The sequence below is a fragment of the Arthrobacter sp. HY1533 genome (assembly GCF_027568515.1).
Taxonomy (GTDB): domain Bacteria; phylum Actinomycetota; class Actinomycetes; order Actinomycetales; family Micrococcaceae; genus Specibacter.
Window position 1 is genome coordinate 1 of record NZ_JANKZF010000002.1, and the last position, 55,664, is coordinate 55,664.

Annotated in this window: 55 protein-coding genes; 13 read left to right on the forward strand and 42 right to left on the reverse strand. The window is 67.5% G+C overall.

Annotation, left to right across the window (positions count from 1 at the left end; translation table 11 throughout):
- Window positions 1-136: 136 nt before the first annotated feature.
- Complete coding sequence (locus tag PCK14_RS03050; RefSeq protein ID WP_269936992.1) at window positions 137-1,645, reverse strand: M20/M25/M40 family metallo-hydrolase; 1,509 nt, start codon at window positions 1,643-1,645, stop codon at window positions 137-139.
- Between the two features lie 94 nt (window positions 1,646-1,739).
- Between PCK14_RS03050 and PCK14_RS03055 the strand changes: the two genes are divergently transcribed.
- A complete protein-coding gene (locus PCK14_RS03055) occupies window positions 1,740-2,573 on the forward strand; it encodes a fumarylacetoacetate hydrolase family protein (RefSeq protein ID WP_269936993.1) in 834 nt (277 codons plus the stop codon).
- A 102-nt stretch (window positions 2,574-2,675) separates the two neighbouring features.
- Window positions 2,676-3,236 (forward strand): GtrA family protein, encoded by a 561-nt coding sequence (locus tag PCK14_RS03060; RefSeq protein WP_269936994.1) that lies wholly within the window; start codon window positions 2,676-2,678, stop codon window positions 3,234-3,236.
- A 35-nt stretch (window positions 3,237-3,271) separates the two neighbouring features.
- Here the strand turns inward: PCK14_RS03060 and PCK14_RS03065 are convergent, their stop codons facing one another.
- The 6 genes from PCK14_RS03065 to PCK14_RS03090 form a co-directional block, all read right to left on the reverse strand.
- Entirely contained in the window at window positions 3,272-3,562 is a 291-nt protein-coding gene (locus PCK14_RS03065) for a DUF1540 domain-containing protein (RefSeq protein WP_269936995.1), read from the reverse strand.
- 114 nt (window positions 3,563-3,676) lie between these two features.
- Window positions 3,677-4,840 (reverse strand): cysteine desulfurase family protein, encoded by a 1,164-nt coding sequence (locus tag PCK14_RS03070; protein WP_269936996.1) that lies wholly within the window; start codon window positions 4,838-4,840, stop codon window positions 3,677-3,679.
- Window positions 4,841-5,746 (reverse strand): carboxylating nicotinate-nucleotide diphosphorylase, encoded by a 906-nt coding sequence (nadC, locus tag PCK14_RS03075; protein ID WP_269936997.1) that lies wholly within the window; start codon window positions 5,744-5,746, stop codon window positions 4,841-4,843.
- A complete protein-coding gene (gene nadB, locus PCK14_RS03080; protein ID WP_269936998.1) occupies window positions 5,743-7,521 on the reverse strand; it encodes an L-aspartate oxidase in 1,779 nt (592 codons plus the stop codon). Before nadB ends, nadC begins: the two co-directional genes overlap by 4 nt.
- Window positions 7,518-8,897 (reverse strand): quinolinate synthase NadA, encoded by a 1,380-nt coding sequence (gene nadA, locus PCK14_RS03085; RefSeq protein WP_269936999.1) that lies wholly within the window; start codon window positions 8,895-8,897, stop codon window positions 7,518-7,520. The genes nadB and nadA overlap by 4 nt, the downstream gene beginning before the upstream one ends.
- A 102-nt stretch (window positions 8,898-8,999) precedes the next feature.
- Window positions 9,000-9,728 carry an NUDIX hydrolase gene (locus PCK14_RS03090; protein WP_442864654.1) on the reverse strand — a complete coding sequence of 243 codons (729 nt, stop codon included), beginning with the start codon at window positions 9,726-9,728 and terminating at the stop codon, window positions 9,000-9,002.
- Window positions 9,729-9,967: 239 nt separating this feature from the next.
- On the opposite strand from PCK14_RS03090, the gene PCK14_RS03095 reads away from it, so the two are divergent.
- Complete coding sequence (locus tag PCK14_RS03095; RefSeq protein ID WP_269937000.1) at window positions 9,968-11,362, forward strand: amino acid permease; 1,395 nt, start codon at window positions 9,968-9,970, stop codon at window positions 11,360-11,362.
- 145 nt (window positions 11,363-11,507) lie between these two features.
- Complete coding sequence (locus tag PCK14_RS03100) at window positions 11,508-12,326, forward strand: alpha/beta fold hydrolase (RefSeq protein ID WP_269937001.1); 819 nt, start codon at window positions 11,508-11,510, stop codon at window positions 12,324-12,326.
- 21 nt (window positions 12,327-12,347) lie between these two features.
- On the opposite strand, the gene PCK14_RS03105 is transcribed toward PCK14_RS03100, so the two are convergent.
- The 7 genes from PCK14_RS03105 to PCK14_RS03135 form a co-directional block, all read right to left on the reverse strand.
- Window positions 12,348-13,658, reverse strand: coding sequence for an MFS transporter (locus PCK14_RS03105; RefSeq protein ID WP_269937002.1), 1,311 nt, complete (start codon window positions 13,656-13,658; stop codon window positions 12,348-12,350).
- Window positions 13,659-13,731: 73 nt separating this feature from the next.
- On the reverse strand, window positions 13,732-16,821 hold the full coding sequence (locus PCK14_RS03110; protein ID WP_269937003.1) for an AAA family ATPase: 3,090 nt from the start codon (window positions 16,819-16,821) through the stop codon (window positions 13,732-13,734).
- Between the two features lie 11 nt (window positions 16,822-16,832).
- A complete protein-coding gene (locus PCK14_RS03115; RefSeq protein WP_269937004.1) occupies window positions 16,833-18,005 on the reverse strand; it encodes an exonuclease SbcCD subunit D in 1,173 nt (390 codons plus the stop codon).
- Between the two features lie 71 nt (window positions 18,006-18,076).
- On the reverse strand, window positions 18,077-18,439 hold the full coding sequence (locus PCK14_RS03120) for an SdpI family protein (RefSeq protein WP_269937005.1): 363 nt from the start codon (window positions 18,437-18,439) through the stop codon (window positions 18,077-18,079).
- 121 nt (window positions 18,440-18,560) lie between these two features.
- Window positions 18,561-19,448 carry an aquaporin gene (locus PCK14_RS03125; RefSeq protein ID WP_269937006.1) on the reverse strand — a complete coding sequence of 296 codons (888 nt, stop codon included), beginning with the start codon at window positions 19,446-19,448 and terminating at the stop codon, window positions 18,561-18,563.
- Between the two features lie 73 nt (window positions 19,449-19,521).
- Window positions 19,522-19,920 (reverse strand): DUF202 domain-containing protein, encoded by a 399-nt coding sequence (locus PCK14_RS03130; protein ID WP_269937007.1) that lies wholly within the window; start codon window positions 19,918-19,920, stop codon window positions 19,522-19,524.
- Window positions 19,921-19,933: 13 nt separating this feature from the next.
- Window positions 19,934-20,290 (reverse strand): YidH family protein, encoded by a 357-nt coding sequence (locus PCK14_RS03135; protein ID WP_269937008.1) that lies wholly within the window; start codon window positions 20,288-20,290, stop codon window positions 19,934-19,936.
- 85 nt (window positions 20,291-20,375) lie between these two features.
- Between PCK14_RS03135 and PCK14_RS03140 the strand changes: the two genes are divergently transcribed.
- Window positions 20,376-21,482, forward strand: coding sequence for an ADP-ribosylglycohydrolase family protein (locus tag PCK14_RS03140; RefSeq protein WP_269937009.1), 1,107 nt, complete (start codon window positions 20,376-20,378; stop codon window positions 21,480-21,482).
- A gap of 11 nt (window positions 21,483-21,493) precedes the next feature.
- Here the strand turns inward: PCK14_RS03140 and PCK14_RS03145 are convergent, their stop codons facing one another.
- The 6 genes from PCK14_RS03145 to PCK14_RS03170 all read right to left on the reverse strand — a co-directional run bounded on the left by PCK14_RS03145 (window position 21,494) and on the right by PCK14_RS03170 (window position 25,804).
- Complete coding sequence (locus tag PCK14_RS03145; RefSeq protein WP_269937010.1) at window positions 21,494-22,042, reverse strand: DUF4395 domain-containing protein; 549 nt, start codon at window positions 22,040-22,042, stop codon at window positions 21,494-21,496.
- 85 nt (window positions 22,043-22,127) lie between these two features.
- Window positions 22,128-22,535, reverse strand: a complete 408-nt coding sequence (locus tag PCK14_RS03150; RefSeq protein ID WP_269937011.1) for an MmcQ/YjbR family DNA-binding protein — start codon at window positions 22,533-22,535, stop codon at window positions 22,128-22,130.
- Between the two features lie 66 nt (window positions 22,536-22,601).
- Window positions 22,602-23,612, reverse strand: a complete 1,011-nt coding sequence (locus tag PCK14_RS03155) for an exonuclease domain-containing protein (RefSeq protein ID WP_269937012.1) — start codon at window positions 23,610-23,612, stop codon at window positions 22,602-22,604.
- A 130-nt stretch (window positions 23,613-23,742) separates the two neighbouring features.
- Window positions 23,743-24,435, reverse strand: coding sequence for a hypothetical protein (locus tag PCK14_RS03160; protein ID WP_269937013.1), 693 nt, complete (start codon window positions 24,433-24,435; stop codon window positions 23,743-23,745).
- Complete coding sequence (locus tag PCK14_RS03165; RefSeq protein WP_269937014.1) at window positions 24,432-25,379, reverse strand: ABC transporter ATP-binding protein; 948 nt, start codon at window positions 25,377-25,379, stop codon at window positions 24,432-24,434. The genes PCK14_RS03160 and PCK14_RS03165 overlap by 4 nt, the downstream gene beginning before the upstream one ends.
- The gene (locus PCK14_RS03170; protein ID WP_269937015.1) at window positions 25,376-25,804 is read right to left on the reverse strand and encodes a GntR family transcriptional regulator; all 429 of its coding nucleotides are present in this window, start codon (window positions 25,802-25,804) and stop codon (window positions 25,376-25,378) included. The genes PCK14_RS03165 and PCK14_RS03170 overlap by 4 nt, the downstream gene beginning before the upstream one ends.
- Window positions 25,805-25,982: 178 nt before the next feature.
- Between PCK14_RS03170 and PCK14_RS03175 the strand changes: the two genes are divergently transcribed.
- The gene (locus PCK14_RS03175) at window positions 25,983-26,699 is read left to right on the forward strand and encodes a DedA family protein (RefSeq protein ID WP_269937016.1); all 717 of its coding nucleotides are present in this window, start codon (window positions 25,983-25,985) and stop codon (window positions 26,697-26,699) included.
- Window positions 26,700-26,829: 130 nt separating this feature from the next.
- On the opposite strand, the gene rdgB is transcribed toward PCK14_RS03175, so the two are convergent.
- The 7 genes from rdgB to clpS form a co-directional block, all read right to left on the reverse strand.
- Window positions 26,830-27,450: an RdgB/HAM1 family non-canonical purine NTP pyrophosphatase gene (rdgB, locus tag PCK14_RS03180; RefSeq protein ID WP_269937017.1), complete on the reverse strand. Its 621-nt coding sequence runs from the start codon at window positions 27,448-27,450 to the stop codon at window positions 26,830-26,832.
- Window positions 27,450-28,187 (reverse strand): ribonuclease PH, encoded by a 738-nt coding sequence (gene rph / locus PCK14_RS03185; RefSeq protein ID WP_269937018.1) that lies wholly within the window; start codon window positions 28,185-28,187, stop codon window positions 27,450-27,452. The genes rdgB and rph overlap by 1 nt, the downstream gene beginning before the upstream one ends.
- A gap of 125 nt (window positions 28,188-28,312) precedes the next feature.
- Window positions 28,313-28,837, reverse strand: a complete 525-nt coding sequence (locus PCK14_RS03190) for a hypothetical protein (RefSeq protein WP_269937019.1) — start codon at window positions 28,835-28,837, stop codon at window positions 28,313-28,315.
- Window positions 28,838-28,959: 122 nt separating this feature from the next.
- Complete coding sequence (locus PCK14_RS03195) at window positions 28,960-29,757, reverse strand: MBL fold metallo-hydrolase (protein ID WP_269937020.1); 798 nt, start codon at window positions 29,755-29,757, stop codon at window positions 28,960-28,962.
- The gene (gene murI, locus PCK14_RS03200; protein ID WP_269937021.1) at window positions 29,754-30,794 is read right to left on the reverse strand and encodes a glutamate racemase; all 1,041 of its coding nucleotides are present in this window, start codon (window positions 30,792-30,794) and stop codon (window positions 29,754-29,756) included. The genes PCK14_RS03195 and murI overlap by 4 nt, the downstream gene beginning before the upstream one ends.
- Window positions 30,795-30,857: 63 nt before the next feature.
- A complete protein-coding gene (locus PCK14_RS03205) occupies window positions 30,858-31,424 on the reverse strand; it encodes a DUF2017 domain-containing protein (RefSeq protein ID WP_269937022.1) in 567 nt (188 codons plus the stop codon).
- Window positions 31,417-31,722, reverse strand: a complete 306-nt coding sequence (gene clpS, locus PCK14_RS03210) for an ATP-dependent Clp protease adapter ClpS (protein ID WP_269937023.1) — start codon at window positions 31,720-31,722, stop codon at window positions 31,417-31,419. The genes PCK14_RS03205 and clpS overlap by 8 nt, the downstream gene beginning before the upstream one ends.
- A gap of 76 nt (window positions 31,723-31,798) precedes the next feature.
- Here clpS and PCK14_RS03215 point away from each other — a divergent pair, with 76 nt between their 5' ends.
- The 3 genes from PCK14_RS03215 to PCK14_RS03225 all read left to right on the forward strand — a co-directional run bounded on the left by PCK14_RS03215 (window position 31,799) and on the right by PCK14_RS03225 (window position 34,249).
- Window positions 31,799-33,103: a nicotinate phosphoribosyltransferase gene (locus PCK14_RS03215; RefSeq protein WP_442864655.1), complete on the forward strand. Its 1,305-nt coding sequence runs from the start codon at window positions 31,799-31,801 to the stop codon at window positions 33,101-33,103.
- A 13-nt stretch (window positions 33,104-33,116) separates the two neighbouring features.
- Window positions 33,117-33,734 (forward strand): isochorismatase family protein, encoded by a 618-nt coding sequence (locus tag PCK14_RS03220; protein WP_269937025.1) that lies wholly within the window; start codon window positions 33,117-33,119, stop codon window positions 33,732-33,734.
- 215 nt (window positions 33,735-33,949) lie between these two features.
- Window positions 33,950-34,249 carry a GIY-YIG nuclease family protein gene (locus tag PCK14_RS03225; protein WP_269937026.1) on the forward strand — a complete coding sequence of 100 codons (300 nt, stop codon included), beginning with the start codon at window positions 33,950-33,952 and terminating at the stop codon, window positions 34,247-34,249.
- Window positions 34,250-34,360: 111 nt separating this feature from the next.
- Here PCK14_RS03225 and PCK14_RS03230 read toward each other — a convergent pair whose 3' ends face one another.
- From PCK14_RS03230 to PCK14_RS03260, 7 genes are all read right to left on the reverse strand, one after another.
- Window positions 34,361-36,130, reverse strand: coding sequence for a DEAD/DEAH box helicase (locus PCK14_RS03230; RefSeq protein ID WP_269937027.1), 1,770 nt, complete (start codon window positions 36,128-36,130; stop codon window positions 34,361-34,363).
- Window positions 36,131-36,236: 106 nt separating this feature from the next.
- Entirely contained in the window at window positions 36,237-36,563 is a 327-nt protein-coding gene (locus tag PCK14_RS03235) for a DUF3039 domain-containing protein (RefSeq protein ID WP_269937028.1), read from the reverse strand.
- A 133-nt stretch (window positions 36,564-36,696) separates the two neighbouring features.
- Entirely contained in the window at window positions 36,697-37,479 is a 783-nt protein-coding gene (gene nagB, locus PCK14_RS03240) for a glucosamine-6-phosphate deaminase (protein ID WP_269937029.1), read from the reverse strand.
- A gap of 163 nt (window positions 37,480-37,642) precedes the next feature.
- Complete coding sequence (locus tag PCK14_RS03245) at window positions 37,643-39,229, reverse strand: transporter (RefSeq protein WP_269937030.1); 1,587 nt, start codon at window positions 39,227-39,229, stop codon at window positions 37,643-37,645.
- Entirely contained in the window at window positions 39,211-40,002 is a 792-nt protein-coding gene (locus PCK14_RS03250) for an ABC transporter ATP-binding protein (RefSeq protein ID WP_269937031.1), read from the reverse strand. Before PCK14_RS03250 ends, PCK14_RS03245 begins: the two co-directional genes overlap by 19 nt.
- A gap of 128 nt (window positions 40,003-40,130) precedes the next feature.
- Window positions 40,131-41,075 (reverse strand): tetratricopeptide repeat protein, encoded by a 945-nt coding sequence (locus PCK14_RS03255; protein WP_269937032.1) that lies wholly within the window; start codon window positions 41,073-41,075, stop codon window positions 40,131-40,133.
- Between the two features lie 107 nt (window positions 41,076-41,182).
- Window positions 41,183-43,276, reverse strand: a complete 2,094-nt coding sequence (locus tag PCK14_RS03260; RefSeq protein ID WP_269937033.1) for a hypothetical protein — start codon at window positions 43,274-43,276, stop codon at window positions 41,183-41,185.
- Window positions 43,277-43,557: 281 nt separating this feature from the next.
- Between PCK14_RS03260 and PCK14_RS03265 the strand changes: the two genes are divergently transcribed.
- Window positions 43,558-44,850: an AI-2E family transporter gene (locus PCK14_RS03265; RefSeq protein WP_442864656.1), complete on the forward strand. Its 1,293-nt coding sequence runs from the start codon at window positions 43,558-43,560 to the stop codon at window positions 44,848-44,850.
- 22 nt (window positions 44,851-44,872) lie between these two features.
- Here the strand turns inward: PCK14_RS03265 and PCK14_RS03270 are convergent, their stop codons facing one another.
- Window positions 44,873-45,661 (reverse strand): alpha/beta hydrolase, encoded by a 789-nt coding sequence (locus PCK14_RS03270; RefSeq protein WP_269937034.1) that lies wholly within the window; start codon window positions 45,659-45,661, stop codon window positions 44,873-44,875.
- A 56-nt stretch (window positions 45,662-45,717) separates the two neighbouring features.
- Window positions 45,718-46,041 carry an ATP/GTP-binding protein gene (locus tag PCK14_RS03275; protein ID WP_269937035.1) on the reverse strand — a complete coding sequence of 108 codons (324 nt, stop codon included), beginning with the start codon at window positions 46,039-46,041 and terminating at the stop codon, window positions 45,718-45,720.
- Window positions 46,042-46,097: 56 nt separating this feature from the next.
- Between PCK14_RS03275 and nucS the strand changes: the two genes are divergently transcribed.
- From nucS to PCK14_RS03290, 3 genes are all read left to right on the forward strand, one after another.
- Window positions 46,098-46,793 (forward strand): endonuclease NucS, encoded by a 696-nt coding sequence (gene nucS / locus PCK14_RS03280; protein WP_269937036.1) that lies wholly within the window; start codon window positions 46,098-46,100, stop codon window positions 46,791-46,793.
- Between the two features lie 22 nt (window positions 46,794-46,815).
- On the forward strand, window positions 46,816-48,060 hold the full coding sequence (locus PCK14_RS03285; protein ID WP_269937037.1) for an N-acetylglucosamine-6-phosphate deacetylase: 1,245 nt from the start codon (window positions 46,816-46,818) through the stop codon (window positions 48,058-48,060).
- A gap of 148 nt (window positions 48,061-48,208) precedes the next feature.
- The gene (locus tag PCK14_RS03290; RefSeq protein ID WP_269937038.1) at window positions 48,209-48,412 is read left to right on the forward strand and encodes a cold-shock protein; all 204 of its coding nucleotides are present in this window, start codon (window positions 48,209-48,211) and stop codon (window positions 48,410-48,412) included.
- Window positions 48,413-48,473: 61 nt separating this feature from the next.
- On the opposite strand, the gene PCK14_RS03295 is transcribed toward PCK14_RS03290, so the two are convergent.
- The 6 genes from PCK14_RS03295 to PCK14_RS03320 form a co-directional block, all read right to left on the reverse strand.
- Window positions 48,474-50,981: a DUF2156 domain-containing protein gene (locus PCK14_RS03295; protein WP_269937039.1), complete on the reverse strand. Its 2,508-nt coding sequence runs from the start codon at window positions 50,979-50,981 to the stop codon at window positions 48,474-48,476.
- Window positions 50,978-52,354, reverse strand: a complete 1,377-nt coding sequence (locus PCK14_RS03300) for an alpha/beta hydrolase (protein WP_269937040.1) — start codon at window positions 52,352-52,354, stop codon at window positions 50,978-50,980. The genes PCK14_RS03295 and PCK14_RS03300 overlap by 4 nt, the downstream gene beginning before the upstream one ends.
- An 82-nt stretch (window positions 52,355-52,436) precedes the next feature.
- Complete coding sequence (locus PCK14_RS03305) at window positions 52,437-52,868, reverse strand: DUF2550 domain-containing protein (protein ID WP_269937041.1); 432 nt, start codon at window positions 52,866-52,868, stop codon at window positions 52,437-52,439.
- 10 nt (window positions 52,869-52,878) lie between these two features.
- Complete coding sequence (locus PCK14_RS03310; RefSeq protein ID WP_269937042.1) at window positions 52,879-53,169, reverse strand: F0F1 ATP synthase subunit epsilon; 291 nt, start codon at window positions 53,167-53,169, stop codon at window positions 52,879-52,881.
- 2 nt (window positions 53,170-53,171) lie between these two features.
- Window positions 53,172-54,629: a F0F1 ATP synthase subunit beta gene (atpD, locus tag PCK14_RS03315; RefSeq protein ID WP_269937046.1), complete on the reverse strand. Its 1,458-nt coding sequence runs from the start codon at window positions 54,627-54,629 to the stop codon at window positions 53,172-53,174.
- A gap of 51 nt (window positions 54,630-54,680) precedes the next feature.
- Window positions 54,681-55,574: a F0F1 ATP synthase subunit gamma gene (locus tag PCK14_RS03320; protein ID WP_269937043.1), complete on the reverse strand. Its 894-nt coding sequence runs from the start codon at window positions 55,572-55,574 to the stop codon at window positions 54,681-54,683.
- Window positions 55,575-55,664 lie beyond the last annotated feature (90 nt).

A 55,664-nucleotide genomic window follows, 5' to 3' on the forward strand; every position in this document is an offset into this window, starting at 1 on the left:
TCCCCGCCGCTGTTTCCATGCCCTAATTCTAAATCCAGGCACTGACAAAGAAGCCCAAACAAGCCCCGATGTGCACAACTACCGCCCCAGAGCCCCTGTGGAGGAACAGACACCACAAAACAGGCAAAAACCCGCCTTAGCCGAGGCCCTTCAACAGCTCCCGGTAGAACACCACGCCAGTGCCGAGCGAACTGATGCGCACGCGCTCGTTGACGGCATGGAGCGAAGCGCGGTCGGCGGCGTCCATGAGCAGCGGCGAAAACCGGTAAACGGCCGGGCAAATCGACGTGAAGTGTCGGGAATCGGTGGCGCCAGTCTGGATGTAGGGCATCACCACGGCTTCCGGGTAGGAGGCGGCCACGGCACTGCTCAGGAGGGCGAACTGCTCGTTGCCGAAGTCGGATATCGGCGAGGGGTCGTGGCCGGAAAGGACGGTGAGTTCCACGGATTCGTCGTCAATGATAGCGCGCACCCGCTCCACCGCTGACTCCACGGTCTCCCCCACGGCGATGCGGATGTTGGCGGTGGCCCGGGCAATGGACGGCAGCACATTGGCGGCCTTGCTGCCCTCCATCATGGTGACGGCCACGGTGGTCCGTGTGAGCGCCCGAGTTTCATCGCCAACCACGCCAAACGCCTGCGTCAACAGCGGCTTGAATGCCCACATGTTCTCGGTGACCAGGCGCAGGGCAAAGCCGCTGTGCAGGCCAATGCGCCGCAGCATCTCAACGATGGGGCCGGGCATCGACGCCGGGAAGGGCGTCTCCTCCAACGCCATGATGGCCTGCGCCAGACGGGCCGTGGCGCCCATGCGCGGCGGGGTTGAGGCATGGCCGCCCGCCCCGCGCGTGAGCAGTTCCAAGTCCAGGATGCCCTTCTCCGCAACTCCGACAACGGCGGCGGGCACTGCCAGCCCCGGGAACGCCTCCAGGGCAACAGCCCCGCCCTCGTCCAGCACCATCCACGGTTTCACGCCGCGACCGGCCAGCAGTGCTGCGGCTGCTTCAGCGCTGTCGCCGGCGGTTTCCTCGTTGTTGCCGAAGGACAGGAAAATGTCGTGGGCCGGCGTGAACCCCTCTTCGATGAGCGACTCAATGGCACCCATGATGACCACCAAGGCGCCCTTGTCGTCCAGTGCGCCGCGGCCCCACACATAGCCGCCTTCCTGGTGGCCGGAGAAGCCGGGATGGGTCCAGTTGTCGCGCTCGTCCACGGGAACCACGTCGTAGTGGGCCATGAGCACTGCGGACCTGGTGCCTGCGCCGGGCCCCGAGCCGGGCCACCGGAACAGCAGGCCATGCCCGTTGACCAGTTCCTTCCCCAACGTGGCGTGCACCCGCGGATAGAGCCGCTCCAGTGCGTCAATGAACCCCGTGAACTGTTCCAGCTCGATCCGGTCGCGGTGCTCGGAGAAGACCGTGCGGAAGGTAATGAGCTCGCTGAGCTTGTCGGCGGCCGCCTGGGCGTGGTCGGCTGCGAGGCCGGCCGCGCCAGCGCCCGACGGCTCCACGGCGGCGCCGTAGTCCCCCGCCGGGGTGCTGGCCCGGAATGCTCGGGCACCCATGACGGCGGCAGCACCGGCCGCACCCATACCCAACGCTGCCGCCACCGCGCGGCCAATCGGTCTTGCTGGTCCTTTAGGCATGACACGGATTCTATGCCACGGCCCTGTTACGCCCCGGGACGCCGCCGCGTCGCCCACGCGGACCCGTCCCGGCGACTGGAGGTAGGATGTCCTCATGACCAACGCCACGTTCCGTCTTGCCCGTGTCCGCCCCATCGACGCCGCCGCAGGGCCGCTGCCCGAACAGTTCTTCGTGCGCAACGACGCCGCCGACTTCGCCAGCCCCGAAGGCCTCATCTGGCAGATTGTGGAAACACCGTTCCCCACATCACCGGCCAACCAGAACAGCGCACCGCGCGACGGCTGGACCGTTGGTGGCACTGTCAACGAAGAGCAGTTCACTTTCCTGGCCCCCTGCGCGCCGGTCAACGTCTTCGGCATGGCGCACAACACCGGCGCCCCCGGCCGCGCACTCCCCCCGCAGGCCTTCCACAAGGCCGCCAGCTCCGTCGTCGGCCCCGGTGAGGCCATTGTCCTGGGCCCCGGCAGGGGCTACACCGACCCCGAGGCGGAATTGACCGTCATCATCGGCAGCCCCGCGAAGAACCTGACGCTCGAGAACGCCCGCAGCGCCATCCTCGGCTTCACGATTGGCAACGACGTCTCCGACCGCGACGCCCAGAAGTCCGACGAGCTCTGGATCAGCGCCAAGAGCCCGGACACCTTCACCCCGCTGGGTCCCTGGATTGTTGCCGGACTGAAGGACGACGGCGTGGCCATCAGCATTGTGCACAACGGCACCGAGCTGGCCCCCGCCTCGAGCGACGACCTCGGCTGGGGCGTCGATGAAATCCTTGTCTACCTCAGCAGCTTCATGACCCTGCAGCCCGGCGATGCCATCCTGACCGGGTTCCCGGCGGAATGCCGCCAGATCACCCCGGGCGATGAAGTCATCTGCCGCGTGGGCGGCATTGGTGAATTGCGCAACCCCGTGGTTGCAGGCGCCTAAGCACGCAGGCTCAGCACGCCCGATGGGTGCCGCGCCGGTTCACAGCCGGCGCACATGGCATCCATTGGGTGTTGTGAGAATTCACTGGCAGGATGGTTGCCGATGGCAACAGCAGCACCCCCGGAACCTCACCCCGCAGATTCCGCCCGCATGGCGGCGGCCCGCGGGGTCTTTGCTGCACCCGGAAACTGGCTGCGCCGCAATCCGGTCCTGGCTTCACAGCTTCGCGGATTTGCCCTGGTCGCGGTCATTTGCACTGCTGTCTCCATGACCATGTTTGCCGGCATGCGCCCCTGGCTGGGGACGCAATGGGCCAATGCCATCTCATTGGTGCTTTGCTCGGTCCTGAACACGGAACTGAACAGGCGGATGAGCTTTGGCATCAAGGGCCGGCACCTGTGGTGGCGGGACCAGCGCCGCGGGCTCTGGGTCATGCTTCTTGCCCTGGCCATGACCAGCGGGAGCCTGTGGATCCTGATGGCGGTTGTCCCCGGGGCACCGATCGCACTTGAGCTGGCCGTGATTGTCCTGGGCAATGTGGCGTCAGCCGTCAGCCGCTTCCTGCTGCTGAAGTTCTGGATTTTCCGCCGGGCACGCCACGTCGGACCACACGGCCCTGCCGGCCCGGAGGCCGGGGCCAGCATGGTCCCCGCCAACAGCTGACAGGCGGCTGGGCTGTCCGTGTGGCTGGACGCAGCCTAGCTGTGCTCGTAGGTCAGGCAGTCGGCGTTGTCGGCGCCCGGACCAACCTTCACCGATGCGGCCCCGCACATCAGGTGGTCGTTGTGGGCGCATTCGGTGCGCTGGCAGGCTCCAACTGAGGCCAGGACCTTGGGCAGCCCGCCATGGGTGCCGGTATCAATGAACGTTGCGCACTGGGCGTGGTCGGTGTTGCCGCCGATTGTGATGCCCGCAGCTCCGCAGTGGGTGTGGTCGTTGAATGAACAGTTCGACACGGCGCATTCGGTGACGGGGACGGTGACAGTCATGATGCTCTCCCTTGTGGCGAAACCTGGCCCTCGCAGCCCGATTTCCTCCACCGTACGCCCAAAACTGCCGAACTAATTAGTGCCAATTTTGTGCTGTAATTTCAGCGCCGGGACTCAGCCCAGGCGCTGCATCCGCGCCACGGCGGCCGCAAGCTCGGCAGCTGCCGTGTCCAGCTCCGCGGCCGTGACGCCGGCGCCGAAGCTGAAGCGCAGCGCCGTCTGGGCCACCGTGCGCTCGACCCCCATGGCGCTGAGCACGGCGGACGGCTCGTCAGAACCCGCCGCGCAGGCCGACCCCGAGGAACACACAATCCCGCGCCGTTCCAGCTCCAGCAGCACCGACTCCCCGCTGGTTCCGGGGAAAACGAACGAGGCCACGTTGGGCAGCCGCCGCGTCCCGTGCCCGGTCAGCCGGGAAGAGGGAACGCCCGTCAGGACCTGGCCAATGTACGCCTCGCGCAGCGCAGTGACGCGTTCGACGGCGTCGTCCCGTCCCGCTTCCGCCAGCCGCAGCGCCGTGGCCAGGGCGACAGCAAACGCCACGTTTTCGGTGCCCGAGCGGGTGCCACGCTCCTGGCCGCCACCGTGGACGAGCGGCTCACACAGCGTCCCGGACTTCAGGAACAGCAGCCCCACACCCTTGGGTGCACCCACCTTGTGCCCGGAAATGCTCATGGCAGTGACACGGAGGGAGCCTACGTCCAAGGAGAGCCAGCCCGCGGCCTGGACGGCGTCGCTGTGCAGCGGCACCCCGGCATCGGCAGCCGCGGCCGCCAGCGCGGGAATGTCCTGGACCGTGCCCACCTCGTTGTTGGCGTACATGATGGACGCCACGGCAACGCCACCTGGCGCAGAGTCGGCCAGCATCCCGGCAAACACGGCAGGGTCCACCAGCCCGGTGGAGTCCACGGGCACCGTCTCCACAGTGAAGCCGTGGACGCGCCGCAGGTAGTCGGCCGATTCCACGATGGCCGGATGTTCGATGGCACTGATCAACACCCGGTTCAGCGAAGGGTCAGCAGCCCGGCGCGCCAGCGCAATCCCCTTCAGGGCCAGGTTGTCGGCCTCGGTGCCGCCGGAGGTGAAGGTGAGTTCTTCCGCGTGGCAGCCCAGCACTTCGGCACATTGTTCCCGGGCCCGTTCCAGGGCGGTGGCCGCCAACTCCCCCAGCTCATGGTGGCTGGACGGATTGCCGAACTGGTTGGTCAAGTACGGGAACATGGCCTCGATGGCCTCCCGCCTGACGGGGGTGGTGGCGGCCGCGTCGAGGAAGATCACCTAGAGCTCCACGGCCATGTCCAGCCCCAGGTCCAGGGCCCGCACGCTGTGGGTCAGGGCCCCCACGGAAATGATGTCCACCCCGGTGGCGGCAATGGAGGCAATCGTGGAAAGGTTCACATTGCCGCTGGCCTCAACCAGCGCCCGGCCGGCAACCAGGGCCACGCCCTGCACGAGCTCCTCGTTGCTGAAGTTGTCCAGCATGATGGTGTCCACGCCGGCGGCCAGCACGGGCTCGATCTGCTCCAGCGAATCCACCTCGACCTCAAAGTGCACGGTGTGCGGCAGCTGGGCCCGCACGCCTGCGAGCGCGGCCGTCAGCTTGCCGTTGTCGCCGCCCGTGAGCACGGCCAGGTGGTTGTCCTTGGCCAGCACGGCGTCGGAGAGGGAGAAGCGGTGGTTGTGCCCGCCGCCGCAGCGCACGGCATAGCGTTCCAGGATGCGCAGCCCCGGGGTGGTCTTGCGCGTGTCGGTGACCCGGGCCCCGGTGCCTGCCACGAGCGCGGCGTATACGGCGGTCTGGGTGGCGATGGCGCTCATGCGCTGCACCAGGTTCAGCCCGATCCGCTCTGCCGTCAGCACCCCCTGCGCCAGCCCGGTCACGGACATGAGCCGCGCACCGGCCCCGAAGGTGGCCCCGTCTGCCACGAGCTGCTCAACCTGCGCGTTGGGGTCCTGCATCTTCATGGCGGCCTCGAACACTGCACCGCCGGAGAACGTCCCGGGCTCGCGCGCCACAAGCCAGGCCGTGGCCCGGGCCTCGGCCGGCAACAGCACCTGCGAGGTCACGTCGCCGTACGGGGCGTCCTCGGCAAAGGCACGCTGCAGGATCTCGACCACGGCCGTTCGCGGCAGTTGTGCCAGGGCGGGGGTGGTTGCATTCAGGACAGGCACGACGGCGTTCATACTGTTTCGCTTTCACGCAGGGGTTCGGTGGTGGTCAGTCGGGCAACGGGGTTGACCCAGAAGAGGGAGTCACGGGCTGTGTCGCCGGGCGCCTGGTTGTTGGGCGCCTGGGGGAAGTCGGCGCGGAAGTGGGCGCCAACGGAGTTCTCCCGGGCCAGGGCGGCCTGCACCAGCAACTGCGCCACGAGGTGCATGTTCGAATCCTCCGCCGCCTGCCGTGTGGGCAGGCCGGTTTCCGCACCGCCTTTCAGGGCATCGGTGGCGCCACCGACGGGGCCCAGGGCATCTGCCAGGAGCGTCAGGCCGCCCGCGTCGCGGACCACTGCCGCATGCGTGGCCATGAGGTGCCGCAGCTCCATGCGGGAAACGGCGGAGCCCTCCGGTGCGTTCGTCTCCCCCGGCAGCAGCGCCAGGGGTGCCGTGTCCCCGAAAACCGGGGCATCGGCGTCGTCCGCGTCCTGCCAAGCGCGTTCCTCCGCGGCCGCCGCGACGAAGTCGGCAACAGCGCGGCGGCCAAAGACCAGGCCCTCCAACAAAGAGTTGGACGCGAGCCGGTTGGCCCCGTGGACGCCGGTGCAGGCCGCCTCGCCCGCGGCGTAGAGGCCCGGGATGGACGTGCGCCCGTGCAAGTTGGTGGCGATGCCGCCCATCCAGTAGTGCGCGGCCGGTGCCACTGGCAGCCAGTCGCGGCGCCAGTCAAAGCCCAGTGCGGCGGTCGCGGCATCGATCGTGGGGAAGCGACGGGCCAGGTGGTCGGGGCCATTGGCTGTCTCAATCCCTGTGGCGTCGAGGAAGACGTGGCTGGGGCCTTCCGGCTCACCCTGGGCCGCGGCGGTTGCCGCAAGGGCGGCCAAGTGGGCGGCGATGCTGCGGGACACCACGTCGCGCGGGGCGAGGTCGCCCTCGGGGTGGAAGCGGGCCATGAACGCCTCGCCCTTGGCGTCGCGCAGCACGGCCCCGGCGCCCCGGACGGCCTCGGAGATCAGGAAGTTTTGGCCCACCGCGAGCGCCGTGGGGTGGAACTGGAAGTACTCGAGGTCCGCCAGCACGGCGCCGGCGCGCCAGGCGAGGGCCACGCCGTCGCCCGTGGCAACGGCCGGGTTGGTGGTGAACTCAAAGAGTTGTCCGGCGCCTCCCGTGGCCAGCAGCACGGCGTCCGCGGCCAGCACCTGGCGTTCGTCGCGGGCGTCCAGGTAGGCAATGCCTGCGACGGCGCGCGGCGGGGTCCCGGCGTCGTGCGTGTTGTCCGGGCCGTCAGCGGCATCCGGGCCTGCCAGCAGCTCGGTGGCGAAGCAGCCTTCCAGGACCGTGATGAGGCCCAGGGCCTCGGCGTCGCGGACGGCGGCGATCAGGCCGGCGGCAATGCCCGCCCCTGTTGCGTCCCCGCCAGCATGCAGGATCCGGGCCGCCGAGTGGGCGCCCTCCAGGCCCAGGGCGCGCCGCCCCGTGGCGTCGCGGTCAAAGCGGACACCGAAGCGCTCCAGGGCGGTGATGTCGCCGGCAGCCTCGGAACACAGGATGCGCACGGCCTCGGGCAGGCACTGGCCGGACCCGGCCTTGAGGGTGTCGGCAATGTGCGCCTCAACGGAATCGCCGGGCGCGGCCTCCCCCTCGGCCAGCACGGCGCAGATCCCGCCCTGGGCCTGGTGCGTGTTGCTCTGCGCCAGTGTCCCCTTGCTCAGCAACGTGACCCGCACCCCGGCCTCGGCTGCCAGCAGCGCGCTGTAGAGCCCGGCGATGCCGCTGCCCACCACGGCCAGGTGCGAGTTGCTCATGCGCGTGCGGCGCTCTGTGGCTGCCCGGCAGGGACCGTCTGCTTCGTGGCGGCCTGCGGCAGGGCGGCGAGCATGCGTTCCAGGGCGATGCGGGCGTTGACGGCCGTGGCCTCCGGGACGGTGATCTGGTTGAGCACCTCACCGCGCAGCAGGCCCTCCAGCACCCAGGCGAGGTATCCGGGGTGGATGCGGTACATGGTGGAGCACGGGCAGATGACCGGGTCCAGGCAGAAGATGGTGTGCTGCGGGTACTGGGCGGCGAGCCGGTTCACCATGTTGATCTCGGTGCCGATGGCAAACGTTGTGCCGTCCGGGGCGGCCTGGATGGCCTTGAGGATGAAGTCGGTGGAGCCGGCCTCGTCGGCCGCGTCCACAACCTCCATGGGGCATTCGGGGTGGACGATCACGCGCACGCCGGGGAAGTCCGCCCGGGCCTGCTCGATCTGGCCCACGGTGAAGCGCTTGTGCACGGAGCAGAATCCCTGCCACAGCACCACCTTGGCGTTTTCCATGGCGTCCTGGCTGTTGCCGCCCAGGGGCATGCGTGGGTTCCACAGCGGCATCTGCTCCAGCGGCACGCCCATGGCCTTTGCGGTGTTGCGGCCCAGGTGCTGGTCGGGGAAGAACAGCACGCGCTGGCCACGCTCAAATGCCCACTCGAGCACCGTGGAGGCGTTCGAGGAAGTGCACACGATGCCGCCGTGCTCGCCGCAGAACGCCTTCAGCGCGGCCGATGAGTTCATGTAGGTGACGGGGATGACCGGAACCCGGCCGTCGGCGTCGGGCTCGGTGCCGTACAGGGCCTCCAACTCGGCCCAGCAGGCCTCCACGGAGGGAAGGTCGGCCATGTCGGCCATGGAGCAGCCTGCGGCCAGGTTGGGCAGGATCACGCTTTGGTGCGCAGCGGAGAGCATGTCGGCCGTCTCGGCCATGAAGTGCACGCCGCAGAACACAATGGCCTCGGCCTCCGTGCGGGTCTTGGCGGCGTTTGCCAGCTGGAAGGAGTCGCCCACAAAGTCGGCGAACTGCACCACCTCATCGCGCTGGTAGAAATGCCCCAGCACCACGACGCGGTCCCCGAGTTCAGCCTTGGCGGCGAGAATGCGCGCCTCAAGCTCGGCGTCGGAGGCGTCCTTGTACTCCTGCGGCAGCTGCCCCTGCACCGGGGTGGCGGCCGGGGCCACGTCCTCGCTGGACGCGCCGGGGCCGTAGCCGGGCGTGCCGGCGAGTGCCTCGGCCAGGTCGAATTCCCACGGACCCTTGGCCAGTTCGGTGCTGCAGCTTTCCTGGGCGCGGCCGGGCTTGGCGCGCGCCTCTTGGGCCGCTTCGGCTTCCTCGCGGGTGATGAGCTGAATGGTGGTGTTCACGGATGACATGGCTTGCTCCAAAGGGTGAGGCAGTGCGATCGTGCGGGGGAAGGTGAGGGAGGGTTTGTGGAAACACCCCGAAAAGTGAGGGAGGGTTTGAATCCGGGAGGGTCAGGGGCGGGACGGCGGCGTGCCGGAAGGGGCGGCGTCGTCATTGCCCGTGTAGCGGTACAGGCGGGGCGGGCGGTGCTTGCCACCCTGGAGGAACTCGTCGGTGGGTTCGATCCGGGCCGCCTGCTTGAGCTGGCGGCGGAAGTTGGCCGGGTCCATGCTGCGGTTCAGCACGGCCTCGTAGACCTCCCGGACCTGGGCCAGGGTGAACTTCTCGCCGAGCAGGTGGTAGGCGATGGAGCCGTACTCCATCTTGTTGCGCAGGCGCCAGAGGGCGTATTCCACGATCTCGTTGTGGTCGAAGGCCAGCTCCGCCAGGCCGTCGGCGCGGAACCACTGCACGTTTTCCGATTCCCGGGCGAGCTCTGCCTCCGTGGACTGGACCAAGGCCCAGTACACGATCGAGACAACCCGCTGGCTCGGGGAGCGGTGCAGGCCGCCAAAGGCGTACAGCTGCTCCAGGTAGCTGGGCGCCAGGCCCGTGGTGTCGGCGAGGTTGCGGGCCGCGGCGTCAAGGAGGGAGTCGGCCTGGGTCAGCGGGCCGCCGGGCAGTGCCCACATGCCCTTGAACGGTTCGCGGATGCGCTTCACGAGAGGCAGCCACAAGGTGGGGCGGCCCGACTTTTCGCTGGGACGGAGGGCGAAAATGACAGTGGAAATGGCCAGGGCAGGCGGCAGCGCCATGCGCTCACTGACATTTGCCACGCTGGCAAACGGCATCCGGTCCATGCCCTGCACCCCGATTCCTTAGTTAGGGTCAAATTGACTACAACTGATTCTACGACCCTTTGCCGGATCGCGGCAAATCCCGGCGACACATTTTCAACTGCCGGCCACTGTTCCGGAGAGTCCAGCACGGCGGCCCGAATTGGGGGCACCGGGCGCATGGTGGATAATTCTGGACAGGAATCACCCGTTCCCCTCCCGGCCGACAGCGGCCGGCTCCCCCACAGAAGGCCACCCCTTTCATGAACCACCAACCGCCCACAGCCACAGCACCAGCTTCCGAAACCGGCCTGGGACACTCCCTCAAGCAGCGCCAGCTGACCATGATGGGCCTTGGCAGCGCCATCGGGGCCGGGCTGTTCCTCGGCTCCGGCACGGGCATCATGAAGGCCGGCCCGGCCGTCCTGATTTCCTACCTTGTGGCCGGCACGCTGATCATCCTTGTCATGTGGGCGCTGGGCGAAATGGCAGCCGCCAACCCCAACTCCGGCGCATTCTCCGTCTACGCGCAAAAGGCCATGGGTGCCGTGGCCGGCGCCACCGTGGGCTGGCTGTGGTGGCTGCAGCTCGTGGTGGTCATTGCGGCCGAGGCGCTGGGCGCGGCGGCACTGCTTGCCTCGGTGTGGGCGGTCCTGCCCGTGTGGGCGCTGACGCTGATCTTCATGGTGGTCTTCACGGCCATCAACCTGACCAGCGTGAAGAACTACGGTGAATTTGAGTTCTGGTTTGCCCTGCTGAAGGTCGTGGCCATTGTGCTGTTCCTGGCGTTCGGCGCGGCGCTGCTGCTGGGCTGGATCCCCGGCACCCCTTCCCCAGGGCTGGGCAACCTGGTGAACAACGGCGGCTTTGCACCCCACGGCATGGCGGGCATCGCCACGGCCCTGTTTGTGGTGGCCTTTGCCTTTGGCGGCACCGAGATTGTTGCCGTGGCCGCGGCCGAGACCGCCGACCCCGCGCGCAGCGTTGCCGTGGCCGTGCGCACAGTGGTGTGGCGCATCCTGGTGTTTTACATCGGCTCCATCTTTGTCATTGCCACGGTCCTGCCCTGGACGTCCGAGGCCCTGGCCTCGCCGTTCGCCGGCGTCCTGAACGTGGCAGGGCTGCACTGGGCCGGCACCGTGATCACGCTCGTGGCGGTGGCAGCACTGCTCTCGGCCCTGAACGCCAACCTCTACGGCGCCTCGCGCATGATCTACTCCCTGTCCGAGCGGGGCGAGGCGCCGCGCGCCTTCCGGTCGACCAGCAAGTCCCGCGTGCCGGTTCCCGCCGTCCTGGTCTCGGTGTCCTTCGGCTTTGTCACAGTGGTGCTGGAGGTCCTGTTCCCCGGCGCGGTCCTGGACAACCTGCTGAACATTGTGGGCTCCACCTGCCTGGTGGTCTGGGGCATGGCCCTGGTGTCGCAGATCATCCTGCGGCGCCGCGCCGACCGCGACGGAACTGCCCTGCCGCTGCGCATGCCCGGATTCCCGTGGCTGAGCATTGCGGGCCTGGTCCTGCTGCTGGCCATCTTCGTGGTGGGCTTCAGCGACCCTGCCGGCAGAACCCAGCTCCTGAGCACCTTCACGCTCGTGGCCGCCATCGCCGCGGTCAACTGGCTGGCCCAGCGTAATAAATCAGGCCTACTTACCAGTAGCTGAACTCGTTTTGCTTCTTGGGCGTTTTGTAACTAGCGTCACATGCGAACGGTGTGCTCAACGGCGCGCATGCCGTTCACGCAATCCGCCCCTTTTCGCTAGTGTTGAAGCACGACGGCGGCACCCGCCACCGCGGGAAAGGAACCCCATGCGCATCCAGGGACAGCAAAGCACCCCCGCCGCAAGCCACCCGATCGAGGGCTCCGACGCCAAGCTGCATGTGGCAGTGTTCGACCCCGAAACGCCCGCGGCGCTCCCTCCCGTCTTCCTGATCCACGGCTTCGCCTCCTCGATTGAGTTGAACTGGGTCAAGTCCGGCTGGGTCACGGCCCTGACCCGCGCCGGCCGCCGCGTCATCTCCGTGGACCTTCCCGGCCACGGCGAAAGCGGTGCACCCTACGAGCTCGATTCCTACACGCCCGGCAAGATCCGCGCGGACCTGCTGCAGATCCTCATCGACCAGGGTGTCCACCCGCTCCGGGAGGGCGAACCGCAAAGCGGCGTGGACCTGGTTGGCTATTCGCTCGGTGCCCGGCTGGCCTGGGAGTTTGGCGCTACCCAGCCCGAGCTGGTCCGCCGCATGGTGCTGGGCGGGCCCAACCCCGAGGACCCGCTGGCCGATTTCGACCTGAAGGCCGCGCAGGACTTCCTGAACGACGGCACGCCCATTGCCGATGAATCCACGCACTGGCTGCTGAACATGGCGCAGCTGGTCCCCTCCAACGACATCTTTGCCCTGCTGGCCCTGGTCCAGGCCGTGAAGATGGAACCGTTCGACCCCACCGACGCCGTGCCCCACGTCCCCATGCTGCTCGTGGCAGGCAGCCTGGATGAGCGCGCCCGCACCATGGACCGGTTGGCCGAGCTGAGCCCCGGAACACAGCAGCTGGTCATTGAGGGGCGCACGCACAACAACACGGTGACGTCCCGGGAGTTCAAGGACGCCGCAATCGCGTTCCTGTCCTAGCGGGGCTGCCCGGCCGTTCCCCTACGCCCGGGCGCGGCCGCGCAGCACGGCGGCCGCCGCCAGGCCCAGCAGGAAGAGCGCCCCAGCTGCGGCGATGGGGACCAGGAACGCCACATGGTAGCCGGAACCCTGCGCAAGGGATCCTGACAGCGAGGAGCCCAGCGCGGTCCCGGCCACAACGCCGCTGGCCAGCGCAGTCATGACGGTGCCCATCCACTGCGGCGGGGCCACGACGGATCCCACACTGAAAATGGTGACCATGACGGGCCCCACGGGCAGGCCCGCCAACAGCAGCACCCACACCATCTGGCCCAGCGAGGTGGGCAGCAGGAATGCGGCCGAGCCTGCCGTCATGAGGGCAGCAGCCATGACCCAGCGCCACGGGTAGCTGAACTTGGCCGGCCAGTACGCCACTGACAATGCCGTGAAGGCGGAGCTGGCCCCCATGATGGCGTACATGAGCCCGGCCTGGTCCACGGAACCGTGGACCCCTGTGAACGCGGTCAGCGCGGTCTGGGCAGAGCCGAAGAACGTGCCCATGCACAGCATGGCGGCCACGGGCACGGCCACGAGGAACCAGTTGGGCCGATTCGGGCTGACGTAACCCACACTGCCCACGGAGGTGCTGGTGGCCGGCCTGGCGCCGACAACCTTCACGGTGGGGTGCACGGCCCACAGCGTCACCAGGGCCAGCGTCATCGCGGCGGCCAGGACCAGGGGCAGCCAGGGCGCCACGAGCGAGGCCAGCAGGCCCACGAGCGCCGGGCCCAGCACAAACGTGATCTCATCAGCTGTCCCTTCCAGGGACAGGGCCGTGTCAACCATGGGGCCGCGCTCCGGCTCGGGAAGCTTGCGGCTCAGCGCCATCCAGCGCACGCGCGACAACGGCCCCACCTGCGGCGAGGTTCCGCCGGCCAGCAGGGCAACACCGAGCAGGGCCAGGGTGGAGGCGTCGCCAAGTTGGGCGCCATGTTCGGGCAGCAGGGCGTAGGCCAGGGCGACGACGGCACCCACCAGGAGTGCGTTGACCACGGCGGCCACGATCAGCACCGGCTTCTGGCCGAGACGGTCGGCCAGATAGCCGCCCACGGGGGCGCCCACGGCCGCGCCGAGGCCAATTGCTCCGGCGGCAAAACCGCCGATGGCGTAGGAGTTGCTGACGTTGGTGACAAGGGTCAGGACACCGATGGTCAGCATGGCCAGGGGCACGCGGGCCATCAGGCCCAGCGGGATGTAGCTGCGTCCTGCCACCCGGGGCAGGACCGCATAGCGGCCACCCGTCTTTGTGGTGGCCGGGAGTGCTGGTGCATCAGGGGACGGCGAGGTACTCAACTGCTTTCACATCAACTGCCCGGGCTGTGCCTCATGCGGCCCACAGGGCCCAGACTTGCCAAGTGTACCCGGTTTAGGGGGCCGCAGATCCAGCCATGGTGAGCTCCAGGGTGGAGCCCTTGCGGCCCTTGTGGACGTGCAGGTGCAGGGGAATCCGCTGTTTCATCTCCGCCACGTGGCTGACCAGCCCCACCATGCGCCCGCCGTCGCGCAGCCCCTCCAGCGCGTCCATGACCTGCTCCAGCGATTCCTCGTCGAGGCTGCCGAAGCCCTCGTCGACGAACAGGGTTTCAATGTCGAGCCCGCCGGACTCGTACTGCACAACGTCGGACAGGCCAAGGGCCAGTGACAGCGAGGCCATGAACGACTCCCCGCCGGACAGCGTGGCGGTGTTGCGGCTGATGCCTGTCCATTCGTCCACGACCTCCAGGCCCAGTCCGGACTTGCGGTTGTTGCCCGCCTTCGCGTCGGTGTGGCGCAGGGTGTAGCGGGCGTCGCTCATGGTGGCCAGGCGCACCGAGGCGGCCAGTGCCACCTGTTCGAGCCGGGCGGCCAGCACGTAGCTGGTCAGCGTCATCTTCAGCTTGTTCTCACCGCCGCCGCGCACGGCATCGGCCAGCCCCTGCAGCAGCCGGGCATGCTCGCGCAGCGGCGCCACGGATTCCTCGAGCTCGATGTACCGGCCCCGTGTTCCCGCCACGGATGCCGCGGCCGATTCCGCCAGCCCCAGGGCCAGGGCGCCGGCCTTGGCCTGCGCAGCGGCCCGGGTCGAAGCGGCTGCCAATGCGGCCAGGCCCTCCGGCGTGGGCGCCTGCGTGCCGGTTTCGGCTTCCCGGCGGGCGGCGAGTACATCGGCCGCCGCGAGCCGGTCAGCGTTGACTGCCACGTCGCGGGCATGGTCTTCCAGCTTGCGCTCCAACGCCTCGGCGGCGGCGGGGGTGAGCAGGGCGGCAGCTGCCGCGGCGGCGCCGGCAAATTCGGACTCCGCCAGGGCGGCATCGAGCGATTCGCGCGCCTCCCCCGCTGCAGCCTGTGCCGAGGCGTTCCGTCGCAGCGCGGCAAGCAGCGCCTCGCAGGGCAGCTGCGCCGCTGCCAGTGCCGCACGGCGCACAGCAAGGCCCGGGTGCCCGTCGCGGGCCAGGGCCAGGCGTTCCTGCAGCGCGGCAATGTCCGCAGCCAGGGCCTGGTTTGCTGCACGCAGGGTCGAAGCCTCTTCCGTGGCGGCCAAAACCCCGTCCCGGGCCGCCGTGATCGTGCCCGCCAGGGCTTCGGATTCCGTGGCCAGTGCCGCCAGCTGTGCCGCGGCCGCAAGTGCCTTGGCATGCTCTGCCTCGGCAAGCTCGACGGCGGTGCGTGCCTCTTCGAGCGAACCGCGCCCGCCGCGCTCCGCCAGCACGGCCAGGACGCTCCGGGCCTCCGCGAGTGCCGACAGAGCTGAGGCTGCCTTGGCCTCGGCCTCTTCCTGGACACGCTTGGCTGCCTTCTCCGCCTTGACCAGGTCCGCGCCGCCACCGGCCAGCGGCGAGGGGTCCGGGTGGACGGTGCTGCCGCACACCTGGCAGGGTTCGCCGTCGACCAGCTTTTCGGCCAATTCCCCGGCAATTTGGGCAAGCCTGCGGTCAAGGGCCGCAAGCCAGGCTTCCCTGGCATCCAGGGACGTGGTGCGGGCGGCGGTTTCGGCCCCGGCCAGGCGTGCAACAGCCTTTTCCTGGTCCTGGTGTTCCTGGACGGCCGTGGCCACGTCCTTGGCCTGGCGCACCTTTTGGGCCGTGTGCCCGGCGTCTTGCGCCTCCGCCCGCAGGCCGTCCTGCAGCGCCTGCACCTGTGCGAACCGCGCGGTGGCCGCCTTTGCGGCCGCGTCCTGCTCCGCGTGGCGCTGCACGGCAAGGTCCAGTGCCGTGGTGTTGCGGCCCAGCTGGGCCGTCTTGCCGGCCAGCCGCTCCTCATCGGGCAGTGCCGCGTCAACGGCCGCCAGCTGGGTGGTCAACTCCCTGTCAACACGGGCCAGCCCGTCCTCCGTGGCATCAGCCGCGGCCGTGCCCAGGAGGCTGGCTGCCAGCTTGTTGGTGTCCACGGCGGCGGCCGCCACGGCCGCGGCATCGGCGGCCTGCCCCGCGGCCGCAGCTGCTTTGCCGGAGCTTGCCAGCACGGGCGCCAACACCTGGGCTGCGCGGTGCAGTTCCTGCCCGCGGCGCCACTGGCCGGCGTCCCCGGCCAGCGCGGCCAGGCGTGACTCCTCGGCCACGGCAAGCTCCAGGGCCTTGTGCCTCGTGCTGCGCTCCTGCGCCTCCTGCACGGCCAGCCCGGCGGCGTCCAGGTCGCGCTGGGCAAGCTCCGAGCGCCCCTGCGCCCGGGACACCGCGTGTGCCAGCCGGTCCCTCAACGCCTCAAAAAGGCCGGGACCGGACATCTCCGCCAGGGATTCCGTCGTCTCCGTTGCCGGAGTCTCTTCCGCGGGCATGGCTGTGCCATCCGCCGCGGCGAGGGCATCGTCGTCGGCCAAGGCCCTGGCGGCCTGGCTGCGGGCCAGCTGCTCGGCCTGAGCCAGCTGGGCGAGCCCCGCAGACACCTGGGCTGCGGCTTCCTTAGCATCGTTGGCCAGCCGGGCCTCGAGGTCCTTGTAGATGTCGGTGCCGAACAGTTTCTGCAGCAGGGTCTGGCGGTCCTCGGCCGATGCCCGCAGGAAGGCGGCAAAGTCACCCTGGGCCAGCAGCACAACCTTGGTGAACTGGGCCATGTTCATGCCCAGCAGTTCCTGGATTTCGGCGGCGGCCTCGTCGTTGCGGGTCGACTTCACTTCCCAGCCATCCGCCGTCTTTTCCCGTAGCTGCGTGCTGGCCTGTTCGCGGGTGGTTCCCGTTCCCCGTTTTACAGGCCGCATCCATTCGGGGCTGCGGGTAACCTCAAGGCGGCGTCCCCCGGCACTGAATTCGCACAGCACCTCCGGTGCCACTCCTTCGGCGGCGTGGTGGCTGCGGAACTGCGATGCAGCACCCTGACGAGCACCCGGGACCTGCCCGTAGAGGGCGTAGGAGATGGCGTCCAGGACCGTGGTCTTGCCGGCTCCCGTGGAGCCGTTGAGCAGGAACAGCCCCTGGGCCCCGAGCGCGTCAAAGTCCACCACTTCGCGGCCCGCGAAGGGGCCAAAGGCCTGGATTTCCAAGCGGTGGATTCTCACAGTGCACCATCCTGTTCCCGCACGCCGGCGAGGGCGGCGCGTAATAGCCGTTGTTCGTCGTCGTCCGCGCCGCGGTGGCGCACATGGTCAAGGAAACCGCAGCACAAATCGAGCTCGTCGGCGGCCTTGGCGATCCGCTCACCATAGCTTTGCGGCCCGGCGTCGCGGGCGGTCTCGGGGGCGAACATGAGCACCAGGGTGTGCGGGAAGCGGGTGCGCAGCCGTTCCATGGCCAGCGGCGGGTGTTCGTTGTCGGTCAGCGTGACCTGGCAGTAGTTGTCCTCATCCGCGCTGTACGCATCCAGGGACAACAGCTCCTCCAGCTTGCCGCTGAGGATGCTCAGGGCCTTTCCGGGCGCCCAGTCGACCTTGCTGACGCCGGCTAACCCCTCCTGGGTGATGTCCACGAGCCAGCCGCCCTTTTTGTGCGCGGCCTCGGAGAAGGAATAGGGCAGGGGCGAGCCGGAATAGCGGACTGTTTCGCTGAGCCGCTGCGGCCCGTGCAGGTGGCCAAGGGCCGTGTACGTGAACGGCTCGAAGAGGTCCAGCGGCACCGCGCCCACTCCCCCGACGGCGAGTTCGCGTTCACTCGCGGAGGTGATCCCGCCGCTGGCAAAGGTGTGGGCCAGGACCACGGATTGGGTGCCGGGCGCTCGGGTGGCCAGGTCGGCGGCAATGAGCCCCACAGCTGCTTCCGTCACGCCGAAGTGGGTGGGGTTCTCCACGCCCAGCTCCTCCGCCACCATGCGCGGTTCCAGGTAGGGGATGCCATAGATGGCCAGCTGGGGGCCAGCGCCTTCATTGGCGGGATCCAGCGGCAGCAGGATGGGCTTGGCGAGATCGGCCACGCGCGTGCGCAGGTGCACGCCGGCGCTTTCCAGCAGGCGCCCGCCAAAGCCCAGGCGGGTGGCGGAGTCGTGGTTGCCACTCGTGACCACCACCTGGACGCCGGCCCCGTTGAGCCTGGCCAGGATGTCGTCGAAGAGGTTGACCACGTCCACGCTGGGCAGGGCCCTGTCATAGACGTCGCCGGCGACCAGGACCACGTCGACTTTCTCTGCCGTGACGGTCTCCAGCAGCTGATCGGCAAAACGCCGCTGTGCCTCCAGGGTGCCGACGCCGTGGAACGACCTGCCCAAATGCCAGTCCGAAGTGTGCAAAAGCTTCATGGTTCCACGCTAGCGGAGGGCTGGGACATTCAATGACCTGCGGGCGGCGGCGCGGGCCGCGGCGGATGCGTTCAGCGGCGGGGCTTCTCCGGCATTGCAGCCTCCAGGGCCGCCACATTGGCCACCTTGGTTCCGTAGACCACGGCCACGGCCAGCAGGGCGCAGGCAAGGAACACCATGACCAGCTGCGTGCCGGGCGAATCAAGGTACAGCAGGCCGGCCAGCGAGATTGCCGCGGCTGCGGCCCCGCTGACCCACAGGGGCTGGGTGGCGGCGGCGTGCCCGGCCTTCCAGGCGTCGTCGCTGGCCATGGTCTTGGCGGTCCTGATGCCCACAAGCGGGTTCTTGCCGATCTTCCCCGCGGCGCAGGCATGGTTGATGGCTGCCATCCCCAGTGAGCAGGCGGCCAGGAGCAAAAGGGAGAAAGTCAGCATGCACCAACCCTAGCGCCCGCCGAACCCCGAAGCCCACGAAAGATGCCGCCGCTGCTGGCAAGTGCCGCCGTTGCAACGGTGGCATTTGTCAGCAACGGCGGCATTGGCCGGTGCGGGCAGGCTACTTCTTCGGTGCGTCGAAGAAGGCCTGGGCGTCGTCGACCTTGGTGGCGGCATCCTCGGCAGCAGCTGCGGCCGTCACGGAAGCCGCGGAAGCAGCCGGGGCGGCGGATTCCGCCGAGGGGGCTTCGTCGTCGTCCGTGGAAACGGCGTCAGAATAAGAAGCGGCGGGTGCGAAGCTGCGGTAGATGGCGGCGGCCAGTGCGGCACCCACCAGCGGGGCGAGCCAGAACAGCCAGAGCTGGCCGGCGGCCCAGGAGTCGGCCAGGAACACCACGGAGGTGGCGCGGGCCGGGTTCAGCGAACCGTTGCTCAGCGGCATGGTGATGCCCACGGCCACGGCGAAGGCCAGGCCCACCGCGACGGGGCCAAGCGTGCTCTTGTTGCGGGGCGAGGTGGCACCCAGGAGCAGCGCGGTCAGGATGGCCACGGCGGCAACTTCCACAATGGCGATGCCGATCATGGGCACCTGCGACGGGGAGTGGGCGTCAAAGCCGTTGGCGAGGGCGCCGAACAGCTGCGGCGTGGCCGGGGTGGCTCCCGTGGGCATGACCATCATCATGCCCAGCCACACCACGGAGGCCAGCACGGCGCCCACGGTCTGCGCCACGATGTACAGGGCCATGGCTGAGAACTTCAGCCGGCCGGCAATGGCCAGGCCCAGCGAGAACGCGGGGTTGAAGTAGCCGTTGGAGATGTGGCCGAAGGAAATGATGGCGGCAACCATGGCCAGGCCGTAGGCGAAGCCCACTGTGGTGCCCGCGCCAGCGGCGCTGAAGAGCGCTGTGCCAAGCCCGGCAAACACAATGAAAAAGCTGCCCAGGCCCTCAACGGCCACGCGGGTGCTGAGCGGGTGGGCATGCACCGGGGATGTTCCGGATGACGTCATGGTGTGTAGATCCTTCGTTTGAAAACGTGGGTGGCGGCTTGTGCGCCATGCGCCCGAAAGGTGGGCGGCGGCGCTAAAAGCCGAGGGCCAGCGCGCCCATGGCGGCGAGGGCCAGAGCCACTATAGCGGCCGATGCTGAACGAACCATAAGAGCCGGAACGGCAATGTGCGCACTGTGTTCGAGCACGCCGACGCCGGCATGGAGCATGCGGATCCGGGCAACCGCGCACACCACCAGGACAAGCGTGGTCACGCAAGCCACCACGGCGCACAGGCCCATCCCCACCACCTGGGCCGAATGCCCGGCCGCAAACAGCCCGCCGTCCACCGGGCCGGAGCCTGCCGGGGCTTCCAGTGCGTGGAACCAGCCACGCCAAATGAGGATGTCGGCCACGATGGCGCTCATGATGGTGCGCCGCCAGGCCAGGGCCGTCCGTTCGGGCTGCAGTCCGGGGTCGCGGGCAGCATCCACCGCAGGACGCACGCTAGGGCCGGACCAGGATCAACACGGCGAACACAATGGCCGCGAGCGACACAATGACAGTCATGCCCAGCATGAGCCAGGAATGCGGCAGCTCCACATCGTTGCGCATTGCCTGCTCCTGGTGCGCCCAGCGCCGGTAGCTGACCACGGCCAACACGGCACCAATCACGGCCAGCACCAGGCAGAGCAGGACGCGGACCACGGGCGGGGCAATCTCCGGTGCAAGCTGGTCGATGGCAACGGCGCCCGCGAGCAGGGCCAGTGCTGTTCGGACCCAGGCCAGGAAGGTGCGTTCGTTGGCCAGTGAAAACCTGTAGTCGGGGGTCTTTCCCGTCCGTCGCCAGGCTGGTTCGCGCATGCGTCTCCTCATCAAGGTGGGGTGCTGATTCACCCACGAGTCTACTGGGCCGCACAACACCGCCTTGAACCGGTAAATTGGTTCAATGACTACCGCAGCAGGCCCCGTGATCCCCATCCGCCCCACTTTTGCCACCCTGGTGCAGGGAACGCTCATGGGCGGGGCGTTGGGCGATGCCTTCGGGTACCTCGTTGAGTTTGATTCGCTGGCGGACATCGCGGCCAAGTATGGTCCCTCAGGCCTGGTAGACCTCTCGCAGTCGGGGGCGCCAGCGCATTTTTCCGATGACACCCAGATGACGCTGTACACACTGGACGGCCTCCTGGATGTCCTGGAATGGGCCAACGACGGCGTGGGCGCCGACGTCAATGCCTGCCAGTGGCTGGCCTACCTGCGCTGGCTCAAGACCCAGGGTGTCCCCGCGCCCAGCCACGCACCCGAGCAGCCGCCGCGCTGGATCGATGCGCAGAGCGTGCTCCACCACCAGCGCCACCCGGGCAACGCCTGCATCACGGGCCTGGCCACGGGCGAGATGGGCACGGTTGCCCGCCCGGTCAACCCCGATTCCAAGGGGTGCGGGACAGTCATGCGTTCGGCCCCCTACGGCCTGCTGCCCAACGTTGACGCCGAAACCGTGTACAAGATGAGCTCCGATGCCGCGTCACTGACCCACGGCCACCCGGCCGCCCGCCAGTCCTCCGGTGCGTTCAGCTGGCTCATCCACCGCCTCGTCATTGACGGGCTGCCGCTGCGCGAGGCTGCTGTTTCCGCCCGGGACCGCGCCGCTGCCGAGCCGGCCGCCGACCCCGAGCTCATGGCCCGGCTGGATGCGGCACTTGCCCTGTCCGCTCCCCCGCTTGGCACGCACGACGGCGCTCCCTTGTCTGGTGATTCCCTCACCGATGCGCTGGGGCTGGGCTGGGTGGCGGAGGAGGCCCTGGCTGTTGCGCTCTACTGCGTGCTGGCCACCGAGGCTTCCTCGGTTTCGCCCGTGGAGCACTTCCTGGCAGCCATCCGGCTTGCGGCCAACCACAGCGGGGACAGTGATTCCACGGCCTCAATTGCCGGAAACATCCTGGGCGCCCTGTACGGCGAGGCCGCGTTGCCGCCGTCGTGGATGACCATGGCCGAGGCACCCCAGCTGGTCCGCCACCTGGGCGCCGAGTTCATCAAGCTCACCACGGGGCAGTAGCCCGCGTCCGATCAGGCCTTGCGGAGGGAAAAGTTGGCGCATTCCTCGCAGATGCCGGCGGGGATGAGCCCGCGCCGCATCAGCAAGCCGAAGATGATGCAGCCCAGGCACAGGCCCATGGCAGCTTCAAGCGAGGCCGCCACGAGCAGCAGGACAATGAGGGCCCAGCCGAGTGTCGAGGCACCCGCGAGCAGCAGTGCGAAGGCTGCGATGGAGAGCACGGCGCCGATTCCCTGGGCAAAGCGCTTGGGCGGCCCCGGCACCAGCTTGGGTTCGCCCACGAGCGGGGCCAGGACCTTAACGGAGAGCAGTGCCGCGGGGGAAATCCGCGGCCCGAAGGCCAGCCGCAGCACAAAGCCTGCGGCGATGATGCCCACGAGCCACGTCAATTGGCCCACCAGGGCAACAAGTGCCAGCAGCACCACGATTCCGGCCGTGAAGCGGGCGGCGTGGTCGTTGACCGGGTTGGGGAAGGCGAAAAACCTCTTCAGGGGCCCGGGCGCCGCCTTGCCGGGCGCTGGTGCCTGGACGAACTCGGTGGCGGCGGGGAACTGGGTCATGGCCCCACAGTAGGACTCCGGCACGGGCGTGCCCAAGGATTGTTGCGCAGCGTGACGGAATTGGCGCCAGCGCCGCAGGGGCGTGTCAGCTGTCCCGGTCGGCGGGCGAGCCGTCCCGGTCCAGGGCCGCCACGCAGCGGGCGGGGGCAATGCGGCGGTAGGAGCTGTCGAGCAGTTCGGCAATTTCCTGCCAGTCCGGTGGGGCCAGGCTCAGGTCAAGCCCCACCCAGCCGTAGGGGCCAATGTAGGAGGGGACGTAGAACCGCGGGTCCGCCAGCAGGGCCTCGCGTTCGTCCGCCTCGGGCAGCACCTGGATGGAGGTCTCCCGGGGGCGGCCGCTCTGGCCCTGGCCGTAGTAGGCGAAGATCTTCCCGCAGCGGAACGTTGGCCTGCCAAACGCCTCCTTCTCCGTTGCCTCGGGAAAGGCCAGGCACAGTGTGCGCAGGCGCTGCAGGAGGGGGTCGGCGTCGCTGTACATCCGGGGATGGGCCATGCCAAGAAGCGTAGCCCGCCCCGGCTGTGGCTGCCAGTGGCGCGGGCGCCAGGGCCAGTGCTTCGGTTAGCCCACCATCTGCAGGAACTCGCCCTCGGAGAGCACCTCGATGCCCTGCCCGCGGCGCTGCAGTTCCAACACGCGCTGGGCCTTGGAGGTCAGCCGGCCGCTGCGCAAATCCGAGGCCGTGAAGCCGCTGCCCACCACCAGCACAGTGGTCTTCAACGTCACGCTGCTGGCGCACTGGGCGCCATGCACGGCCGCCATTTCCTTGGCCGCGGGACGGCCCAGGCTGAGGTCGCCCGTGAACACCACTGTCTGGCCGAACAGGGGGTGGGCCGCATCCGCCTGCGCGTTGGGCACCGGGTTGGGGCCCTCGGTGGACCAGCTGCCGCGGCCGCCGCGGGCCGAGCTGCGCGCCGTCCCGGCGGCAATCCCGGCCTGCATCTCCGCCAACTTCTCCAGCGCGGAGCGCGTGGCCTTGGACATGCCATCCACGGCGGGGTCGTAGGCGTCCACGTGCGGCATGGCCAGCTTCATGGCATCAAACACGCCCCGGACGGAATCGACGCCGTGCTTGGCGGCAATGTCCACCATGATCCCGGCACAGGCGCGGGCGTCCTCCGTGGCATCGTGGTGGTTGAGCAGCGGCACGCCTGCGGCCTCGGCCACAAACGGCAGCGAGTAGGAGGGCAGCGAATAGTTCTTGCGCGAGAGCACCACTGTGCAGGCATAGTCATAGGCGCGTGCCGGCATGCCGGAGACTTCCGAGGCCGAGCGGATCACGCCCATGTCGAACGCCGCATTGTGCGCCACAAGTGCGTCGTCGCCGATGAAGGCGGCCACTTCGCCAAAGACGTCCTTGAAGCGGGGCGAGGAAGCAACGTCATCCGGGGTGATCCCGTGGATGGTGATGTTGCGGGAGTCAAAGTGGTCGTGGCCCTCGGGCGGGCGCATGAGCCAGTAGCCCTCGTCGACGATCCGGCCGTCGCGGACCTTTGTCAGGCCCACCGAGCAGGGGGATCCCCTGAAGCCGTTGGCGGTTTCAAAATCAATTGCAGTAAAGTCCAGAGCCACCCGTCAAGGCTACCCCTGCCCGCGCGTGTGCGGCGCATTGCGAGCGCGGCATCACATGACTTTCGCCAAGCAACAGGCAAGGCACGACGCCGGACGGAGGGTCCGGCGTCGTGCCTTGCCGCGGGGTCCACTAGGGTGTGGCGCGGCGCAGGGTGAGGTACGCGCCCGATCCCAGCAGCAGGACAAGGACCAGGACCACGGCACCCAGTGACAGCGGTGTCAGGCTGACCATCCATGCCCCCACTGCGGGCCACCAGTCCTTCAGTGTGATGAGTGCTCCGGCACCAATCAGAAGCACCGACAGCGACAGGCTCATGACCACGGCACCCGTGGCCGCCCAGCGCTTGTAGACAGTGGCGAACCAGAAGCCCAGCAGGAACAGGAACATCATCAGGACAAAGTAGAAGAACACCTGAACAAGCCAGGGCCGCTCGGCGATCCACGCCAGGGCGAACATCTGCCCGCCCAGTCCCCAGCCGTCAGTGGCTGTTTCCAGGTAGCCCAGGACCACGTAAAGGACTGCCACCCCGGCCGCCACCACGGCGAACAAGCCCACTGTGCCCAGGAAGAAGTTGCGCCTGCTGACACTTAGCCCCTGCGAGAACGGGAAGGTCAGTGACATGGCCTGCAGCCCCAGGGCGAAGAAGTACCACATGACGGCCTGTCCGGCACCGGAATACATGGGCCCTGTGCCGGTGTCCGGAATCATGGACCAGATGGCCAGCGTCAGGCCGAAGCTGGACACGAGGATCACGGCCGGAAGGCCAAGAAACGTCCATTTGTTGATGAGCTGCATCCTGGCAACTCCTAGTGCGCGGTTCATCGCGTTGCTCCCATCCGGGTTGATGTCTCGGCTGCCGCACCGGCGCCGTCCGCATCCCCCGAGAGGTCGGCGCCGGCGTCGAGCGTTTTTCTGATGACGAATTGCTGAAGCGAAACCGGCACCACTTCCAGGCCAAGCTCCTGTGCCTCCCGGCGTTCGCCCGGGCTCAGTGCACCCTCGAGGGTCAGCGAAACGAGTGAGCCGATCCCCTCGCGGTGCAGCACCGTGCGGCCCGCGGCGAAGCCCTCGACCCGGGCGCGGGTGCCGGCCAGGGTGAAGGCGGTGCCGCGGATGGCTTCCGCGTCCTCATCCAGGAGGATCTTTCCCTTGTCGATGATGATGACGTGCTCCAGCATGTTGGCCACCTCGTCAATGAGGTGCGAGGAGAGCACGATGGTTCGGGGGAATTCGGCGTAGTCGGCCAGCAGGCGGTCGTAGAACAGCTGGCGGGCCACGGCATCCAGGCCCAGGTACGGCTCATCAAAGAATGTCAGCTCGGCGCGGGAGGCCAGGCCGATGATGACGCCCACTGCCGAGAGCTGGCCACGGGAGAGTTTCTTGATCCGCCGCTTCATGGGCAGCTGGAAGTCCTCGGCCAGTTGCATGGCCATGTCCTGGTCCCAGTTCCTGAAGAACAGCGCCGCGGCCTTGAATGCGTGAATGGGCTTGAAGTCGTCGGGGTACTTTTGCGACTCCCTGATGAAGCAGATCCGGCTCAGCACCTTCTCGTTTTCCCAGGGGTGTTCGCCAAAGACCCGGACATCGCCCGAACTGGCAAAGCCCTGTGCGGTCAGGATTGACATGAGCGTTGTCTTGCCGGCGCCGTTGCGGCCCAGCAGCCCGTAGATCTTATCCGGCTCCAGGGTGAGGCTGACGCCGTCGAGCGCCCTGACGTCACGGTAGTGCCGGGTGAGCTTGTCCACCTGGACGATGGGTGTGATCATGATGCACCTTCCTTGAGCGTTGCGGCCATGGCTGCCATGTCCGGGTTTTGCAGGGCGTTTTCACCGGCCGCCGCGGTTTCGCGGGCCAGCATGGCTGCCAGCTGGCCGCCGTCGATCCCCAGCTTGCGGGCCTCGCGGGCCAGCGGCTGGACGAACTGTTCGTAAAAGTCCTCCCGGCGCCTGCCCACCAGGACGGCCCGGGCACCCGTGGCAACAAACATGCCAATGCCTCTTTTCTTGTACAGGATTCCGTCATCCACCAGCCGGTTGACGCCCTTGGCTGCCGTGGCCGGGTTGATCCGGTGGAACGCGGCGAATTCGTTGGTGGAGGGGACCTGGTCTTCCTCGGCCAGGACGCCGTCGACAATGTCGTTCTCGATCATTTCCGCGATCTGCAGGAAGATCGGCTTGCTGTCATCGATCATTGCCGCACCCCGTCAACCTGGGGCGGAACGCCCCGGCCAGCCACACTGGTTCATTACTCATGTAACTAACCATACAAGTAATGTGGCTGGTGTCAATGGTGCCGCCGGAAATATCGTCCTGTGGGTGGAGGGTACGTTCAGGCAAGTGCCGTAATCTGGGACGGTGATACTTACAGCTTTGAGTGACTCTGCCCTGCCCGCACTCGTGGGGCATGGAGCCGTTCCCGCCCTCGGAATCCTGCCCGACTGGCTGGACCCCATGAAGATTCTGGACAACCCCGCCCTGGGTTTCTGGGTCGTGATCATTGCCTGCGCCATCATCTTTGCCGAGACAGGACTCCTGGTGGGCTTCTTCCTGCCCGGTGACTCGCTGCTGTTCACCGCGGGCCTGCTGGTCAGCACCGGCAAGATGCCCATCAACATTTACGCCCTCATGGGCATGCTCATGGTTTGCGCCTTCGTGGGCAACCAGTTGGGCTACTACATTGGCTACAAGGCCGGGCCGGCCATCTTCAACAAGCCCGACTCCAAGCTGTTCAAGAAGCAGCACGTGGACTCGGCACACGCCTTCTTTGAAAAGCACGGCGGCAAGGCCCTGATCCTGGCCCGCTTTGTCCCGATTGTGCGCACCTTTGTCCCCGTCATTGTGGGCGTGGCCAAGATGGACATGCGCAAGTTCCTGCTCTTCAACGCCATCGGTGCCATCCTGTGGGCCGGCGGCGTGACCTACCTGGGCTACGTCCTGGGCAACAAGGTTCCCTGGGTGCGTGACAACCTGGACATCATCTTCATCGCCATCGTAGCCGTCTCTGTCATCCCGATCGGCATTGAGTTCCTCAAGGCCATGAGCCACCACCGCAAGAAGAAGGCCCAGCAGGCCGACCCCACCGCATAGTTCCTGGCACACAAAAGGCGGGCCGCAGCAATTGCTGCGGCCCGCCTTTTTGTTTCCGGTGGTCGAGCTTTTGTTTCCGGTGGTCGAGCTTGTCGAGACCTGGTCTCGACAAGCTCGACCACCGGAACTTCTAGGACAACGCCTTGATGATGTGCGGGAGCAGGGCGCGGAACGCCTGGCCGCGGTGGCTGATGGCATTCTTTTCCGCGGAGGTCAGCTCGGCGCAGGACTTCTCCAGGCCCAGCGGCTGCAGGATGGGGTCGTAGCCAAAGCCGCCCTCGCCACGCGGTTCGCGCAGCAGGGTGCCGCGCAGGGCGCCCTCCTCGAGTGCGTCAATGCTGCCGTCGGGGCTGGCCAGCACGGCGGCACAGACAAACTGGGCTCCGCGGTGTTCTTCACCGATGTCGCCCAGCTGCGCGAGCAGCAGGTTCAGGTTGGCGGCATCGTCCCCGTGTTTCCCGGCCCAGCGCGCCGAGAAGATGCCGGGGGCCCCGCCCAGGACGTCAACGGCCAGGCCGGAGTCGTCGGCAATGGCCAGGGCGCCGCTGAACTGCGCCACGGCGTGGGCCTTCAGGCGGGCGTTCTCGGCAAAGGTGACCCCTGTTTCGGCGACGTCGGGCGCCTGGATGGCGCCGGCGTCGACCACGTCGGTGTCCACGTCCAGGCCGGGAACCTGTCCGCGCAGCAGCTCACGCAGTTCCCGCAGCTTGCCCTGGTTGTGGGTGGCGAGGACCAGTTTGGGCGCCGCCATCAGCCGGCCAGGGTTTCGCGCTGGATGCGGGCCAGCTCGGTGGTGCCGATCAGGGCCAGGTCCAGGAGTTCGTTGAGCTCGTCACGGTCGAACGGCGCGCCTTCGGCGGTGCCCTGGACCTCGACGAACTTGCCGGAGCCGGTGACAACAACATTCATGTCTGTCTCGGCGCGGACGTCCTCAACGTAGGGCAGGTCCAGCATGGGGACGCCGTCGATGATGCCCACCGAGATGGCGGAAACCGTGTCAATGAGGGGCTGGGCGTTCTTGGCGATCAGCTTGTTTTCCTTGGCGTACGCAATGGCGTCGGCCAGGGCCACATAGGCGCCGGTGATCGCGGCGGTGCGGGTGCCGCCGTCGGCCTGGAGGACGTCGCAGTCCAGGACGATCGTGTTCTCGCCCAGGGCCTTGGTGTCAATGATGGAGCGCAGCGAACGGCCAATCAGGCGGGAGATCTCGTGCGTGCGGCCGCCGATCTTGCCCTTGACGGATTCGCGGGAGTTGCGGGTGTTGGTGGCGCGCGGCAGCATGGCGTATTCGGCAGTGACCCAGCCGGTGCCTTCGCCCTTGAGCCAGCGCGGCACGCCGGGGGTCAGGGATGCGGTGCACAGCACGCGGGTGTTGCCGAATTCGATCAGGGCCGAGCCTTCGGCCTGCTTGGACCAGCCGCGGGTGATGGTGATGTCGCGGAGCTGGTCGTTGGTGCGCCCGTCCGAGCGCAGGGATTCAGAAGTCATGGACTAAGCCTACTGGGCGAGGGACCTGGGCGGTCCCCAACAAAAATGATCCCGGTCCCACCAACTGAGCCCGGAATATCGGTGTCAGTAAGCGGGAACGGGGTCATTTCCGCAGCCGGGGCCTCTTAGCGGCCCTTTGTGGCCAGCTTGAAGTCGCGGCGGGCGCGGAAGAATGCGGCGCCGGCTCCCGTGAAGCACAGGGCCACGGCGGCCAGGCCCAGCAGGATCTGCAGGGTGGTGGCGATCCCGCCCGGCATGGCCAGGCCGATGAACTGGCCCAGCGACAGCACGGCCAGGACGGCGGCGACGATCCGGGCCCAGCCCATGCCCTTCTTGACGAAGATTGCCAGCACCACATAGGCAATGACGGAGACCACGGCGGTGCCGATCACGGTTGCCAGCGAAAAGGCCATGACGGTGTCCAGCATTTCGGGGGTGACGGGGGTGCCCCGCTTGGCGAGCTCCGCTTCAACCTGCGCGCGGACCGTGCTCGAGTTGGCGTTCATGACGCCGAACACGGCCGCGACAACGCTCATGAGGCCTGCCGCGAGCATGAGCCAGAAGACGATGTTCATGACGGGCGGCGCCACGGGGGCCTGGACCGGCTGGTAGTCGGGTGTTCCGGGGTTGTAGCGGGGCATGTCAGTCATGGTCGGCATCCTTTGCTCTTGGCGTTCGACGGCGTGGGCCGTCGCCTTGGTGCCTCGATCCTAGCCGGGTCGGGCGGCCAGGCGGATGCTCCTTTTGGAGGATCTTTTGCGTGCTGCGCAGCCTAGATCGTGTAGTGGACACCCGCAACGGCGGCGGCGACGTCGCCGGTGTAGGCGCCGCGGGCCTCCGCGACCACCTTGTTCGTGTCGGTCCAGACAGGGATGTGCGTGAGCAGCAGCCGCTTGACGTTGGCGCGCGTGGCAGCCTCGCCGGCGCGCTTGCCCGTGAGGTGGACATCCTTGATGTGGTCGTCGCGGCCCTCCTCGAAGGCTGCCTCGCACAGGAAGAAGTCGGCATTTTCCGCCGCGTCCTCCAGTCCCTGGCAGCTGTCGGTGTCGCCCGAATAGGCCAGCACGGCCGTGCGGTCAAGCCCGGTGCCGTCGTATTCGGTCACCTCGACGCGCAGCGCGTAGGCCTCCGGGACGGGGTGGTTGACGGCGTAGGGGGTGACCTTGAACGGGCCAACCTCAACGGTCTGTCGTTCCTGCCAGTTGATGAAGTCGAATTCCTCGCGCATGCCGGGGTCCAGGTCCAGCCCGTAGGCGGTGGCGAGGCGGTCGGCGGTTTCCGCCGGCCCCCACACGGAAATCCGGTCGCGGTGCCAGCCGTCAGGGCTCCAGCGCACGGCCACGTGCAGCCCGCACAGGTCCATGCAGTGGTCGGGGTGCAGGTGGCTGAGGAAGATCGCGTCGACGTCCTCAAGGTCCATGTACTTTTGTGCGGCGCCGAGGGCACCGCTGCCCAGGTCAATGAGCACCCGCCAGGGCCGCACGCCGTCGTGCGCCGTCAGCAGATAGCAGGACGCGGGCGACGCCGGCCCGGGAAAGGACCCGCTGCATCCGACAATCGTCAATTTCATGTTTGCTCCCCCGAAGCTGGTCCCGGATAAGACAGTCTGCCCACCGAATTGGCCAAAACAAAATTGGAGACGCGTCCGGGGGCGGCGCCCGGATTGTTTTCGCGTGCGGCGGCCAGCATGTCCTCGGTGATCATGGCCAGCGACGCCGTGGGATAGTGCGCTGCCACGTGGCTGACCTGCTCCACGCCGCGGACCTCAGGGCCCAGGAAGCGCCGGGCCAGGACACCGAATCCGGCGGCGTCGCCCGTGGACAGGAACTGGTGTGTGGGAGGTTCGGTGGAAACACGTTCCAGGTCGTGGCTCACCAGGGCCTTGTAGACATCCTTGGCCGTTTCCTCGGCGCTGGAGACAAGTGTCACAGAGTCGCCCATGACGTAGGAAATCACGCCGGTGAGCAGCGGGTAGTGGGTGCAGCCGAGCACCAGGGTGTCCACGGCTGCGGCCTTCAGCGGGGCCAGGTATTCCTCGGCCGTGGTCAGCAGCTCGGGGCCGGCGGTGATGCCGGACTCCACGAAGCGCACAAAGTCGGGGCAGGCCACCGAGGTGATAGAAAGGTCGGGCGCGGCGGCAAAGGTGTCCTCATAGGCACGCGATCCCACAGTGGCCACTGTTCCGATGACGCCCACCTTGCCGGTGCGGGTGGCCGCCACGGCGCGGCGCACGGCCGGCTGGATGACCTCGATGACGGGGATGCCGTAGCGGGCCGTGTAGCGTTCGCGGGCGTCGCGCAGCACGGCGGCGGAGGCCGAGTTGCAGGCGATGACCAGCAGCTTCACGCCCGAGTCCACCAGCTCATCCATGACGCCCAGCGCATTGGCCCTGACCTCGGCGATGGGCAGCGGCCCGTAGGGGCCTTTGGCGGTGTCGCCCACATACAGGATCGACTCGTTGGGCAACTGGTCAATCACGGCACGGGCAACCGTCAGCCCGCCCACGCCGGAATCAAAGATCCCGATGGCCCGGTCGGAGACGGAAGCCTGCCGCGCGGCGGCGCTGCTGTCCGGGGTGGCTGCTGTGCTTGCTGGATGTGTGCTCATGTTCGCCTCAACAATAGTTGCTTGGGCCCCGCAACACCGTGCAGGCGCGGGTCCCCATGCTGGCTAGTCTTTCCGCGCCAGGCTGGACAGCATGGCCTGGACCAGGCTTTCCTGCAGCCAGGTGACAAAGTTGTACACCAGGCTCAGGTAGCTGTCCACGTCCTCGGCCTGGTCCCAGTCCTGCACCTCGTGGACCTTGTCGGCGTCTTCCTCGCTGCGGATGTCCAGCCTCTCGGCCAGGACCAGGCGGACATCGTTCAGCGCCATGGCCCAGTGCCGGGCAGCTTCCGCATCCAGGACCAGCTTGTCGCTTTCCAGGCCAAGGGAGGCCGCCCGCAGCGCACCGATCTTGCCTTCGCGCAATGAGCGCTCGGTGAGCTGGCGGAACTCAAGGGAGGCAGCGGCGTCGTCCTTCACGGCATCCGGCAACAGGCGCAGCAGGGCCGGGTCGCTGGGGACGCTGACATCCATGTCCAGGCCGATCAGGGCCGCGAGGGGGTCCTCGTGGGCCGGGCTGTCGGGTTCGAGCATGGAGATGATGTCGGAGAAAAGCTTGCGCAGGAGGTCTCGTTCGGCGGATTCCAGGTGTCCGGTGATGCCGCGGCGCCCGGCGGAGAAGGCCTTAGCCACGGGGGCCGCCCTTCTGAACCGTTGCCCACAGGCCGTAGCCGTGCATGGCGGCCGCGTGGGCCTCCATTTTTTCCTTGGACCCGTGTGCCACGGCGGAGCGGCCTTCGGTGTGGACCTGCATCATCAGCTTGGCCGCCTTCGCCTCCGAATAGCCAAAGTAGCTTTGGAAGACATAACTGACGTAGCTCATCAAATTGACCGGATCATTCCACACAATCAATTCCCAGGGGATGTCTGGGGAGATGAGTTCGCTGGTTGTAACTTCCCGGTCTGTTTCCGGGGCTGTGCTGACACTCATGTATCCATTCTAGTGTTGCCCCGATAAAGTAAATTCCGTGACTACGCCAACAAACTGGGGCCACCCCCGGACCTCACTGTTCACCGACCACTATGAGCTGACAATGCTCCAGGCCGCGTTGCACTCGGGTGCGGCCCACCGGCGCAGCGTCTTCGAGGCGTTCGCCAGGCGCCTGCCCGACGGCCGCCGCTACGGCGTGGTGGGCGGAACGGGCCGGCTGTTGGAGGGCCTGGAGCACTTCCGCTTCGGCCCCGAGGAACTGACGTTTCTGGCCAACAACAATGTGGTCAATGACGAAACCCTGTCCTGGCTGGCCGATTTCAAGTTCTCCGGCGACGTCTACGGTTATGCAGAGGGCGAACTTTATTTCCCGAATTCGCCCATCCTGACCATTGAATCCAGCTTTGCCGAGGCGTGCATCCTGGAAACCTATGTGCTCTCGATCCTGAACCACGATTCCGCGATTGCCTCCGCCGCCTCCCGCATGACAGGTGCCGCCGGCGCCCGCCCCTGCATTGAGATGGGCTCGCGCCGCACCCACGAGGAATCCGCCGTGGCCGCCTCGCGCGCCGCCATCATCGCCGGCTTCCACAGCACCTCCAACCTCGAGTCCGGGCTGCGCTACGGCGTCCTGACGCAGGGCACCGCCGCCCACTCCTTCACGCTGCTGCACGATTCCGAGGAGGACGCCTTCCGCGCCCAGCTCGGCTCCATGGGCGCGGGCACCACCCTGCTGGTTGACACGTACGACGTCGAGGCCGCCGTCCGCAAGGCCGTCGCCATTGCGGGCCCCGAGCTGGGCGGCGTCCGGCTGGATTCCGGGGACCTGCTGGCCCAGGCGCGCGACGTCCGGGCCCTGCTGGACTCGCTCGGCAACACGAACACGCGCATCACCGTCACAAGCGACCTCGACGAGTTCGCCATCGCCGCACTGGCCGCAGCCCCCGTGGACTCCTACGGCGTGGGCACCTCCCTGGTCACCGGCTCGGGTGCGCCCACGGCGTCGATGGTGTATAAATTGGTGTCCCGTGAAGGCGACGACGGCGAGTTTGTTTCCGTGGCCAAGGCAGCCAAGAACAAGGCCAGCGTGGGCGGACGCAAGTACGCGCTGCGCCGCCTCAACGGCTCGGGCATCGCCACGAGCGAGGTTGTGGGCATTGGCCACCACCCCGAAAGCGACGACAACGACCGGCCGCTGCTGGCGCATTTCATGCACGACGGCGTGCTCACGCCGGGCTGGACCGGCGCCGAGGGTGTCGTGCGGGCCACCGCCCGCCACGCCGCCTCCATGGCCGAGATGCCAGGTGCCGCCAGGCGCCTGCAGCGCGGGGAACCTGTCATCCCCACCGAATACGAACAAGCAGTACCAGCAGCAAGCTAAAAGGAGCACCCCCATGGCCAAGGCCCTCATCATTGTTGACGTGCAGAACGATTTCTGCGAAGGCGGTTCCCTGGCCGTTGCCGGCGGGGCCGACCTTGCCAGCGAGATCAGTGAACTGCTTGAAAACGCCCATGACCTGGACTTTGTGGTGGCCACCCAGGACTGGCACATCGACCCGGGCACCCACTTCTCCGACACCCCCGACTTCGTCAAGAGCTGGCCAGTGCACTGCGTGGCTGGTTCCAAGGGTGCCGCCCTGCACCGCAACCTGGACACGGAGGACATCGACGCCTACTTCCGCAAGGGCAAGTTTGACGCCGCCTACTCAGGCTTCGACGGACTGCTGGCCCCCGAGGATGAGGTTGCCGTGGGCGAACGCGAGGCCCACGAGGCCGCAGCAGAGGACGGCGAGACCCCGGCGTCGCTGGATGACTGGCTGCGCGAGAACGACGTCGAGGACGTCGTGATTGTGGGCATCGCCACCGAGCACTGCGTCCGGGCCACCGCTCTGGATGCCGTCAACGCCGGCTACAACACCACTGTGCTGCGCGACTACGTTGCCGGGATCGATGACGACGCCGCCGAGGAAGCCCTCGAGGAGCTCGAGGAAGCCGGCGTCGAGGTCAAGTAGCGGCGAACACCCGGTGGTCGAGCCTGTCGAGACCACAAACCGGTGGTCGGGCCTGGGCCCACTGCGGCGAGGGCCCCGCTGCGAGCTTGCGAGCGGTGGGAGCCGCTGGGGAGCGAGACCCGGTGATTCCTCCACAGGCCCGGCCAGCGTCACCACTTTTCACATAGTGTCTCCACGGTGTTCCGACCGCAGCCAACGGGCAGCAGACTGGCCGCATGGCACATGTTTACATACTGCGTTGCAGCGACGGTTCGTACTACGTGGGAAGCACCATCGACCTGGAACGCAGGCTCGTGCAGCACAATGCCGGTGAAGGTGCGGCCTATACACGCCACCGTCTCCCCGTCACGCTGGTGTGGGCCCAGCAATATGACCGGGTCGACACCGCATTTGCGCTGGAGAAGCAGATTCAAGGCTGGAGCCGGGCCAAGAGGGAAGCCCTCATTGAGGGGCGGCTTTCGGATCTGCCGGGCCTGTCCAGGTCTCGACAAGCTCGACCACCGGGGAGCCACTAGCCAGGTCTCGACAGGCTCGACCACCGGGGACAGGCTCGACCACCGGGGAACCACTAGCCAGGTCTCGACAGGCTCGACCACCGGGGAACCAAGCTCGACCACCGGGGAATCCTATTTGCGGCCGATGAACCAGTCCTGCAGCTTCTTCAGGCGCACCTGCAGCTGCGGCTCGTCGGCCTGGGCCACGGCGGGGCCGCCGCAGATACGGCGCAATTCGCTGTGCACCAGCCCGTGCGGCATGCCGGAGCGGGCGCTCCAGGCGGAAACGTTCTTGGCCAGTTCGGCGCGCAGGTCCATGAGCAGGCGGTGGTCCACCAGGGGGGCCGCCTCCGGCTCCGCTGCGGGGGCCTTCTTGCGCTTGCGGGTCTGCTGGTCGGCCTGGCGCTGGCGCAGCAGCACACCCATCTGGTCGGCGTCGAGCAGTCCGGGGATGCCCAGAAAGTCCATTTCATCGTCACTGCCGATGGCCCCGCCGGTGCCGAACTCGCCGCCGTCGAACAAGACCCGGTCAAAGGATGCCTGGGATTCCAGCGCCTCAAACTTGAACTTCTCCAGCGTGTCGGAGGCCTTCTCCTCGCGGTTGGCCTCCTCCATCTCGGCGTCTTCCTCCATGAAGCCGTCCGGATCCTTGTCCGGGCGGTCCAGGGCGTGGTCGCGTTCCAGCTCAAGCTGGTTGGCCAGTTCCATCAGGTTCGGCACCGACGGCAGGAAGATCGACGCCGTCTCCCCCCTCTTCCGGGCACGCACAAAGCGCCCCACGGCCTGGGCAAAGAACAGGGGCGTTGCGGTGGAGGTGGCGTAGACACCCACGGCCAGGCGCGGCACGTCAACGCCTTCGGACACCATGCGCACAGCCACCATCCAGCGCTTGTCGCCGGCCGAGAACGCGTCGATCTTGTCCGAGGCCTTGGCATCGTCGGAGAGAATCACGGTGGGCGAATCGCCGGTGATCTGCTTCAGCTGGGCCGCGTAGGCCCGGGCGTCCTCGTGGTCGGTGGCAATGACGAGCCCGCCGGCATCGGGCACGGCACGGCGCACCTCGGTCAGGCGTTTGTCGGCGGCGGCCAGCACGGCCGGGATCCACTCCCCCTCCGGGTTCAGGGCAGTGCGCCAGGCCTGCGAGGTGATGTCCTTCGTGGTGGCCTCACCGAGGTTTGCCGCCATCTCCTCACCAGCGCTGGTGCGCCAGCGCATCTGGCCTGAATACGCCATGAACATGACGGGGCGGACCACGTGGTCCTTGAGCGCCTCGCCGTAGCCGTACGTGTAGTCGGCCTTGGAACGGCGGATCCCGTCGCGGTCCTCGGCGTATTCAACGAACGGGATGGCCGCCGTGTCGGAGCGGAACGGGGTTCCGGTCAGGGCCAGGCGGCGTGCTGCGGGGTCAAAGGCCTCGCGGATGCCGTCGCCCCAGCTCAGGGCGTCGCCGCCGTGGTGGATCTCATCCATGATGACAAGGGTGCGGGCGGCCTCGGTCTTGGCGCGGTGGAGCATGGGCTTGCTCGCCACCTGCGCGTACGTCACGGCCACGCCGATGAAGCCCTTGCCGTGCCGGCCGTCGGCATTCTTGAAGTTGGGGTCAATCGCGATGCCCACGCGCGCCGCGGCATCCGCCCACTGGCGCTTGAGGTGGTCGGTGGGGGTGACGATTGTGACCCGGTTGATGGCGCCGCGGCTGATCAGCTGCGTGGCGATGTGCAGGGCGAACGTGGTCTTTCCTGCCCCGGGGGTTGCCACGGCCAGAAAGTCCCGCGGATTTTCCGTGAAGTACTTTTCCATGGCCTCTGCCTGCCAGGCACGCAACTTCTGTGCGGTTCCCCAGGCCGCCCGCTCGGGGTAGGCCGGAGGCAGCGACGGGCCACCAAACAAAGTCTCCGTCACGAAATATCCGCCATCCTTGTCACTTCTTCAACGCTTCCGCAGCCAATTCCGGGCACGGCCAATCACGGGCCAATGGCCGTTTTACTTCACGTGTTGCGGGCCCAGGCTAGTTCTTGGGCTTCTTCGGGCCCTTGCCCTTGCCGCCGCCCTCGGGGCGCAGTCCGTCGTAGACCTCTTTGCACTCGGGGCAGACGGGGAACTTCTGGGGGTCGCGCCCGGGCGTCCACACCTTGCCGCACAGGGCCACGACGGGCTCTCCGGTCATGGCCGATTCCATGATCTTTTCCTTGCGCACATAGTGCGAGAAACGCTCGCTGTCGCCCGGTTCAACTTCCTGGCGCAGCTCTTGGCGCTCAATCACCGCAGTGGAGCCGCCGGTCTGGCCGCCGCCGTACGCAGGGTCGTTTTCAAAGGGGTCTGGAGGCAAACTCATGGAATCCATTCTAGCCGCTCGGCGTCCGCGACTCGCCGAAGGGCGCCGCGGCAGTTCGTGATCTGCGCCTTAAAAGCACGACGGCGGGCGGCGAGTCATGTGGGCAACTCGCCGCCCGCCGGGGTGTGTTGCGTTACAGGCCCTGCCACTCCGGCTTGTTGTCGTAGGCGTGGCGGTATGTTGCCGCACCGGCCAGCTTGGAGGCAGCTGCCTCGTCAACAATGATGGTGGCGCGGGGGTGGAACTGCAGGACCGAGGCCGGGCAAGAGGCCGAGACGGGGCCTTCCACAAAGTCGCGGACGGCGTCGGCCTTGCCGGCACCGAAAGCCACCAGGACCACATGGCGGGCATCCATGATGGTGCCCAGGCCCTGGGTCACCACGTGGTGGGGCACCTGGTCAAGGTGGTCGAAGAAGCGCGCGTTGTCCTGGCGCGTCTGCTCGGCCAAGGTCTTGATGCGGGTGCGCGAGGCCAGCGAGGAGCCGGGCTCGTTGAAGCCGATGTGGCCGTTGGTGCCCACGCCCAGGATCTGCAGGTCGATGCCGCCGGCGGCGGCAATGGCGGCCTCGTAGGCCTGGCAGGCGCCGGCGATGTCATTGCTGGAGCCGTCGGGTCCGTGCACATTGGCCGGGGCAACGTCCACGCGGTTGGTGAACTCGCGGCGGATGACCTCGCGGTAGGACTCGTAGTGGCCAACGGGCAGGCCAACGTACTCATCAAGGGCAAAGCCGCTGACTTCGCTAAAGTTCAGGCCGTCCTCGTCGTGGCGGCGGGCCAGCTCATCGTAGATGGGCAGCGGGGAGGAACCCGTGGCCAGGCCGATCACGGCGTTGGGCTTGGTGCGAACCAGGGACTCAATGGAGTCGGCGGCCAGGGCGCCAATTTCCTTGCTGCTCGGGAGGATGATGACCTCCATGAAACACTCTTCCTTTCACGGCCACCATTTGCAGGTGGGCCACATGCTTCGGGGCAGACGGGAACGCAAGTGCAGCAACGCCCCGTCGCCAGCCACCTTGCTCGGCGGCAGGACGGGGCGCTGTTGCCATGCGTCTGCTGTGTAGCTTCAAGCTTATCGAGTGTCAGCGGTCAACAGAAACGGCCTGCAACAATTCAGGTGCACGCCTGTTGTATTCGGCCCCGCCCAGGCGGATTCCCGCCACAACGTAGACGGCACCCAGGACCAGCCCAACGGCCAGGGCGAGCCAGGAAAACACCGGGTTGTCGGCCATGGCCCCAAGCGCCAGGACAATGGCCACGGGGGCGGCCAGCACGGCTGCCCCGGCAAACCCGCCCAGCTGGACCAGCACTGAGCTGAAGTTGTTGCCCGGCTTTGACTTCATGGGGCTGTCGCCCGGCAGGGGGACGTTCATGGTGAACCGGGAGGAGAGCACGCTGGCCATGCCCAGCCCGGCCCCCGTGGCGCCGAGCACCAGCCCCACCGTGCCGGGCAGGCTGGCCCAGTCGCCGGAGATGATGGCGCCCGCCAGGGCGAAAAGAAGGCCCAGTGGCAGGGCCAGGATGCCGGCCGCCGCGGCGCGCCCGGCCCTGTCGGCACGTCCGTCCACGCCGGTGGCCAGGTGAAGGGCAAAGGCCGTGTTGTCGTAGGAGATGTCCGCGGAGATGCTCCAGGCCACCATGAAGGCGGCAAAGGCGCCGCCAAAACCAATGATGGGGCCCAGCGCATCCAGCCCGCTGGCCTGCGACGCGCCAAACACCATGACGAGTGGAATCAGCGGGGCAATAATGAGCCCGGCGCTGTAGCGGGGGTCGCGGATCCAGTAGGTGAGGCAGCGCGCGGCAACGGCGCCGGCGGGGGTCGGCGGGAAGGTGGCGAAGAAGCCCAGCTTGCCGGGGCTGCGCTTGGCACTGCCGGCATAGGCGGGCGTCACGAGGGCCTTGGCCAGGCACACCTTCCAGATCCAGGTCAATGCGGCCAGGGTGGCCAGGGCGATCAGGAACTTAAGCGCCGCCGGGCCAAAGGCGCCTGCGGCAATGTCGGCGGGCACGGCCCAAACCGCTCCCAGGGGGGTCCAGGACAATGTGCCTGCCAGCTGCGGCAGGTACTCGGAGAAGTCACTGATGCCTGAGGAGACGCCGGCGATGATGGGGCCCATGAGCACCAGCGGGACCAGCACCACCATGCCGCTGACGTCCTTGAAGCGGCGCGAGGAGGCCAGGCTGGTGCTGGCCGCCGTGATGGCACGTGAGGCAATCATGCACGTCAACGCACCGAGCGCGCCGCACAGCAGTGCCGCGGCGGCCGCACCCGGATGGCGCCACCAGGCTGCCGCCGTGCCCATCGAGGCAATGAGCGTCACGGCCCCGGGAACGCCGATGAAGCTGGACAGGGCAAGGCCCGCCAGCAGGCTCTTCATGGGAATGGAGTAGGTGGTGAACCGGGCGGGGTCCAGCGTCATGTCAAGGCCCGAGGCCAGCACGGGAACCACGAGCCAGCCCACCAGCAGCGCCGAGCCAGCCAGCACAATGGCGGTGCCGATGGCTTGCGGCTCCCCCACGCTTCCGGCGACGGCCAGCGCCACCAGGGCCGTGGCCAGCATGCCCAGGCCGTACACGCCGGCCAGGATCAGGCCCACGAGTTGCCAGGGGCTGCGCTTGATGGAGTTGCGCAGCAGGGTCAGTTTGAGCCTCAGGAGGTGCGCAACCATTGCAACCCCGCAGTCTGGTTCCGGCCGCCCACAAGTTCCACGAACTTGTCTTCCAGGCTCTGCCCGCCGCGGACCTCCTCCACGGTGCCGGCGGCCAGGACACGCCCGGCGGCAATGACGGCCACGTGGTCGCACATGCGCTGGACCAGGTCCATGACGTGGCTGGAGACAATGACAGTGCCGCCGGAGGCCACATAGTCGTGCAGGATGTCGCGGATGTTGGCCGCGGACACGGGGTCCACCGACTCGAATGGCTCATCCAGGACCAGCAGCCTGGGTGCGTGGATGAGCGCCGAGGCCAGGGCAATCTTCTTCGTCATGCCGGCCGAGTAGTCCACCACCAGGGTGCCGGCGTCCTTGGCCAAATCCAGCGCCTGAAGCAGGTCCTTGACGCGGGCCGCCACGGTGTCCTTGTCCATGCCGCGCAGCAGGCCGGCGTAGCTGACCAGCTGTTCGCCCGTGAGCCGGTCAAAGAGGCGGACACCGTCGGGCAGCAGGCCCATGAGGCGTTTGGCCGCAAGCGGCTGCGCCCAGACGTCCACGCCGTGGACAGTGACCGCCCCGGCGTCGGGGCGCAGCAGCCCCGTGGCCATGGAAAGGGAGGTGGTCTTGCCGGCGCCGTTGGGTCCCACAAGCCCGTAGAAGGAACCCGCCGGGACGTCCAGGTCGATCCCGTCCACTGCCACCTTGGCGCCGAAGCGCTTGGACAAGCCGCGGATGGACAGGGCCGGCGGGAGCCCGGCGCCGGGAGGCTGGATCGCTGTGTTGGTCATGCAGCCACCCTAACAATCCGCATGGCCCGTGTGACCCATCCCAAAGGATGAGTTTGCCGGCAGGCAAAAGGGCGGCCGCCACAATTGTGGCGGCCGCCCCTGGCGGTTGCTGCTGGTGCCAGCGCTGACTAGAACAGCGCTCGGGCCAGGGCCTGGCGGGATGCCGAGACGCGCGGATCCGAGACCCCGACCACGTCGTACAGCTCCAGCAGGCGCACCCGGACGGTGTCCCGTTCGGGGCCGAAGTGGGTGCCAATGTAGCCCACGAGCCGGGCCAGGGCGTCCTCCACATGCCCGCCGGTAACGTCCAGGTCGGCCACGGCCAGCACGGCCTCCAGGTCATCCGGATCCCCTGCGGCCCGGGCACGGAGCTCCTCGGCCTGCACCACGTTGATTTGGGCTGTGCGACCCATGAGGTGGACCTGGGCCAGGCCAATCTTGGCGTCGGTGTCGTTGGGCTTTTCCGCCAGCGCCTTCTCGTAGCTGGCTGCGGCCGCGTCGAGGTCACCGGCGTCGATCGCGTCGCGGGCGGCCTGGTGCAGGGGCGGCAGCGGCGGCTCCTGCGCCTCGGCGGCCGGGTCCTGGGCACCGCCGAGGTTGCCGGTGACGCCGTTGCTGGCGGCCACCTTGAGCAGTTCCGTGAGGAACTCCCGGATCTGCTCCTCGGGGATTTCGCCCTCGAACATGGGCACGGGCTGGCCGTTGATCAGGGCGATCGTGGTGGGCACGGCCGTGGCGCCGAATGCCTGGGCAATTTGCGGGCTGGAATCCACGTCCACGCGGCCCAGGGCAATCTTGCCGCCCTGCTCGTTCATGAGGCGTTCAAGCACGGCGGTCAGCTGCATCGAGAGGTTGGAGCGGGCCGAGCCCAGCGCAACCACAACGGGCACCTTCTGGGAGAGCTGGACAAATTCCTGGAAACTTTGCTCGTTCACGTCCACGGCGTACGGCGAACCGCCGGAGGGCGCCCCGGCCGGGGCCGTGGCGCGGTTCTTCAGGGCTGAAAGGTCGACGGCGCCGCGCAGGTTGATCCCGGGCGCTGGGTTGGGCGGCATGGGGGTGTTTTGACTCATGGATTCACTCTAACTGGGCAGGCCCGCAGGAAATGGCATCTCGCCGCGGGTGAAACTGGCTGTGGCAGGCAGGGACGCCCCGAGGGGCGCCCCTGCCTGCCACGTGACTACTTGAACGAACCGCCCACAAGGGCCCGGGTGGCCGAGAGGATCGTGATCTTTCCGTCGGCCGTCGGCGGGATGTACATGACCACGGGCTCGGCGTAGTTGAGCTTGAAGCCCTTGGTGGTTTCCCGTCCGCCGGTGAACACAGCCGCATCCTCGCCCACCGTCAAGGTGGCATCTGCCTTGCTGGTTGCATCGATGCCGAAGGTGTTATCGACTACCACCATGGCGCCGCCGTCGGCCGTGCGCAGCGACACCGCAGTGTCAAGGTTGCCTGTGTGGCTGAACACGTAGCTGGCATCCTTGGCGCCTTCGGAGACCTTCTTTTGCAGGTCGAAGACGCTCGTGATGTACACGCTGTCGTTGAAGGATGCCTTGAACTTGCTGTCCTCCTTGGTCAGCCTGTCACTCAGCGCGGCGATGGCGGCCTTGGGGCTCATGAGCAGCCCCGTGGCGGAATCCAGCGGCACCGCGGCGGTGCCCTCCTTGTCCACGCCGGGGAATGTCTGTCCGGGCAGCAGCGGGGTGGCGTTGCTGAGCTTGTAGTTTTCCCGTGCACTTGCCTGCACCAGCGTCAGCAACTGCGGCAGGGTGTTCTTCTCACCCTGGGTGACAAACATGGCTGTGCGGGGCCAGCCCTCGGTGGTGGAGACCACGCGGGCCAGCAGCGGCGTGCCGCTGACCGGCTCGGGCGCGGCCTGGGCGGAAACCGTGGCACGGATCTTGTAGTTGGCAGTGCGCATCGCCAGGGCCATCCCCGCAACGCGAGGTTCCAGCACCTTGGCGTTCTTGGCGTTGTCGCCTGAAGCCACCGCAGTGGCAACGGCGGCGGCAATCCGCTCCACCTGGCTGTCCAGCAAGTTGGGGAACCCGGGTGCGGCGTTGGCTTCGGCCGTTGCACTGGCGGAAGGTGCGGGCGCGCTCGGCGAGGCGGTGTCATCGGCTGCCATGGCGGGGCCCACGCTGCCGGCCATCAGGACGGCGGCAAACGCTGCACCCCAGCGGAGCCGGCCCATGGTGTTCTTGCCGCCTTCCTTGGGGTTGTTGCCGGAGGGCTTGGCGTCCTTGGTGCTGGACTCCTTGGCGGCTCCGCCGCCGGATCCGGCGTCCGGTCCGTCGTCCTTGCCCTTGGAGTCGTCCTTGCCGGCGTCCTTGGACTTGCCGGCGTCGTCCTTGCCGGCGTCGGCGGTTTCAGTCACGTCGGCCTCAGCCGTCGCGGCGGAGGCCGCTGCCGGCCCGGTGCCCCGCAGGGAGCTGGGCAGCGCCGAGGCGGCGTCGGTGGGGATGGCGGCCGTGGCCGGGCCGGCGGCCGCCCCGGAACCGGGCTTGCCGGCGTCGTCCTTGGCGGCCCTGCCGGCTTCGGCGATCGTGGCCGGAGCAGGCGCCGCAGCGGCGCCCCTGCGGGCGGCAACAATCTTTTCAACCTCGAGGGCGCCCGTCGCGGGGTCGGCGGGCACGCGGCCGGCGGCACGGCGGCCAACGGCAGCCTCGGCGCCCTTGGGGGGTCGCGGTGCCAACAGGAACAGCAGTGCGGCCAGGGCCAGCAGCGCCGATCCAATCACCATGAGCGGCACGGCCCAGGGGGTGCCGGCCTCGTTGTCCACTGTCATGGAAATGTTCGTGGGGGCCGGGGCCTTGCCGTCGGAGGACAGCAGCAGGGCCCAGTCACCGTGACCGGGTGCCTGCCACGTGTACGTCATTTCCCCTGTGGCTTTCTCTTCGCTGACCCACATGTCCGAGCCCGCGGGGTTCGGCACACTTTCGGTGCCCTTCACGCTCTCTGTGGTGAGGGTCGTGAAGTCCGCGTCGGGGGCACCAAACTTCGTGTATGAGGCGTCGCCGACCCAGCCGGCGATGTCGCGCTCACGCGCCACGGCAAGCTGGATGGGGCCGTCGCTCTTGATGGTCAAGGTGAATTTGCCGTCACGGGTCTTGAGCAGCTCGGGGCTCACCACTGTCAGCGGCGCGGGGGCCACATCGGCGGGAACGGAGGTTGTGAGCATGGCTGGCGGCAGCCAGATGGTGCGCTGGCCAATGCCCAGGCCCAACACGATCAGGCCCAGAACGGCCAGGACGATAGCAATTTTTAAACGCAAGTACTTACCTAACATCGGCGGATTACTGCTGCGGTCGTTACTTCAAGGGTAACCGAACCGTTATCTTTAGGGCATGTTCCATTGACTTTTCTCACGTTTTCCGTTTCCTGGATGGCGGGGCCGCGCGCCCGGCGCTGATACTGTCGAGTCACCATTGAGAGTGGCGACACACCCTGTGCGCCGCACCTGAACCGAAGGCATGCACCGTGAGCCCGTCCCCTGAAACCTTCCCCGCCAGCCCCGCATCCGGGGAGCCAGCCGAGCAGGCAGGGGTCGATGATGTGGCCTCCCCCGGCGAATCAGCGGATGACGCCGCATCTGCCCAGGCTGCCGGGCACACGCCGGGCGGCGAAGAGGCAGGGTCCGAACGGCCCAGCCCCGCCTCGGCACCCCGGGGTGTGCGGGCCTGGGCGTTGAACTTGCTGCACCAGCCGCTTCCGGGTGCACAGCCGCGCGTTCGCTTTGACCTGCCCAGCGATCCGGATGGGCCCAGTGCCGAGGCCGCCGCCGGCACAGCCGAGAACGTCTCCACCGGCGGGCTGTTCCGCCACCCCATCTACTTTGGCTTCATGGGCACCGTGGGCGTGGGCATTGCGCTGTTCCTGAGCTACATGCTGGCCAACACCGAATCCCTGCTGCTGTGGATTGTCACGGCACTGTTCATTGCGCTGGGCCTGGACCCCGTGGTCCGCTGGCTGGAAAAGCGCCGTGTGCCGCGCCCGCTGGGCATTGTGCTGGTCCTTGCGGCCCTGCTCGGCCTGGTGGCCATCTTCTTCGCCACGCTGATCCCCACCATCATCGAGCAGACCACCCAGATTGTTAACAAGGCGCCCATCTGGATCCGGGACTTCCTGAACTCCGATTTCTTCAAGCAGCTTGATGTGCAGTACCACGTGCTGGACACCATCAACGACCAGGTGGCCAAGTTCTTCCAGGACGCCCAGGCTGTGGGCGGCATCTTCGGCGGCGTGGTGGGCGTGGGCACCACGATTGCCAACGGCCTGTTCGGCACGCTGATCGTGCTGGTGCTGAGCCTGTACTTCCTGGCGTCGCTGCCTGCCATGAAGAAGTGGAGCTACCGCCTGGCGCCCCGTTCACGCCGTGCCCGCGTTGAGGAACTGAGCGAGGAGATCACCCGCGGGGTGGGCAACTACGTGATCGGGCAGGTCTGCGTGGCGTTCCTGAACGCGACATTCGCGTTCATTGTCATGTCCATCCTGGGCATCCCCTTCAGCGTGCTGCTGGCCTTCGTGGTGGCCCTGCTGGCCTTCATTCCCCTGGTCGGCGGCATGATCGCCGCCATTGTGGTCATTGCGGTCAGCCTCACGGCAGGCTGGCAGACGGCTGTCATCTACGCGATCTGCTACATGGCCTACCTGCAGTTTGAGGCCTACTTTGTCTCGCCGCGCATCATGCAGAAAGCCGTTGCCGTGCCGGGCGCCGTGGCCGTGATTTCAGTGATTGCCGGTGGCAGCCTGCTGGGCGTGCTGGGCGCGCTGATCGCCATCCCCACGGCGGCCGCCGTCATGCTCCTGGTCAAGGAAGTCTTCATCGCCCGGCAGGACAAGCACTGACCGGCTGCCGCCGCGCCGTCGCCTAGGGAAGTGCGGCCACCGGGCCGGCCCACTCCCCGGGCAGCTGCACCGGGGTGCCCAGCACGCTCGAGGCAATTTCATCCAGGGCCCGGGCCGCATACTTCTCCCCCACCCACAGGTGCTTGGCCCCGGCAACGGGGACCATCCTGGCCTGCGGCACCAGGGCGAACCGCCCGGCGGCGGCTGCGGGCTGCAGGTAGTCGTCGTGTTCGGGCACCAGCACTGTCATCGGCTTGCCGTAGGCGGCCCATGCTGCAAGGTCGGCGTCAACGGCCCGGTGCAGCGGCGGTGACAGCAGCACTGCCCCCTCAACCTGTTCCGAGACCGGGGCCGCGGCGCCGTACTTGAGCACCAGCTCGGTGCCGAACGACCAGCCCACGAGCCAGCGGTTGGGCAGGCCGCGGTCCACGGCAAACTGCACGGCGGCCTCAACGTCCAGGCGCTCGCCAATCCCCTCTTCAAAGGTGCCGCCGCTGGTTCCGCGCGGCGAACTTGTGCCGCGGGTGTTGAAGCGCAGCACGGCAATGCCGGCCAGCGCCGGCAGCCGGTAGGAAGCCTTCTTGTAGACGTGCGAATCCATGAATCCGCCGTGGGTGGGCAGCGGGTGCAGGGTCACCAGCGTGGCCCGGACCGGGCCGTGGGCGGGCAGGGCCAGCTCTCCCACCAGGGTCAGGCCGTCGGCCGTGGTGATCTCAATGTTTTCCCGCCGGGCGGGCAGGATGGTGGCGGCACGGACGGCAACGGGGGCGCCTGAATCAACAAAGTCCAGGGCGGCGGGATCAAAAACCATGCCTTCCAGACTACCGGGCCCGCGCGGAGGCTCTGCGCCGCGCGGTGGCCCGGCAACTACCGGTAGCGGTAGCTGCGGCCCCGCCAGCAGTTGCTGTGCCAGTGGCGGCGGTCGCGAAGGCCTGCGTCTGCGCCGAAAAGGGCGTCTTCCTGCCACACCACAAGGTGCGCCACTCCTGGCAGCACGGGCCGGTGGCAGCCGGGGCACGTGTAGGTTTTTTGGGCGTTGCCGGCCGTGATGCTCCGCACAGCCCAGACCCCGTCGGGGGCGGACTCGGTGGTGGGGACGCCCATGCGCACCCGGTTGAGATCGGGCTCGCCGTCCCCAGCTGCACCCCTGGCCTTGGCGGGGCGGCGGCGTGGGTGGTTCGAGCGGGGCATGCCTTCCATTGTGCCGCACCCGGGACCGGCGGCGCGAAGCGGCTAGAGTGGAGGGCGTGCGTTTAGTGATTGCCAAGTGCTCCGTCGACTACGTCGGACGCCTCAAAGCCCATCTTCCCCTCGCCGTCCGGCTCCTGCTGGTCAAGGCCGACGGCTCCGTCCTGGTCCATTCCGACGGCGGTTCCTACAAGCCGCTGAACTGGATGAGCCCGCCGGCCACCCTGCGCACCGTGGGCCCCGACGAGGCCGAACTGGAGGAAGGCGTCATCTCCCAGTGGATCGTGCGCTCCACCAAGGCCGACGAGCAGCTCATCATCAACATCTACGAGGAGCTGCAGGAGTCCAGCCATGACCTGGGCGTGGATCCCGGCCTGATCAAGGACGGCGTTGAGGCCGACCTGCAGCGGCTCCTGGCGGAACAGATCGACCTTCTCGGAGCCGGCTTCACACTCATCCGGCGCGAGTACTTCACCGCGATCGGCCCCGTGGACATCCTGGCCCGTGATTCCAACGGCGCCACCGTGGCCATCGAGCTCAAGCGCCGGGGCGACATTGACGGCGTCGAACAGCTCACCCGCTACCTGGAACTGCTCAACCGCGACCCGCTGCTGGCCCCCGTGCGCGGCATCTTTGCAGCCCAGCAGATCAAGCCGCAGGCCAAGACGCTCGCCACCGACCGCGGCATCGAGTGCAAGACCCTTGACTATGACGCCATGCGCGGCGTGGACGACAGCGCGTCCCGCCTGTTCTAGCGCGGCTGGATAGACTTGGGGCATGACTGAACCCACCTCCGCGCCCGTGTCCGAAAAATTCCTGATCCAAGGTGCCGTCGCCACCGACCACGGCATTGTTGAGGGCGGACTGCTCGCCATTGACGGCGACCGGATTGTGTATGCGGGGCGTGCAGACCACTTCGACGAGCCCGGATTCGGCGCGGCCGAGCTGGACGCGGCCAACATCATTTCCCTGCCGTCCGGCCACATGCTGCTGCCGGGCCTTGTGGACGTGCACAACCACGGCGGCAACGGCGGGGACTTCCCCAGCGGCGATGAAGCCTCCGCGCGCAAGGCCGTGGACTTCCTGCACCGCGCCGGCACCACCACGCTGCTGGCCAGCATGGTCACCGCCTCACCCGAGGACCTCATCAAGGGCATCCGTGTGTACGCGGGCATGACCGAAGAGGGCCTGGTGGCCGGCATCCACCTTGAGGGCCCCTTCCTGTCCCACGCCCGCTGCGGCGCGCAGAACCCGGCCTTCCTGCTCGACCCCGACCTGGAGCTCATGTCGGCGCTGATCGAGGCGGGCCAGGGCACCATCGCCACCATGACGTACGCCCCCGAGCTGCCGGGCGCCGATGCCCTCGTTGACCTGCTCACGAGCCACGGCATCACCCCCTCCCTGGGACACACGGATTGCGACACCGCCACCGCCGCAGAGTCGCTGGAACAAGCCCGCGAGGGCCTTGACTCCACCGGGTTCGACGGCGTCTCCGGCCGCCCCACCGTCACCCACCTCTTCAACGGCATGCCGCCCATGCACCACCGCTCCCCCGGCCCCGTGGCGGCCTGCCTGCGCATCGCCAAGGCCGGGAATGCCGCCGTCGAGCTCGTGGCCGATGACACCCACCTGGACCCGGAAACCGTCAAGACCGTGTTTGAGCTGGTGGGCTCCGCCAACATCCTGCTGGTCACCGACTCCATGGCGGCCGCGGGCCTGGCCGACGGCCAGTACATGCTGGGGCCCTCGCCCGTGACCGTGTCCAACGGCGTGGCAACGCTGGATGCCACGGGCTCAATCGCCGGCGGCACCGCCACCCTGCTCGACGTCGTCCGGCGCGCCACAGCGGCCGGCGTGCCGTTCAAGGACGCACTGGCCTCGGCCACTGCCGTTCCGGCGGGCGTGCTGGGCATCACCGACGAGGTGGGCCACCTGCGCCGCGGACTGCGCGCCGATGTGCTCATCGTCGATGCCGGGCTGGACCTGCAGCGCGTCATGCGCGCCGGCAAGTGGCTGTCCTAAGTTAACAATTGCGACTCTTTGCCCCTGCCCGTTGACCTTGCATGTGACTCATGCCATGCTTTCATTGCCCGTGTGGCGGCGTCCTGCCAATGGTGGGGCAATACACATGGCAGTACAGCACGGACTTTCATCACAAGGAGAAATGTACATGGCACAGGGAACCGTCAAGTGGTTCAACGCTGAAAAGGGCTTCGGCTTCATCACCCCGGACAACTCCGAGGGCGATGTTTTTGTCCACTACTCGGAAATCCAGGGCCCCGGCTTCAAGACCTTGGATGAGAACGCCCGGGTTGAGTTTGAAATCGGACAGGGTTCCAAGGGTCCGCAGGCCACGGGCGTGAGCGCGCTCTAGGCGGCCACCCAACTTTTTCTCGGATCGGCCCCCGGCACTGCTGCCGGGGGCCGATCTGCGCTTAAGTCCTGCGCAGGAGCCTGGCCACGGAACGCACCGACAGTTCTGGCATGTACGCCTCGCCCACGGCAGCCGCAATGGCCGGCAGGGCCAGCGGGTCCCGGTACATGAGGTACAGCGTGCGGTGGCGGGGCTTGAACCGCGACTTGAACTGGGCCAGCGAGGCAAAGCCGTAAACAGGTTCCAGTGTGCGCGCCAGCAGCGCCAGGATGCGGTCCAGTCCGCCGTCGGCCCCGCCGCTGCCGGACAGCGGCGAACCTGACAGGGAAATGGTCTCCACCGTCTGCGCAAAATGCCGCACGGCCTTGGCAATGAGGTATTCCATGACGCCGTTGAAGGCCGCGGAATCGCGGCGCATGAAGTCCAGCGTCCAGCCCACCACGGCACCTTGAGAGTGCACGGGCAGCCAGCTGGTCACCGCATGGACCTTCCCGGCGGCGTCGATGGCCAGCCCCAGCAGCACGCTGCCGTCCTTGAGCTCCTCCAGCCCGCCCAGCGTGAAGCCGAGCTCCGGCAATGCCTGCCCGGAGACCCAGTCCTCGGAAATCTCGTGGACCTGCGTGCGCTGGCTGGAACTGAGCTCGCTGTAATGGCACCACAGCACCTCAACGCCCAGCTTCTCGGCCTTGTTCAGCGCCGTGCGGATGTTCTGCCAGGCCTTGCCCTTGAAATCCATGGTCTGCACATCCAGCAGCGTTTCGGAGGCAACCTCGATGCGCCGGTGGCCGTGCCGTTCAAGGGCCTCGGCCGGCCCCTCGTTGACGGAGTAGAAGCACGGCGTGAGGGACTCCTCCAGGCAGAAGTCCAAGAAGCCATCCACGGCTTCCTGGCACAGGGACTGGTCCCCGATGGGCCCGCCCACCGTGACCGCCACGCCGTTGTGCGGCTGGTAGGCCACCCCCGCGGTTCCCTCGGCGTTGAACCAGTACTGGTTGCGGGGCCACAGGGCCATCCATGACAACGAGTCGCCGCCTTCGCGCACGAGCCTCCGGGCCTGGCCGGCCGCGTCGGGACCGCTGTGCTGGCGCCGGCTCAGGAACACCGCGAGAATGGCAACTGCGCTGGCCAGCCACAGCAGCGTGCCGCCGAAGCTGAAAAGCAGTTCGGAGAACAGGCCCCTGGGGTACACGCTGGAGGAATAGTTGAAGGCAATGGGCAGCGGCAGCAGGATCCGTGGAATCCCGGCCAGCAGCGAGACCCAGCCCAGCGTGCTGGCCTGCAAGTTGCCCTCGGCGAGCCAGGCGGCCGTGTACAGGCCAAGGAAGGCCAGCAGGATCAGCGGCAGGATCACCAGCAGGCGGCGGCGCAGGGCCGGGTCGGGGTCCACCCGGAAGTGCCGCCGGTTCAGCAGCAGGAGCACGGCAATGGCCAGGGGCACCAGCACCACGGGCAGCAGGTCCACCACCGACTCGTTGATGGTCAGGCTGTGGTGCCCCTTGCGCAGCGACAACCCAACCCCTGCGAACACCTGGAAGTACAGGGCCGAGACCACCCCGATCACCAGCAGCAGGTACACGGTGGCCCACAGGGCCAGGCGGTTGCCCCGGCGCAGGCCCTCGGCGCAAACAAGCTGCAGGACCATGGGCATCAGGGCCAGCAGGTGCCAGCCGGAGCCCAGGTTGTGCAGCACGGCATGGCAGGCGGCCGCGGCGGCATCACAGCTGTCCAGGCCGTGTGCCACTGCCTCATCCTGGCCGGTGATCCAGCCACGGAGCACGGCCAGCGGACCCACCGCCACATGCGCTGCGGCCGCGGCAAAGGGGCCCACGGCAAACACTGCCACCACCACGGCCAGGTTGGTGCGCACCTCGCGGCTCGTGGAGCGGCCCACCACGCCCTGCCCCACGGCGGGGATGGCCAGGCGCCCCAGCACCAGCCCCGACACTGCCCCCAGCAAGATGAAAACATACTGCGCATGGCCCACATACATGCTGAACATGAGGGCGGCAGCGAGCACCAGGACACGGATGCGCCGGCGCCACAACAGGCTGATGGCCTGGCTCGCGGCCATCAGGGCACCCACCGAGGCCGCCGCTGGGCCCAGCAGCATGGCCGGGCCCAGCCCGCTTGGCCGATCGAGCTCCAGGGCGCTGGCCAGCGGCAGCAGCCAGGTGAAGAGCAGGGCCGCTGCCACCTGGACGGTGATGAACACCGCGGCCGTGCGCACCGTGCCGACAGTGGATTCCGCCAGGCCCAGCACCACCCCCAGCACCACCAGGCCCAGCAGCATGGTTCCGGCACCGGAATTCAGCAGGGGCGAGGTGAACATGGTCCACCACAGGCCCCCGCCCAGGTCGGCGGGCTGGTAACCCCACGCCCCGGCCACCGCGGCAGGAATGCGTCCCAGCCCGGTCCCGGACAGTGCATGGACAACGAGCGTGGCGGCCATCAGGGCGGTCGTCATGGGCCTGCGGCGCACCCAGCGCGCAACAGCTGCCACCACGCGCCTGGCGGACGCTGCGCGGCGCCCGGGGGCCACGGCCGGTGCAGTGCCCTCTGGCTCCGTCATGACAGCCCCAGCCGCGGGAACACGAAACGGAAGCCCTGCGGCAGTGCCTCGCTGGCCACGGCCCAGGTGTGGCCGCCCGGGAACGAGGCGCCGCCCGTGGTCATGCCGGCGGCGTCAGCGGCGGCCCGAAGAGTCTTCACATTGGCAGAATACGTTGCATCCTGGGCACCCGCGGCAAACCAGCCGTGGGTTTGCGGATATTTGTGTTCCGCGAGCCAGGTCAGGGGAAGCTGCGCGTCAAACGCCGCGGCGTCACCACCGAAGGCGCGGTCCACTGTCACGCTGCGCTGCACGGCCAGCGCCGGTTCACGCTCGGGTGAAATGGCCATAAAGGTGTGAAACAGCTCGGGGTGCCGTGTGGCCATCTGCAGCGAGCAGGTGCCGCCGTAGGAAAAACCGCCCACAGCCCAGTGCGCGGGGTTGCTGTCCGCGTCCAGGTGGGCCTTGATCCAGGCCGGGACGTCGACTGCCATGTAGGTGTCCGCCCGCCCCAGTGCGGAGTCCATGCACATGGTGTTGGCGTTGTCACTGCCGTTGGGGTCGGGAATGACCACCAGGGGCGCCAAGCCCCTGTGTGCGGCGGCAAAGGCGTCGAGCTGGTGCACCAGGCTCGTGGATCTCAGCCACGATTCAGGCGATCCGGGCTGCCCGGCCACGAGGACCAGCACCGGCAGGATGGGTCGCTTGGCGGCGGCGTAGGCCGGGGGCAGGTACACCACGGCATTGCGGGCCGCCAGGCCAGACTCGGTGCCCGGGATAGGGACGGAGAGCACCCTCCCCTCGGCCGGGAGTCCGGGCGAGGCCTGCCACCTCGCAGCCACTGACGTGCCCATGAACAGGGGCGCACCGGCGTGCTGCAGCGCAGGAGGGGGTTCCTCGATGGCCTGTGGGTGCCGGCCCAGCAGCGCCCCCACCGTGGGGGTGTCCCCGTACATGACGTTCAGCGCCGTGGCGGCAGTGAGAAAAATGACGGCGGTTGAGAGCACCGCCAGAAGCCGCCGGCGCAGGGTTGGCGCGGGCGAGGGGGCAGGCCACGGTGCGGCGGGGACGGTGGCAGCAGCCCGGCGGCGGGTTCCCCGGCGGCGCACCCCGGCCAGCGCCGTCGTGCCGCCCAAGGCCACAGCCCACAGAACCAGGGCCACAACGGCAACAACCCGCAAGGGCAGGTCCTCGGACCAGAGGAAGAAGACGTGGATGGCGGCCCAGCAGGCAATCCACGCCAGCAGGAAGGCGGCAGCTGCGGAGGCTGCCGCGAACAGCAGCCAACGCCCGGACCGCCTGGCCAGCAGGAAGCCAAGCGCAGCGGCGCCCAGCAGGGAAATGGCAACGGGCAGCGGACCGCTGAGCAGATCCAACTCCAGGATCCAGTTCAAGCGTCCGCCGCCCGTGGCAGCTTGCCCCTGCCGCAGGGGCGGAGGGTTGGTGCAAAAGTTCCGGCAGGGAGGGCACCCAAGGTCAGTGCCAAGTCCCCGCACCGGTGTGCGGCCCGGCCTCAAGCCACGAGGAAAGGCCCGCATAGGCGCCGAACTTCATGGCCAGGAGAATCTCACGGTTCTCATAGGAGAGCACCACGATCACCGTCCCGGGCGGAACCCGCGTCAGCTCCCGTTCGCTGGGCTCCCGCCGGCCCACCAGCACGATCTTGCTCCGTGCCATGGTGCGGGCCGGGAGGGGGCTTAACGAAAGGAGCCGGACCCACTCGAGGCCCGACTCCTTGTAACGGCAAACCCCCATTGCCCAGCGGTTGTCCGCTGTGGAAATGGAGGCATCCACCGTGCCCAGGGCGCGCCGCAACATTGTGCGGCGCACCCCGAACAGGCACAGTGCAAATACTACCAGCCCGAATGCTCCGGCCAGTGCGATGAACGGCGTACCGAGTTCGTTCATCAATTGATTGCTAGCGAATCCCAGCGCCAGACGTTGCGCCGTCCTTCAACTGCGCATTGTCGGCAACGATGACCACCCGGTTGTTGTCAACCGAGAAGAAGCCGCCGTCCACCTCTACAGAGAAGCGTGATTCACCAACAGGAGCGATCTCCAGCAAGCCCGGCGCCAAAACCGCGAGCAGCGGGGAGTGACCGGGCAGGATGCCAATCTCGCCCTCGCTGGTGAACCCCTTGACAAGGGTCGCCGCACCGGACCACACGAAGTGGTCCGCAGCTACGATTTCAACTTCGAGGTCAGCCATGGCTACTTGGTCGATTCCTGGATCTTGGCCCACTGGCGCTCAACATCATCCATGCCGCCGATGTTGAAGAACGCCTGCTCGGCAATGTGGTCCACGTCGCCGTTGCAGATCGCGGAGAAGCCTTCAATGGTGTCCGCAATGGAAACCGTGGAGCCTTCGACGCCGGTGAACTGCTTGGCAGTGTAGGTGTTCTGCGAGAGGAACTGCTGGATGCGGCGGGCACGGGCCACGACGATCTTGTCCTCTTCACCGAGCTCGTCGATGCCGAGGATCGCGATGATGTCCTGCAGTTCCTTGTTCTTCTGCAGGATCTGCTTGACACGCACTGCGGTGTCGTAGTGGGCCTGGCCCACGTACTGCGGGTCAAGGATGCGTGACGTGGAGGTCAGCGGATCGATGGCCGGGTACAGGCCACGTGAAGCGATTTCACGGGAAAGTTCCGTGGTCGCATCCAGGTGGGCGAAGGTCGCGGCCGGGGCCGGGTCCGTGTAGTCATCAGCAGGCACGTAAACGGCCTGCATGGACGTGATGGAGTGACCCTTGGTCGAGGTGATGCGCTCCTGCAGGAGACCCATCTCATCGGCCAGGTTGGGCTGGTAACCCACAGCTGAAGGCATGCGGCCCAGCAGCGTGGAAACCTCGGAACCGGCCTGTGTGAAACGGAAGATGTTGTCGATGAAGAGCAACACGTCCTGGTTCTGCACATCGCGGAAGTACTCGGCCATGGTCAGCGCCGACAGGGCAACGCGCAGACGCGTTCCCGGCGGCTCATCCATCTGGCCGAAGACCAGTGCGGTGTCCTTGAGAACACCTGCCTCTTCCATTTCGACCCAGAGGTCGTTGCCTTCACGGGTACGCTCGCCAACACCGGCGAATACCGAGGTACCACCGAAGTTGCGTGCAACACGGGTGATCATTTCCTGGATCAGAACCGTCTTGCCAACACCGGCGCCGCCGAAGAGGCCAATCTTTCCACCCTTGATGTAGGGGGTCAGAAGGTCAATGGACTTGATGCCCGTCTCGAGCATCTCCGTGGAGCCCTCGAGGGTTGCAAATGCCGGGGGCTTGCGGTGGATGGGCCAGCGCTCGGAAATGTTCAGTTCCGATTCCTTCACATCGAGGGGCTCGCCCAAGACGTTGAAGATGTGGCCCTTGACGCCGTCGCCAACCGGCACGGAAATGGGCCGGCCCAGATCCTGCACGGCGGTGCCGCGGACAAGTCCGTCGGTGGCCTGCAGGGAGATGGCGCGGATCAGGCCGTCTCCGAGGTGCTGGGAGGTTTCGAAGGTGATGGTCTTGGTCTCACCGTTGAGAGTGATCTCGGTGGTGAGTGCATTGTAAATGGCGGGAAGGCCGTCAACCGGGAATTCGACGTCGACAACCGGGCCGATAACGCGCGCAATGCGGCCTGTGGCACCGGCCTTCGCTGCGGTTCCCTGCTCGTTGAGTTGGGCAGTCATCTCTCTCACTTCACTTGTGTAGATGGCATTGAATAAGTATGAATTGGGCTGCTAAGAGGCGTTGAGCGCGTCAGCGCCCGCAACAATCTCGGAGAGCTCCTGCGTAACTTCAGCCTGCCGGGCGTTGTTACGAAGACGCGTGTACTTCTTGATCAAGTCGTTGGCGTTGTCGCCTGCGGACTTCATGGCCCGCTGGCGTGCCGCGAGCTCGGAAGCTGCTGCCTGCAATAGCGCGGAGAAGATGCGTGACTCGATGTACCGCGGCAACAGGGCGTCAAGGACGTCCTCCGGCCGGGGCTCGAACTCGTACAGCGGCAGCAGGTCGGCTGAAGACTCGACTTCTTCTTCAACAACTTCCAGCGGCAGCAGACGAATCACTGTCGGTTCCTGGACGACCATTGACTTGAACTGGGTGTAAACGACGTGGATTTCATCCACGCCACCCTCTTCAAAGTCAGTGGCGAAGTCGGCCAGCAAAGCTTCGCGAAGTTCGCGTGCAGTTTCAAACTCCGGCGCGTCGGTTCCACCGGTCCACACCTTGGCGTAGTCGCGGCCACGGAAGTCGAAGTACGCCTGCGCCTTGCGGCCGACCAGGTAGGTCGTGACGTCTTTTCCTTCTTCGTGCAGCAACTCGATAAGGTGCTCTGCCTGCTTCAAAACGCTGGCAGAGTAGGATCCGGCAAGACCACGGTCGGAAGTCATCACCAATACTGCGGCCCGGCGGATTGACTCCGGCTCGGTTGTCAGCGGGTGGTCGACCTCGGACTGGGACGCAACGGCAGAAACGGCACGGGTGATCGCATTGGAGTACGGCAACGAAGCCGCGACACGCGTGCGTGCCTTTCCAATACGGGACGTAGCGATCAGTTCCATCGCCTTGAAGATCTTTTGCATCGACGTGGTCGAGGCGATCTTCTGGCGGTAGACCCGGATCTGGGCTCCCATGTTTGTCCTTTCCTTATCCTTGTTCGGGTTGTTGGCCCCTACAGGGGGGCCCCACCCGCCGCAGGGGGGTGTGGCGCCGGGTTGGTGTAA

What these genes read in the sequence shown, in the direction of transcription:
- PCK14_RS03050 (WP_269936992.1), bottom strand. Translation starts at nt 1,645, where the DNA reads ATGCCTAAAGGACCAGCAAGACCGATTGGCCGCGCGGTGGCGGCAGCG.
- PCK14_RS03055 (WP_269936993.1), top strand. Translation starts at nt 1,740, where the DNA reads ATGACCAACGCCACGTTCCGTCTTGCCCGTGTCCGCCCCATCGACGCC.
- PCK14_RS03060 (WP_269936994.1), top strand. Translation starts at nt 2,676, where the DNA reads ATGGCAACAGCAGCACCCCCGGAACCTCACCCCGCAGATTCCGCCCGC.
- PCK14_RS03065 (WP_269936995.1), bottom strand. Translation starts at nt 3,562, where the DNA reads ATGACTGTCACCGTCCCCGTCACCGAATGCGCCGTGTCGAACTGTTCA.
- nadC (WP_269936997.1), bottom strand. Translation starts at nt 5,746, where the DNA reads ATGAACGCCGTCGTGCCTGTCCTGAATGCAACCACCCCCGCCCTGGCA.
- nadB (WP_269936998.1), bottom strand. Translation starts at nt 7,521, where the DNA reads ATGAGCAACTCGCACCTGGCCGTGGTGGGCAGCGGCATCGCCGGGCTC.
- nadA (WP_269936999.1), bottom strand. Translation starts at nt 8,897, where the DNA reads ATGTCATCCGTGAACACCACCATTCAGCTCATCACCCGCGAGGAAGCC.
- PCK14_RS03090 (WP_442864654.1), bottom strand. Translation starts at nt 9,728, where the DNA reads ATGGACCGGATGCCGTTTGCCAGCGTGGCAAATGTCAGTGAGCGCATG.
- PCK14_RS03095 (WP_269937000.1), top strand. Translation starts at nt 9,968, where the DNA reads ATGAACCACCAACCGCCCACAGCCACAGCACCAGCTTCCGAAACCGGC.
- PCK14_RS03100 (WP_269937001.1), top strand. Translation starts at nt 11,508, where the DNA reads ATGCGCATCCAGGGACAGCAAAGCACCCCCGCCGCAAGCCACCCGATC.
- PCK14_RS03115 (WP_269937004.1), bottom strand. Translation starts at nt 18,005, where the DNA reads ATGAAGCTTTTGCACACTTCGGACTGGCATTTGGGCAGGTCGTTCCAC.
- PCK14_RS03120 (WP_269937005.1), bottom strand. Translation starts at nt 18,439, where the DNA reads ATGCTGACTTTCTCCCTTTTGCTCCTGGCCGCCTGCTCACTGGGGATG.
- PCK14_RS03125 (WP_269937006.1), bottom strand. Translation starts at nt 19,448, where the DNA reads ATGACGTCATCCGGAACATCCCCGGTGCATGCCCACCCGCTCAGCACC.
- PCK14_RS03135 (WP_269937008.1), bottom strand. Translation starts at nt 20,290, where the DNA reads ATGCGCGAACCAGCCTGGCGACGGACGGGAAAGACCCCCGACTACAGG.
- PCK14_RS03140 (WP_269937009.1), top strand. Translation starts at nt 20,376, where the DNA reads ATGACTACCGCAGCAGGCCCCGTGATCCCCATCCGCCCCACTTTTGCC.
- PCK14_RS03145 (WP_269937010.1), bottom strand. Translation starts at nt 22,042, where the DNA reads ATGACCCAGTTCCCCGCCGCCACCGAGTTCGTCCAGGCACCAGCGCCC.
- PCK14_RS03150 (WP_269937011.1), bottom strand. Translation starts at nt 22,535, where the DNA reads ATGGCCCATCCCCGGATGTACAGCGACGCCGACCCCCTCCTGCAGCGC.
- PCK14_RS03160 (WP_269937013.1), bottom strand. Translation starts at nt 24,435, where the DNA reads ATGAACCGCGCACTAGGAGTTGCCAGGATGCAGCTCATCAACAAATGG.
- PCK14_RS03165 (WP_269937014.1), bottom strand. Translation starts at nt 25,379, where the DNA reads ATGATCACACCCATCGTCCAGGTGGACAAGCTCACCCGGCACTACCGT.
- PCK14_RS03170 (WP_269937015.1), bottom strand. Translation starts at nt 25,804, where the DNA reads ATGATCGATGACAGCAAGCCGATCTTCCTGCAGATCGCGGAAATGATC.
- rdgB (WP_269937017.1), bottom strand. Translation starts at nt 27,450, where the DNA reads ATGGCGGCGCCCAAACTGGTCCTCGCCACCCACAACCAGGGCAAGCTG.
- rph (WP_269937018.1), bottom strand. Translation starts at nt 28,187, where the DNA reads ATGACTTCTGAATCCCTGCGCTCGGACGGGCGCACCAACGACCAGCTC.
- PCK14_RS03190 (WP_269937019.1), bottom strand. Translation starts at nt 28,837, where the DNA reads ATGACTGACATGCCCCGCTACAACCCCGGAACACCCGACTACCAGCCG.
- PCK14_RS03195 (WP_269937020.1), bottom strand. Translation starts at nt 29,757, where the DNA reads ATGAAATTGACGATTGTCGGATGCAGCGGGTCCTTTCCCGGGCCGGCG.
- murI (WP_269937021.1), bottom strand. Translation starts at nt 30,794, where the DNA reads ATGAGCACACATCCAGCAAGCACAGCAGCCACCCCGGACAGCAGCGCC.
- clpS (WP_269937023.1), bottom strand. Translation starts at nt 31,722, where the DNA reads ATGAGTGTCAGCACAGCCCCGGAAACAGACCGGGAAGTTACAACCAGC.
- PCK14_RS03220 (WP_269937025.1), top strand. Translation starts at nt 33,117, where the DNA reads ATGGCCAAGGCCCTCATCATTGTTGACGTGCAGAACGATTTCTGCGAA.
- PCK14_RS03225 (WP_269937026.1), top strand. Translation starts at nt 33,950, where the DNA reads ATGGCACATGTTTACATACTGCGTTGCAGCGACGGTTCGTACTACGTG.
- PCK14_RS03235 (WP_269937028.1), bottom strand. Translation starts at nt 36,563, where the DNA reads ATGAGTTTGCCTCCAGACCCCTTTGAAAACGACCCTGCGTACGGCGGC.
- nagB (WP_269937029.1), bottom strand. Translation starts at nt 37,479, where the DNA reads ATGGAGGTCATCATCCTCCCGAGCAGCAAGGAAATTGGCGCCCTGGCC.
- PCK14_RS03245 (WP_269937030.1), bottom strand. Translation starts at nt 39,229, where the DNA reads ATGGTTGCGCACCTCCTGAGGCTCAAACTGACCCTGCTGCGCAACTCC.
- PCK14_RS03250 (WP_269937031.1), bottom strand. Translation starts at nt 40,002, where the DNA reads ATGACCAACACAGCGATCCAGCCTCCCGGCGCCGGGCTCCCGCCGGCC.
- PCK14_RS03255 (WP_269937032.1), bottom strand. Translation starts at nt 41,075, where the DNA reads ATGAGTCAAAACACCCCCATGCCGCCCAACCCAGCGCCCGGGATCAAC.
- PCK14_RS03270 (WP_269937034.1), bottom strand. Translation starts at nt 45,661, where the DNA reads ATGGTTTTTGATCCCGCCGCCCTGGACTTTGTTGATTCAGGCGCCCCC.
- PCK14_RS03275 (WP_269937035.1), bottom strand. Translation starts at nt 46,041, where the DNA reads ATGCCCCGCTCGAACCACCCACGCCGCCGCCCCGCCAAGGCCAGGGGT.
- PCK14_RS03285 (WP_269937037.1), top strand. Translation starts at nt 46,816, where the DNA reads ATGACTGAACCCACCTCCGCGCCCGTGTCCGAAAAATTCCTGATCCAA.
- PCK14_RS03290 (WP_269937038.1), top strand. Translation starts at nt 48,209, where the DNA reads ATGGCACAGGGAACCGTCAAGTGGTTCAACGCTGAAAAGGGCTTCGGC.
- PCK14_RS03295 (WP_269937039.1), bottom strand. Translation starts at nt 50,981, where the DNA reads ATGACGGAGCCAGAGGGCACTGCACCGGCCGTGGCCCCCGGGCGCCGC.
- PCK14_RS03305 (WP_269937041.1), bottom strand. Translation starts at nt 52,868, where the DNA reads ATGAACGAACTCGGTACGCCGTTCATCGCACTGGCCGGAGCATTCGGG.
- PCK14_RS03310 (WP_269937042.1), bottom strand. Translation starts at nt 53,169, where the DNA reads ATGGCTGACCTCGAAGTTGAAATCGTAGCTGCGGACCACTTCGTGTGG.
- atpD (WP_269937046.1), bottom strand. Translation starts at nt 54,629, where the DNA reads ATGACTGCCCAACTCAACGAGCAGGGAACCGCAGCGAAGGCCGGTGCC.
- PCK14_RS03320 (WP_269937043.1), bottom strand. Translation starts at nt 55,574, where the DNA reads ATGGGAGCCCAGATCCGGGTCTACCGCCAGAAGATCGCCTCGACCACG.